Below are 57,671 nucleotides of genomic sequence, written 5' to 3'. Positions count from 1 at the left end.
CACCCGCACCGAGGTGGTCCGGGTCGTCATCGACCTCGACGCCCCGCCGGTGAGCACCGCCGACGTCTACCTCCGCCTGCACCTGCTCAGCCACCGGCTGGTCGCCCCGCGCAGCATCGACCTCACCGGCGTGTTCGGCCTGCTGCCCAACGTCGTCTGGACCAGCGCCGGGCCCTGCGCCGTCGAGGGCTTCGAGACGGTCCGGGCGGGCCTGCGCGCCCGGCACGGGCACGTCACCGTGCTGGGTGTCGACAAGTTCCCGCGGATGGTCGACTACGTGCTGCCCGCCGGCGTCCGGGTCGCCGACGCCGACCGCGTCCGGCTGGGCGCGCACCTCGCCGCCGGCACAACCGTCATGCACGAGGGCTTCGTCAACTACAACGCCGGCACGCTGGGCACCTCGATGGTGGAGGGCCGGATCTCGGCCGGGGTCGTCGTCGGCGCGGACTCCGACGTCGGCGGCGGCGCCTCGATCATGGGCACGCTCTCCGGGGGCGGCACCGAGGTGGTGAGCCTGGGCGAGCGCTGCCTGATCGGCGCCAACGCGGGCATCGGGATCGCGCTGGGCGACGACTGCGTCGTCGAGGCCGGTCTCTACGTCACCGCGGGCACCAAGGTGACGCTGCCCGACGGCGAGGTCGTCAAGGCGCGCACCCTGTCGGGGCAGCCCAACCTGCTGCTGCTGCGCAACTCCGTCACCGGGGCCGTCGAGGTCCGGCGTCGCCAGGGCGTCGGGGTGGAGCTGAACCAGGCCCTGCACGCGAACTGAGCGTGGCGACCCGACCGACGCCCCTCGGGGTGGGCTGCCTCGTCGTCGCCGTGGTGCTGCTGGTCGGCGCCGCCGTGGCCGGGGTGAACCTGCTGCGCGACCGCGGCACCGTGTCCCCCGTCCCGCAGCGGCAGCGCTGCGTGGCCACGGCGGGCGAGCGCTCCGTCGCGCTCGACCTGGAGCAGGCCCGGCTGACGGCGATCATCGTCGGCCTGTCCGTGCGGCGCGGGCTGGCCCCGCGCGCCGCCTCCATCGCGATGGCGACCGTCTACCAGGAGACGGGCATCCGCAACCTCGACTACGGAGACCGCGACTCGGTGGGGCTGTTCCAGCAGCGGCCGTCGCAGGGCTGGGGCTCGGTCGAGGAGCTGCAGGACCCCTACTACGCCACCGGCAAGTTCTACGACGCGCTGGTGAAGGTCGACGGCTGGGAGAGCGGCGACATCAACGACGTCGCCCAGGCGGTCCAGCGCAGCGGCTACCCCGAGGCCTACCGCGACCACGAGGCCGACGGCCGGGTGCTGGCCAGCGCGCTGACCGGGCAGTCGGCCGCCGCGTTCAGCTGCCTCGAGCGGCAGGACGCCGACGGCGACGCGGAGGGCCTGGCGGCCTCGCTCGGCCGGACGCTGGGCCGCCGCGTGCAGCCGGCCCGGGACGGCGCCGTGGTCACCGTCGAGGCCCGCAGCGACGCCCTGGCCTGGGCCAGCGCGGCGCACGCGGTGGCGAACGCCTCGACGTTCGGCGTGGTGCAGGTGGAGACGCTCGGCCGCGTCTGGCGGACGGGCGGGCCGGACCTGCCCACCTGGGCCGACGCGGCCAGCCCCGCCGAGCGCCCGCGCACGGTCACCATCACCGTGCGCTGAGCGGCAGGACCGGGCTCAGCCCAGCAGCCGCGCGGCGGCTGCGGCGACGCGCTCGTCGGTCGCGGTCAGGGCGACCCGCACGTGCCGGGCGGCCGCCTCGCCGTAGAAGTCACCGGGGGCCGCGAGGACCCCGTGGTCGGCGAGCAGCTCGACCGACGCCCGGCCGTCCTCGTCGCGGGTGGCCCACAGGTAGAGCCCGGCCTCGGAGTGCTCCACGCGGAAGCCGGCCGCCTCGAGCGCGGGCCGGAGCACCTGGCGCCGGGCGGCGTAGCGGGCGCGCTGCTGCACGACGTGCTCGTCGTCGGCCAGCAGGGCGGCCATCGCGTCCTGCACGGGCCGCGGCACGATCATCCCGGCGTGCTTGCGGACGGCCAGCAGCTCGGCGACCACGGCCGGGTCCCCTGCGACGAAGCCGGCCCGGTAGCCGGCGAGGTTGGAGCGCTTGGACAGCGAGTGCAGGGCCAGCAGGCCGCGGTGGTCGCCGCCGCTGACGTCGGGGTGCAGCACCGAGACCGGCTCGGCCTCCCAGCCGAACTCGCCGTAGCACTCGTCGGAGGCGACCAGCGCGCCGCGCTCGCGGGCCCAGGCCACCCGGGCGGCGAGCACCGCGGGCGCGAGCACCTCCCCCGTCGGGTTGGACGGGGAGTTGAGCCAGACCAGGGCGGGCCGCTCGTCGCCGAGCTCGGCCGGGTCGTCGACGGCGAGGGTGCGGCAGCCCGCGATGCGGGCGCCGACGAGGTAGGTCGGGTACGCCGTCGAGGGCAGCACGACGAGGTCGTCGGGCCCGAGCCCCAGCAGGGTGGGCAGCCAGGCGACGAGCTCCTTGGTGCCGATCACGGGCAGGGTGGCGGCCGGCGGCACCGCGGCGCCCCAGCGCCGGGCGAGGTAGTCGGCCATCGCCTGCCGCAGCTCCGGCGTGCCCGCCGTCTGCGGGTAGCCCGGGCTGTCGGCGGACGCCGCGAGGGCGCGGCGGCCCAGCTCCGGCGTCGGGTCGACGGGGGTGCCGACCGAGAGGTCGACGAGACCACCCGGGTGCGCGGCGGCACGGGCCTTGGCCGCGGCCAGGGTGTCCCAGGGGAAGTCGGGCAGCCCGGCCGCGAGGCTCACGACGTCGCTCCGGCCCGACGCCCGGGCCGGGTGGCCGCCGCTGCGGGGGCAGCCGTCACTCGTCGTGCTCCTGCGGCGGCAGCGCGGCGACCAGCGGGTGGTCCTTGTCGACGACGCCCATCTTGGCGGCGCCGCCCGGCGAGCCGAGGTCGTCGAAGAACTCGACGTTGGCGTTGTAGTAGGGCTTCCACTCCTCGGGCGTGTCGTCCTCGTAGAAGATCGCCTCGACCGGGCAGACGGGCTCGCACGCGCCGCAGTCCACGCACTCGTCCGGGTGGATGTAGAGCATCCGCTTGCCCTCGTAGATGCAGTCGACAGGACACTCCTCGACGCAGGCCCGGTCCTTCAGGTCCACGCAGGGCTGGGCGATGACGTACGTCACGAGGTCACTCCTCTTTCGTTCCGGGGTGTGCGGGCCGGGCCGGGACCCGGGATCTGGCGCGGGCGCTCCGGCGGACCGGTCGCGCCCGCCTAGTATCGCCTCCCCGGGCGCACGCCCTCCACTGAGGCTGACCTACGGAACGGACCCGATGCCCGCCGACCCGCTGACCCCCGCCGCCCCCGGCCAGCGCTGGGTGGTCCGGCACCGGCTGCCCGACGGCTCCGCGACCGACGTGACGGGCTGGGTCGACCGCCTCGCCCCGGGCCACGTGCACCTCGGGACCGCGGACGGCCGGGTGCACGTCGTCGACCGCTCGACCGTGCTGCTGGCCCGCCGCGCCCCCGCGGCCGCCGGCGGACCGCCGCCGGAGCGGACCGGCTCCGACGAGCTGGAGCACCTCGCCGTCCCCGGCTGGCTGGCCCTGGCCGAGCCCCTCGGGGAGTGGACGCTGCGCGCCGGCGGCGGCTTCACCGGCCGGGCGAACAGCGCGCACGCCGTCGGCGACCCCGGGGTGCCCGTCGCGGAGGCCGCACGGGCCGTGGTGGCGCACGCCGCCGCGCACGGGATCGACCCGCTCGCCTCGGTCGTCGACGGCGGCGAGCCCGAGGCCGCGCTGCGGGCGCTGGGCTGGGTCGACGCCTACGTGCCCACCGACGTGCTCGCCGTCCGGCTGGCCGACCTGCTGGGCACGACGCCGCCCGACCCCCGGGCCCGGGTCAGCCTCGACCTCGAGGTGGGCTGGTGGGACGCGTACGCCGAGAGCCGGCCGACCGACGCCGACCCGGGCCTGGTCCGGCTGGTGCTGGCCGGCCACCCGCCCCGCGCCTTCGGCTCGACGGGCGACCCCGACCGGCCCACCGCCATCGGCCGCGGCCACCTCAGCGGTGCGTGGCTGGGCTGCGCCGCGCTGTGGACCCGGCCCGAGCACCGCCGTCAGGGCCTGGCCACCGCGGTACTGGGCCGGCTGGGGCACTGGGCCGCGCGGCACGGCGCCCGCTACGCCTACCTGCAGGTCGCCGCGGAGAACGCCGACGCCCACGCCGCCTACGCCCGGCTGGGGTTCCGGCAGCACCACAGCTACCGCTACCTCGCCCCGCCGGGGTGAGGGACTCGCGCTCACCACCGCCGCCTGAGCTCGTCGAAGGCCCTTCGACAGGCTCAGGGAGCGGAACTCGGCACCGCGCCCTTCGACGGGCTCAGGGAGCGGGGCGGGCTGGATCAGGGAGCGGGGTTCCAGCCAGGCGAGCCGGGGCGTCAGCCGCAGCTGATCCGGTCGGTGGGGCCGTAGCGCCAGGAGAAGTTCTGCCGCTTGGCGACCTCGCCGTCGCGGTAGAACAGCCGGCTGTAGCTGACGTCGAAGCCCTGGGCCGGGGCCTGCGGCTCGCAGGAGGGCGAGTCGTCGGTGATGTCGCGGCCGGTGGTGTAGTTCGACTTCGCCGGCGTCGTCGACTCCACCTTGTCCCAGGTCTTCGTCGACCACATCTTCACGGTGATCGAGCCGCGGCTGCTGCCGGTGGCCTTGACCGTGCTCGCCTGCACCAGCACCCCGTACTTCGTGTCGTTGGTGAACCGCAGGTCGAGGTTCGGCCACGCCACCGTCGCCTCGCGGCCCGGCGGGTAGCGGTCGATGTAGAGGGTGTGCGGCTGGTGCTCGACGTCCTTCAGCCCGGCGAAGAACATCGCGTTGTAGGTGGTCGTCGCGCTCTGGGACACCCCGCCGCCGAGCTCGCGCTTGAACTTGCCGCCGGAGATGATGAAGCCCTCGGTGAAGCCGTTCTCGGCGGTGCGCTCGCCGACCACGCGGTTGAGGGAGAACGTCTCGCCGGGCTTCAGCACCGTGCCGTTGATGAGCTCGGCGGCCCGGCCGATGTTGACGTTGCGGTACTCGGCGTAGGGGAAGTAGGTCGTGTACTCCCCCGTCACCTCCGTGATGCCCAGCTCCTCCGCGTCCTCGGTCGTGAAGTCGGCCTTCTCCCCGCCGAGCTCGACCTCGGCGGTCCGCTCGTCGCCGGACTTCGTCAGGGCCGGCTCGACGGCGGCGGCGAGGGCCTTCGCGCTGACCGTGGTGCCGTCGACGGCCGGCACGACCACCGGCTTGCCGCCGGAGATCTTGACGGTGGCGTCGCGCGGCTCGTCCAGCTCGACCTCGTCGACGGCGTCGTCGGCCGCCTTGCGCAGCGCGGCCGCGTCGAGGGCGGGGACCAGGGCGCCGTCGCGCTCGGCGAAGGTCAGCGCCGCCGCGATCATCGCCGGGGTGACCCGGAAGGACCCGGCCCCGCCCGCGTCGACGCGGACCGGGCCCGACACCGCCGGCTCGGCGTACTCCTCGCGCACCTGCTCCGCCTCCGCCGTGGTGACCAGCGGGGCGCTCGTCGCCGCCGGCAGCTCGACGGGCGCGTCCCCGAGGTAGCCGTCGCGGACGGCCTCGGCGGCCTGCTCCCGGTCGACGGCCAGACCCTCGGCGGCCTTCGTCAGCTCGACGTCGGTGCCGTCGTAGGCGAGCCCGGCGTTCGTCGGCTCGCGGTCCAGGTCGTCGGCCACGGCGGCGACGGCCGCGGTGAGGGCGGCCTCGTCGACGGCCGGGACGGCGGCGGTCGGGGACCCGCCCGTCAGCACGCGCCAGATCGCCCGCGGGTCGAGGCTGCGACCCCCGCCGGCGGCGTCCAGGCTCGCGTCGACGTCGAGGGACAGCCCGGCCTCCGCCGGGTCGAGCTCGGCCTCCCGGTCGCCGGCGCGCAGGGCGACCGGCTCCGCGGCCCGGGGTCCGAGCTCGGCGCTCAGCCGCTCGGCCGCGGCGCTGGTGCTGAGGCCGCCGACGGCGACCCCGGAGACGGAGGCGTCGCGGGGCAGCTTGTCCCCGGTCACGAGGTAGCCGACCACGTAGAGCACCAGCACGAGAGCGGCCAGGCCGCCGAGCACGAGCAGCCCGGTGCGCCGGCCGCGACCCCGGCCTCCGGTGGTCCCGGTGCCCGCGCCGTCCTCGAGGGGGACGCCGCCGGGGCTGCGGACGAGGGTGGTCTCGGCCGCCGACGGGACGTCCGCGCCGGCGCCCCCGGGTCCGGCCGTGGCCGGGCGGATCGTCGTCGGGTCGGGGCTCGTGTCGTCGGGCGTGGGGCTGCTCACGGGTCTACCTCGGGTCGGTCGGCGGGCGGGCGACCCGCATCCTACGTGAGCGGGGTGACCGCGCCCGCCCTCACGAGCAGCGCCCTTGCGGCCTCAGACCAGGCCGGCGAACAGGTCGTCGGCGGGGCCGTCGGCCGCGGGGAACGGCGTGCCGGCCACGAACCGGTAGTCCTCGGTGGCCCACATCGCGTGGCCGAGCACCGCGGTCCCGGCGAAGAAGGGCCCGTCCTCGGTGATCTGGGTGGCGTGGGCGCGCATCGCCGCGAGCTTCGCGTCGACGTGCTCCGGGCTGGTGATCTCGGCCGCGATGCCCTCGTCCTCGGGACCGGTGGGCGCGTCGTCGGGCTCCAGGCCCCAGTCGGCGAAGCTCTCGGTGTCCCCGGCCGCCCGCAGCTTGGCGACGGCCTCGCGCAGCCGGGTGCGGCTCATCGTGTTCCACAGCACCCGCGGCACGGACCAGGCCTCGCCCAGGTCGGGCCGGTAGGAGGGGATGCCGGCGAGCACGTAGCCGTACATCGCGACCCGGTGCGCCTGGACGTGGTCGGGGTGGCCGTAGGCGCCGTTCTCGTCGTAGGTGACCAGCACATGCGGGCGCCGGTCGCGGATCAGCGGCACCAGCTCGTTCGTCGCCTCGAGCAGGTCGGCGGTCCAGAAGATGCCGTCGCGGAGCACGTCGCGGGCGACGGCGCGGCGCTGGTCGTCGTAGGCCATCCCGGAGTCGCGGAAGCGGTAGTCGCCGCCGAGCCGCACGAAGTCGGTGATCCCGAGCGCGGCCATGGCCTTCTCGAGCTCCTCGAGCCGCGTCGGCCCGAGGTTGTCGTCGTGCTCGGCCCCCAGGTGCTCCAGCGCGGGGACGAGGACCTCGCCCTCCTCGCCCAGGGTGCAGGTCACCAGGGTGACGCCGGCCCCCTCGGCGGCGTAGCGGGCCATGGTGACCCCGTTGCCGATGGTCTCGTCGTCGGGGTGGGCGTGGACCAGCATCAGCCGCCGGTCCGCCGTCGCGGTCGCAGTCACGGCCCACACCCTATGCCGAGCGCGACTCCGACCCGACCAGGGACAGCGGGGCGGCGTAGTGGCACGCCGAGGCGTGCGCGGACACCCCGTCCGGACGCGGCTCCAGCACCGGCACCTCGGTGCGGCAGTTGTCCTGCGCCTTGAAGCAGCGGGTGTGGAAGCGGCAGCCCGAGGGCGGGTTGGCCGGGCTGGGCACGTCGCCGACGAGCTTGATCTGCTGCCGGGACCCGCGCAGCGTCGGGTCGGGCACGGGCACCGCCGACAGCAGCGCCTGGGTGTAGGGGTGGGTGGGCCGGGAGTAGATCTGGTCCTCGTCCCCGATCTCCACGATGCTGCCCAGGTACATGACGGCGACCCGGTCGGAGATGTGCCGCACGACCGAGAGGTCGTGGGCGATGAAGACGTAGGCCAGGCCCAGCTCGTCCTGCAGCCGCTCCAGCAGGTTGACGACCTGCGCCTGCACCGAGACGTCGAGCGCCGAGACCGGCTCGTCGCAGATGAGCACCTTGGGGTTGAGGGCCACGCCGCGCGCGATCCCGATCCGCTGCCGCTGGCCGCCGGAGAACTGGTGCGGGTAGCGGTTGATGTGCTCCGGGTTCAGCCCGACGAGGTCCAGCAGCTCCTGGACGCGGCGCCGGCGGCCGCCCTTCGGCACCACGTCGCGGTGGATCTCGAAGGGCTCGCCGATGATGTCACCCACCGTCTTGCGCGGGTTCAGCGACGTGTAGGGGTCCTGGAAGACGATCTGGATGTCGCGGCGGAGCTTGCGCATCGCCGCGCCCTGCTGGGCGTACATGTCGACGCCGTCGAACGTCAGCTGCCCCGCCGTCGGCTCCTCGAGCCGCATGAGCATCCGGCCGAGCGTCGACTTGCCGCAGCCCGACTCCCCCACCACGCCCAGGGTCTCGCCGCGGCGCAGCTCGAAGCTGACGCCGTCGACGGCCTTGACGTGCCCGACCGTCCGGCGCAGCACGCCGGCCTTGATCGGGTAGTGCTTGACCAGGCCCTCGGCCTGCAGGATCACGTCATCCGGCATAGCTGCCACGTCCTTCGGGTCGTGAGTCGTCTGCGGGCGTCGCCTGGTCCGGCGTCGTGCCCACGGGATCTGCCAGCACCTCGCCGTCGATCTCGCGCCGGGTCTGCTGCGCGGTCCCGGCCAGCACGTCCTCGGCGAAGTGGCAGGCGCTGCCGCGGTGGTGGCCGAGGTCGCGCAGCGCGGGCGGCGGGTCGACCCGGCAGACGTCCTGGGCGTAGCGGCAGCGCGGGTTGAACGAGCAGCCCGCGGGGATCCGCATGAGGTTCGGCGGCAGCCCGCCGATGGCGGCCAGCTCGTGGCCCTTCTGGTCCAGCCGCGGGATGCTCTCCAGCAGCCCCTTGGAGTAGGGGTGCGCGGGCCGGCCGTAGAGGTCGAAGACGTCGGCGTGCTCGACGATCCGGCCGGCGTACATGACGGCGATCCGGTCGGCCACGTCGGCGACGACGCCGAGGTCGTGGGTGATGAGGATGAGCCCCATCCGGCGCTCCTCCTGCAGCTCCTTGAGCAGGTCCATGATCTGGGCCTGCACGGTGACGTCCAGCGCCGTCGTCGGCTCGTCGGCGATCAGCACCGCCGGGTCCAGCGCGATGGCCATCGCGATCATGATCCGCTGCCGCATGCCGCCGGAGAACTGGTGCGGGTAGGCCTTGACGCGCTGCCGGGCGCCCGGGATCTGCACCCGCTCCATCAGCCGGACGGCCTGCTCCTGGGCGTCGGACTTGTTGAGCCCGCGGTGCTTGCGGAACATCTCCGCGATCTGCCAGCCCACGGTGAAGACGGGGTTGAGCGAGCTGAGCGCGTCCTGGAAGACCATCGAGATCTCGGGGCCGCGGACCTGCCGGCGCTGCTCCTCGGACATGGTGAGCAGGTCCTCGCCGCAGTAGCGGATCTGGCCGCCGGTGACGAAGCCGGGCGGGGAGTCGAGGATGCCCATGACGGCCTGGGCGGTGACGGACTTGCCGGAACCGGACTCGCCGAGGATCGCGAGCGTCTCGCCCTCGTGCAGGGCGAACGAGACGCCGTTGATGGCCTTGGCGACGCCCTCGCGGGTGCGGAACTCCACCTGCAGGTCGTCGACGTCCAGCAGCAGCCCGTCCTGGGCCCGCCAGCGCGTGGACTGGCCGGCCTCGAGTCGGTCGGGGGTGACGGCGGAGGACACGGGTGCCTCGTTTCTCAGCGGAGCTTGGGGTCGAGGGCGTCCCGGACCGCGTCGCCCAGCATGATGAAGGCGAGGACGGTCAGGGACAGGAAGATGCTGGGGAACAGCAGCATGTGCGGCGCCACCCGGATGAGGCCGATCGCCGACGCGTCGGAGATCGCGGTGCCCCAGGAGATGGCCGGCGGCTGCAGCCCGATGCCGAGGAACGACAGGGTCGCCTCGGCCGCGATGTACACGCCGAGGTTGATCGTCGACACGATGATCACCGGGGCGAGGGCGTTGGGCAGGATGTGCCGGAAGATGATCCGGCCGTTGCTGGCCCCCAGCGCCCGGGCCGCCTGCACGTAGTCGTTCGGCTTCACCTGCAGCACGCTGGAGCGCATCAGCCGGGCGATGTTCGGCCAGCCCAGCAGCGCGATGAAGGCGACGATCTTCAGCACCTGCAGGATCAGCGGGGTGTCGAGGTCGTTGGGGAAGGTGAAGAGGAAGAGGATCCCGCCGAGCAGCAGGGGCAGGGCGAAGAAGATCTCGCCCACGCGCTGCAACAGCGCGTCCAGCCAGCCGCCGCGGTAGCCGGCGACGAGGCCGACGGCACCGCCGAGCAGCGTCGTGGCCAGCGTCGACAGCACGCCGACGAGGATCGAGGCCCGGGCGCCGTGGATGGTCCGGGCGTACACGTCGTAGCCCTGGCTGTCGTAGCCGAACAGCCCGCCGCCCAGCGAGGGCTTCTCGCGGGCGCGGTTGAGGTCGGCGCTGGTCGGGTCGGTCGAGGTGAAGACCTGCGGCACGACCGCCATGACGACGAAGACGAGGATCAGCGCGGCGGCCACCCAGAACAGCGGGTTCCGGCGCAGCTCGCCCCACGCGCTCGCCCACAGGGAGCGGCCGCGGACGGCACCGCCCGGCTGCACGGCGGCGGCCTCCTGCGCCGGTCCGCCGGCGCCGCTCACGCTCACGTCAGTCATTGCTGATCCTCGGGTCCAGGACGCCGTACAGGATGTCGACGAGCAGGTTGGCCAGCAGGAAGATCACGACCAGCACGGTCACCGCCCCGACGACGGAGGTGCCGTCGCGCTGGGCGATGCTGCGGAAGATGAACCCGCCGACGCCGTTGATGTTGAAGATCCGCTCGGTGACGATCGCCCCGCCCATCAGGGCGCCGAGGTCGGCGCCGACGAACGTGATCACCGGGATCAGGGAGTTGCGCAGCGTGTGCACGCCGACGATCCGGCCCTGGGTGAGGCCCTTGGCCCGGGCGGTCCGGACGTAGTCCGAGCGGAGGTTCTCCGCGACGTTGCCGCGGGTCAGCCGGGCCACGTAGGCCACCGACGTCGAGCCGAGCACCAGGGCGGGCAGCACCAGCTGCCCGACGGTGCCCTGGGTGGCGGTGATCGGGAACCAGCCGAGCTGGACGCCGAACACCAGCTGGGCCAGGGCGCCGATGACGAAGATCGGGATGGAGATGACGACCAGGGTGCTGACCAGCACCAGGTTGTCGAGGAAGCCGCCGCGGCGGATGCCGGTCAGCACACCGGCGACCACGCCCACCACGAGCTCGAAGGCCACGGCCATCAGGGCCAGCGTGATGGTGGTCGGGTAGCGCTGGAGCAGCTCGTCGGCGACGCGGTTGCCGAAGAAGTTGGTGCCGAGGTCGCCCTGGAGGAGCTTGCCCATGTAGAAGCCGTACTGCACCACCAGGGGCTGGTCGAGGTGGTACTCGGCGGTGAAGGCCTGCGCGTAGGCCGGGGAGCACGGCCGCTCGCCGCACCGCCCCGAGAGGGGGTCGCCGGTCGCGAACACCATCGCGAAGATGAGGAACGTCGTCCCGAGCGCTACGGGGATCATCTGCAGCAGACGCCGGATGATGAACTTGCCCATGGGTCTCCCCTCGTCGCTTTCAGCGTAGAAGACGGGGCGCGCCGCGCCCCTGCCGCCCTGCTCGCCCCCGAGCAGGGGTGAGGGGGCCGGCGACGAGCGCCGACCCCCTCGACCTCAGGTCACACGTGCTGGATCGCGGTGAGGTCGACGACCCCGAAGGCGTTCATCTTCACGTTGGTGACGTTGGTGGAGTAGCCGGCCTGGAAGGACCGGTTCCACAGCGGCGCGGTCGGGAAGTCCGCGGCCAGGGTGGCCTCCGCCTGCTGGTACAGGGTGTTGGCCTCCTCGACGTTCGGGGCGGCCGCGGCCTGCGCCAGCTCGCTGTCGAACTTGTCGCTCTTGTAGCGGGCGTAGTTCGAGTCGGCGTTGCTGCCGTAGATCGGCGCGAGGAAGTTCTCGATCGAGGGGTAGTCCTGCTGCCACGCGTTGCGGAAGATGCCCTTGATCTCGTCGTTCTCGAGCTTGTTGTTGTAGGTCGCGAAGTCGACGACCGGGGTGGCGACGACCTCGATGCCCAGGGTGTTCTTGATGGAGTTGGCGACGGCCTCGCTCCACTGCTTGTTGTTGGCGCCGTCGGCGTTGTAGCTCATCGTCAGCGTGCCGGAGTAGCCGCCGGCCGCGGTGAACATCTCCTTGGCCTTGGTGGCGTCGAAGTTGCACGCCTCGCCGCACTGGCCGGCCTTGTAGCCGTCGACGGTCGGGGGCACCCAGCCGTCGGCCTTCTGCACCGAGTTGTTGAAGATCTGCTTGATGATCAGGTCCCGGTCGATGGCCATCGAGATGGCCTTGCGCAGCTCGGGCTTGGCCTGCAGCTGGTCGTCGGCGGGCGAGAAGGTCACCCAGGTGTTGCCGCCGACGGGCTGGTCGAGGAAGCGGTTGTCCAGCTCGGTCTTGTAGGCGTCGCCCACGAGCCGGTCGGAGGGGACCTGCTCGACGTAGTCGAGCTGGTTGCCCAGCAGGTCGTTGTAGGCCGCGGTCGGGTCGGAGTAGATCCGGTAGTTGACCTTGTCGACGCTCGGCTTGTACTGGCCGCCGTAGTTCGGGTTCTTCTCCAGCACGATGTTGGTCGCGGTGTTCTCGGTGACCATGAACGGGCCGGCGCCGACGGGCGCCTTCTCCTGGTCCTTGGCCCCGGTACCGGTGAAGAAGGAGTCCGGCAGCGGGGAGAACGCGGTGTAGCCCAGGCGGACCGGCAGGTTCGAGACCTTCTCGGTGGTCTGGATCGTGAAGGTGGCGTCGTCGACGACCTTGAGGCCGGTCAGGGTCGCGGACTCCTCGACGCCCTTGCACTCCTCGGTGTTGATCTCGGCGTAGCCGGCGAAGGGGGTGAAGAAGTAGTTGGCGTCCTGGCCGTTGGCGCAGTTGGCCGAGTAGTTCCACGCGTCGACGAAGTTCTTGGCCTTGACGTCGGTGCCGTCGGAGAACTTGAAGCCCGACTTCAGCTTCACGGTGAAGTTCTGGTTGTCGGTGGTCTCGATGCTGTCGGCGATGTCGTTCTCGGGCGCCGCGGTCTCGGTGTTGTAGTGCACCAGCTTGGCGCTGATGGCGTCCAGGACGTTGCCGCCGCAGGTCTCGCTCGTCAGACCGGGGAGCAGCCCCTTCTGCGGGGTGCAGCCCTGGATCGAGATCTCACCGCCGGCCGTGCCGGCCGGCTGGGACGCGGCCGGGTCGGTGGTGTCGCCACCGCCGCCGCCGCACGCCGTCGCCAGCAGGGCGAGGGTGGTCAGCGAAGCGGCGGCCATGGCGCGAGTTCGTGCTCGCATGGTTCTCCTCCGGGAAGTTGCGCTCTCGTGGTGCGCGGTCGAGGGTGGGTCAGTTCCCGACCCACGCCGGGGACAAGTCTTAGGTGACGAATTGACGAACTGCAAGTTGTGCTGCCGTCACCCGCTGGACACGCAACATGATTGTGACGTGGCCGATCAAGCGGGGAAAGCCGTGGGCTACCCGTCGGTAACCTCGTCGGCGCCGCGGTCCGCGGGGTCGCCGAACACCGTCCGGTGCCAGGCCTTGCGGGCGGTCCCGGTGCGGTCGAGGGCGACGTGCTTGACGGTGCTGTACTCGGCCAGCGCGTAGGCCGACATGTCCTTCCCGAAGCCCGACGCCCCCACGCCGCCGTGCGGCATCTCGGAGAAGATCGGGATGTGGTCGTTGACCCAGACCGTACCCGCGCGGAGCTCCGCCGAAGCGCGCAGCGCCCGGCCGAGGTCGCGGGTCCAGGCCGAGGCCGCCAGGCCGTAGGGGGTGTCGTCGGCCAGCGCCAGCCCCTCGTCGTCGGAGTCGAAGGGCAGCACCGCGAGCACGGGGCCGAACACCTCCTCCTGCACGAGGGCCGAGCGCTGGTCGGCCCCGGTGACCAGGGTCGGCGCGGACCAGAAACCGTCGGCCAGGTCGCCGCCCGGCAGCCGGGCGCCCGCCCGGACCGTGGCCCCCTCGGCCCGGGCCGCCTCGACCATCGCCCGCACCTTGTCCCGGTGCCGCGCGCTGGAGAGCGGCCCGAGGTCGGTGCCCGGGTCGGCCGGGTCGCCCAGCACGATGCCGGCGTAGAGGTCGGCGACCCCCTCGACGAAGGCGTCGAGCAGCGAGCGGTGGACGTAGGCCCGGGTGGCGGCGGTGCAGTCCTGGCCGGTGTTGATCAGGGAGCCGGCGACGGCCCCGTGCACGGCGGCCTCGAGGTCGGCGTCGTCGAAGACCACCATCGGGGCCTTGCCGCCCAGCTCCAGGTGCACCCGGGCACCGCGCCGGGCGCAGACGCCCATCACCTGCCGGCCGACGGCGGTCGAGCCGGTGAAGGAGACCATGGCCACCCGGGGGTCCCCGACCAGGGCGTTCCCGGCGTCGGCGCCCGTGCCGGCCACGACCTCGAGGACGCCGTCGGGGAAGCCGACGGCGCGCGCGGCCCGGGCGAGCAGCACGGCGGTCAGCGGGGTGATCTCGGCGGGCTTGAGGACGACGGTGTTGCCGGCCGCGAGCGCGGGCAGCACCTTCCAGCCGGCCATCTGCAGCGGGTAGTTCCAGGGCGCCACCGAGCCGATGACGCCCAGCGGCTCCCGCCGGGTCATCGAGGTGTGGTCCGGGGAGTACTCCCCCGCGGCGCTGGCCTCCAGGACCCGGGCGGCGCCGGCGAAGAAGGCCGTGTTGTCGATGGTGCCCGGGACGTCGAAGCCCGTGCTGAGCCGCAGCGGCTTCCCCGTCTGCGCGGTCTCCACCGCCGCCAGCTCGTCGGCCCGGCGCCGCAGCTCGGCCGCGAGGGCGTGCAGCAGGTCCGAGCGCTCCCCCGGCGTCGTCCGCGACCAGGCGGGGAAGGCGGCGGCCGCCCGGCCCACGGCGGCGTCGACGTCGGCCGCGGTGGCCAGCGGGTAGCGGACCAGGGTCCGGCCGGTCGCCGGGTCGAGGAGGGCGAGCTCCTCCCCCGATCCGCCCGTCGGGACGCCGGCGGAGACGTCGGCCGGGCTCACCGGGCCGCCCGCCGGTCCCCGACCACCCGGCCGGCGATGGTCACCGCCAGGGCGATCAGCAGCATGGCGGTGCCGATGACGTTGATCTGCGGGGGCAGCGCCTTCTTGGCCGCGCCCCACACGTACATCGGGAACGTCACCTCCGAGCCCGAGTTGAAGTTCGTGATGATGAAGTCGTCGAAGGACAGCGAGAACGACAGCAGGGCCGCCGCCACGACGCCGGGCAGGATCAGCGGGAAGGTGATCCGCCAGAACGTCTGCCACCGGTTGGCGTAGAGGTCCTGGGCGGCCTGCTCCAGCCGCGGGTCGAGCCCCACCAGGCGGGCCTTGACCGTCACCACGACGAAGCTCATGCAGAAGACGGTGTGGGCGATGAAGATCGTCGTCTGACCCAGCGGGAAGCCCGTGCCCACGAAGAGGACGAGCAGCGAGGAGCCGGCGACGACCTCCGGGGTGGCCATCGGGACGAAGATCAGCACGTTGGCCAGGGCCTTGCCCCGGAACTCGTGGCGGACCAGCGCGAAGGCCGCGAGGGTGCCGAGGACCACGGCCGCCACCGTGGACAGCAGCGCGATCTTGATGCTGAGCCCGAGCGAGGCGCAGAGGCCCTCGACGCTGCAGGGGTTGGCCCACGCGTCCAGGGAGAAGCGGTTCCAGGTGTAGTTGAACGAGCCCTCGGGCGCGTTGAAGCTGAACACCACGACGACCGCGATCGGGATGAAGAGGTAGACCAGCGCGGCGATCCCGAAGAACGTGACGAGGTGGTCGCGGACCCAGCGGCCGGTCCGGCCGCGGCGGCGGGCCGGCGCGGCCGGGCGGGGCGGGGCCGGGGTCTCGGTGGCGGGGCGGGTGAGCAGAGCCATCAGACGAGGTCCTCCGTACCGGCGCGGCGCACGTAGTGGACGACGAGGGCGACGATCGCCACCATCAGCGAGATCGAGAGCGCGGCCGCGTGGTTGTAGTCGCGCACCCGCAGGAAGAGCGCGTCGATGACGTTGCCCGCCATCGACTCGCGCATGGAGCCGAGGAACGTGGCGTTGACGTAGTCCCCGGTCGCGGGGATGAAGGTGAGCAGCGTCCCGGAGACCACCCCGGGCAGCGACAGCGGCCAGGTGATCTTCCAGAACCCGTCCCAGGCGCTGGCGTACAGGTCGCCCGAGGCCTGCAGCAGCGAGCGGTCCTGCTTCTCCAGCGACGCGTAGAGCGGCAGCGTCATGAAGGGCAGGAAGTTGTAGGTCAGCCCCAGGATGACCGCCAGCGGGGTGGCCAGCACCCGGCCGTCGGTGGTCAGGCCGACGCCGTCGGTGAGGAACAGGACGCCGCTGCCGCGGAGCGCGGCCACCACCCAGCCGTCGTCGGCCAGCACCGTCGTCCAGGCGAGGGTGCGGATGAGGAAGCTGGTGAAGAACGGCGCCACGATGAGCACCAGCAGCACCGGGCGCCAGCCGTCGCCGACCTTGAAGGCGATCGTGTAGGCCAGCGGGTAGGCGATCAGCAGGGCCAGCACGGTGGCCGCGGCTGCGTAGAGGAACGAGCGCAGGAACTGCGGCCAGTAGTCGAGCCAGACCTCGACGTAGTTCCCGACGGCCCAGTCGAAGCGGTAGCCCTCCTCCAGCCCGCCGGAGGTCAGCGAGCTGTTGAGCTGGCTCAGCAGCGGGAGCAGGAAGAACACCACCAGGGCCAGGCCCAGCGGCAGGAGCAGGAAGTAGGGCGTCAGCCGTCCGGAGCGGGCGCCGCTCGCCGGTCCTCCGGGGCCGGCTTCGGGTGCGGCGGCCCGGCCCAGGGCGGGCCCGGCCGGGGCGCCGGCCACGCTCACGAGGCGATCTCCGCGGCGTCGGCCTCGATCCAGGCCCCCTCGTGCAGCCCGAAGGTGTGCTCGGGGTGCCAGTGCACGCTCACCCGGTCGCCCACCCGGCGGATCTCGGTCGAGCTGTTCTGGCTGAACACCGTCAGCTCCTCCTCCGGGTCGGCGAGGGACTGCACCAGGTACTGGGTGGAGACGCCGATGAAGGACGCGTCGACGATCTGGCCGTCGATGCTGTTCGTCCCCGCGGGGGCCTCGCCGAGCGCGGTCATCGTGATCTTCTCGGGCCGGACCCCGGCCTCGACGGCGGTGCCGCTGGCGCTCAGCCGCGCCGCCGGCATGGTCAGCCGGACCCCGTGGAAGTCCAGCACCACCGTGCTCGCGTCCCGGCTGACGACGTTGACGCTCAGCAGGTTCGACTGGCCGAGGAAGCCCGCGACGAAGGCGGTCCGGGGGTTCTCGTAGAGGTCGACGGGCGCCCCGACCTGCTCGACCCTGCCCTTGTTCAGCACCGCGATGGTGTCGGCCATGGTCATGGCCTCCTCCTGGTCGTGGGTGACGTGGACGAAGGTGATGCCGACCTCGGTCTGGATCCGCTTGAGCTCCAGCTGCAGCTGGCGGCGGAGCTTGAGGTCGAGGGCGCCCAGCGGCTCGTCGAGCAGCAGCACCTTGGGCTTGTTGACCAGGGCCCGGACGACGGCGATCCGCTGCTGCTGGCCGCCGGAGAGCTGGGTGGGCCTCCGCTTGGCGAGGTGCTGCATCTCGACCAGCTCGAGCATCTCGTTGACCCGGGCGTCGACGTCCTTCTCCTTGCGGCGGCGCAGGCCGAAGGCGACGTTCTCGAAGATCGTCATGTGCGGGAACAGCGCGTAGCTCTGGAAGACGGTGTTGACCGGCCGCTGGTAGGGCCGCAGGTGGGCGATGTCGGCGCCGCCGATCCGGATCTCGCCGGCCGTCGGCTCCTCGAGCCCGGCCACCAGCCGCAGCGTCGTCGTCTTGCCGCAGCCCGAGGGGCCCAGCAGGGCGAAGAAGCTGCCCTCGGGCACGGTGAGGTCGATGTCGTCGACGGCGGCGAAGGGGCCGTAGTGCTTGCGCAGCCCGCGGATGTCGAGGCCGTTGCCGCCCTGCGCCGCCGCAGCCGGCGTCGGGGTGGCGCTCATCGGCGGGTCACGCGCCGGTCAGCTTCGCGAAGGCTCGGTTGCATCGGTTCTCCTCTTCCTCGGTCAGGCCCATGAAGACCTGCGCCTTGCTCAGCGTCTGCTCGTCGGGGAACACCAGCGGGTCCTCCAGCAGCTCGGGGTCGTAGTCGGCCATCGCCTCGCGGACCCCGGTGACCGGGGTGATGTAGTTGATCCAGTCCTCGGACTGGGTCGCGATCTCGGGGTCGAAGTAGTGGTTGACCAGCGCCTCGGCGTTCTTCTTGCGCGGGCTGCGGATGGGGGCGACGAAGTTGTCGCTCCAGATCGTGCAGCCGGCCTCGGGGACGACGAAGCCCAGCTCGGGGTCGTCGGCCTGCAGGCTGACGACGTCGCCGGTCCAGCCGACGCAGGCGGCGACGTTGCCCTGGGCCAGGTCGGAGCCGTAGTCGTTGCCGGTGAAGCGGCGGATCTGGCCCGAGTCGACGGCGTCCTGCAGCTTGGCGATCGCCCGGTCGAACTGCTCGAAGGTGAAGTCCTCGATGTCGTAGCCGAGGTCCATCATCGTCAGCCCGACGGTGTCGCGCATCTCGGTGAGCAGGGTGACCTTGCCCCGCAGCGCCGGGTCGGTGAGCAGCTGGTCCATCGACGTCACCTCGCGCCCGCCGGCGGCCGCCGGGTTGACGGCGATCCCCGCCAGCCCGGACTGCCAGGTGATGGAGTACTTCCGGCCGGGGTCGAAGCTGACCTCGCGCAGCTCCGGGCGCAGGTTCGCCAGGTTCGGGATGTTGGCGTGGTCGAACTCGGTGAGGAACCCCAGCCGGATGAGCTTGCCGACCATCCAGTCGGTGACCACGAACAGGTCCGCCGCGATGGTCTGGCCGCCGGTGAGCTGCGGCTGGATCTTCGCGAAGTACTCGTCGTTGTCGTTGACGTCCTCGGTGTAGGCGACCTCGATGCCGGTGCGCTCGGTGAACTTCTGCAGCGTCGTCGGCTCCTCGGCGTCCTCCTCGGCCACGTCGATGTAGAAGGGCCAGTTGGACCAGCGCAGCGTCTTGTCGGTGTCGGAGACGTCGGGCACCGGGGTGTAGTCGGTGACCCGGATGCCGGGCACCCCGCAGGCCGCGAGCGCCGCGGCGGTGCCGGCCATCCCGGCCCCGCGCAGGAAGTCCCGCCGCCCCAGCGGCCACCGCCCGCGCCGCCGGAGCCCGGGGGCCAGACCCCCGGCCGTGCCCGATCCGCTCACCCGATCTCCTCGCTGTCTGCACTCCCCCGCGGGCGGACCGCCGGCCCGGCGGCGCCCGTCGCGGACGGGTCCCGCACCCCGACAGGTACGTTTATCGCAGCCAGGATGACGCATGGCAAGCGGATCGGTGTTCCATTCGTGTTTCCGCTGCGGATCCCCTTGCCGACCTCCGGGAGCCCCGCCATGATCGAGGGGTGAGCACTCTCGGGGCCGGACGGGCGGGCGCGGACGCGCCGCCGGAGCCGGCGCCCGCGGGCCGGCCGGCCGCCCTCGTACCCGTGCCCGCGCGCCCGGAGACCGAGCGCGGACCCGTCCAGCTGGACGCGATCAGCAAGGCGATCGTCGAGCAGCTGCAGCAGGACGGACGGCGCTCCTACGCCAAGATCGCCACCGCCGTCGGGCTCTCGGAGGCCGCCGTCCGGCAGCGGGTCGCCCGGCTCACCGAGGCGGGCGTCATGCAGATCGTCGCGGTCACCAACCCGTTGCAGCTGGGCTTCCGCCGCCAGGCGATGCTCGGCATCAAGGCCGAGGGCAGGCTCGACCCGATCGTCGAGGCGCTGGGCGCCATGGCCGAGGTCGACTACGTCGTCGTCACCGCCGGCTCGTTCGACGTGCTGGCCGAGGTGGTGTGCGAGGACGACGACCACCTGCTGACCCTGCTGGAGGACCGGATCCGGACGATCCCCGGCGTGCGCGCGACCGAGTCCTTCGTCTACCTCAAGCTGTCCAAGCAGACCTACCAGTGGGGAACCCGATGACCAGCCCGAACCCGACCCTCGACGGCGTGACCGACCACTACCGGGGCGAGGAGCCCGTGCTCGAGGGCGGCAGCCGGCCCGGCAGCGCGGCCGACCACCTCTGGATGCACTTCACCCGGATGTCGGGGTACGCCGACAAGCCGGTGCCGACGATCGAGCGCGGCGAGGGCGCCTACATCTGGGACACCCACGGCAAGAAGTACCTGGACGCCCTGTCGGGGCTGTTCGTGGTGCAGGCCGGCCACGGCCGCGAGGAGCTCGCGGAGGCGATGGCCGTGCAGGCCCGCAAGCTGGCGTTCTTCCCCATCTGGTCCTACGCCCACCCGACCGCCGTCGAGCTGGCCGACCGGCTGGCCGCTGAGGCGCCCGGCGACCTCAACAAGGTCTTCTTCTCCTCCGGCGGCGGGGAGTCGGTGGAGACGGCGTGGAAGGTGGCCAAGCAGTACTTCAAGCTGACCGGCCGGCCCGGCAAGTACAAGGTGATCTCGCGAGCGATCGCCTACCACGGCACCACCCAGGGCGCCCTCTCGATCACCGGCGTCCCGCCGTTCAAGGCGCCCTTCGAGCCGCTGGTGCCCGGCAGCCACCGGGTGCCGAACACCAACTTCTACCGCGCCCCCGAGCTGGTCGGCCACGACGAGAAGGAGTTCGGCCGCTGGGCGGCCGACCGCATCGAGGAGGCGATCCTGGCCGAGGGACCGGACACCGTCGCCGCCGTCTTCGTCGAGCCGGTGCAGAACGCCGGCGGCTGCTTCCCGCCGCCGCCCGGGTACTTCGAGCGGGTCCGGGAGATCTGCGACACCTACGACGTGCTGCTCGTCTCCGACGAGGTGATCTGCGCCTACGGCCGGCTGGGCACCATGTTCGGCGCGCAGAAGTACGGCTACCAGCCCGACATCATCACCAGCGCCAAGGGCCTGACGTCGGGCTACTCCCCGCTGGGCGCGGCGATCATCTCCGACCGCATCTTCGAGCCGTTCGGCAAGGGCGACACGGTCTTCCCGCACGGCTACACCTTCGGCGGCCACCCGGTCTCCTGCGCCGTCGCGCTGGCCAACCTCGACCTCTTCGAGCGCGAGGACCTGCTGGGCAACGTGCAGCGCAACGAGAACGCGTTCCGTTCGACCCTGGAGAAGCTGCTCGACCTGCCGATCGTCGGCGACGTCCGCGGCGACGGCTACTTCTACGGGATCGAGCTGGTCAAGGACAAGACCACCAAGGAGACCTTCGACGCGGCCGAGTCCGAGCGGATCCTGCGCGGCTACGTCTCCGGCGCCCTCTACGAGACGGGCCTCTACTGCCGCGCCGACGACCGCGGCGACCCCGTCGTCCAGGTCGCCCCGATGCTCACCTCCGGCCAAGAGGTCTTCGACGAGATCGAGCAGAAGCTCCGGCACGTGCTGAGCGAGGCCTGGAAGCTGGTCTGAGCCGTCCGTCGACAGGCTCAGGGCCTGAGCGCCCTGAGCCTGTCGAACGGCCTCAGGTCCAAGGCTCGGCGGGGATGGGCTCGAACGACATCGCGTCCAGCTCAGCCGCATAGCCCACCAGACGCCGGCTGAACCCGGTATCGGGTTGCTCGCTCGCCGCTTCGGACGCCCCGAGGTCTCGCAAGAGTTCCGCCCACCTCGCCGTCCCTGCGGCGAGGGCGTCCAGCACCAACTGGGCCCCGATGCCGTAGGCGTGGGGAAGGTGCACCAGCGCGAGCTGGAAGTGGGACGACGCCCATCCGGCCGCCTGGAGCCTCTCCAAACCAGGGAGTGCGGGCAACCAGGCTTGGAGGAAGGCCGAGCTGGCCTCGTCGTTGTCCTCGACCGCGACGTAGTCCAGCCGGGTCTGGATCCAGACGTCGCGGTGCCCGAGCGCGAGCCGCACAGCTTCGTCCAGCTGCCCGCTCGCGATCAGCGACATGAGCTCGTTCTGCTCAACCGGCAACGTCGGAAGTGGTTCGAACGGCAGGTCGTCGTCGGACGGCCACGAGCCCGCGGGATCGCTCACCGGTGAGCGAGGCGGATCGCGCCGCTCGACGGCCGGGTCGAAGGACATGCTCTCGACCTGCGCCGCGTAGCCGTGGAGCCGGTCCATGATCGCCGGCGAGACCTCGGAGTCTGGGCTGTCGGTGAAGCTCCAGAACCCACGGAGCTCGGCCACGAAGGCAGGGACGGCGGCCGTGTGGCTCTCGAGCAGCTGCTCGCGCGATGCGAGGGACGCCGCGGCCGCAAGCCGCTCCAAGGGAGGGAGCGCGCCCAGCCAACGATCCAGGAACTGCGGCAGGGCAGCCGGCGCATTCGCACCGGCCAGCTGCTCGACGACTCGGCGGGTGGGTCGCTCGAGCGAGGCCTCGACGGCGTCCTCCAGCTGCTCAGCGGCGATGAGGCCGGCGAGGTCCTGCTGGTTCACCGTCTGATCCATCCGTTCGAGATCCGACCTGAGGCCCGCTCGTGGGTGACCACGACGGTTTCGCCACGGTACCGCCAGACGGCCTGCATGTCGGAACCCTTGCGGACGCTGTGCTCGCCCTCCGCCATGGCCCGCCCCATGAGCTCGGCGACCTGCTCCCTGCTCCGCGCGCCCACTCGGTGCCAGAGGTGCTTGGGATCCATGATGTGCCGCCACCTCTGCGCGTTGATGTTGTTGAGCAGGTAGGACTTGGCCGCCTTCTTGACCGCCGTCTTCCCGTACCACCGGATCAGCCAGCGGATGCCCATCCGGGCCAGCAGGCCGAGGATGAGCAGGACCGGGAAGGCCTGCTGAGTGACAGCCGTGGTGTCGACCGCGAACGTGCGGTCCGCGCGCTCGGACCGCAGCTCGGCGCGGAAGCCCTCGCCGCCGGTGGGGACGAACTCCTCCACGGCGAAGCTGTCCCGCGTCGTCACGCCGTCGACGACGGCCGTGACGTCGATGGCGGTGAACTCACCGCCCTCCAGGCCCAGCACCACCGTGCCGGTCGTCCCGCGTCCGTCGGCGACGTCGAGCCGCACCCGGCCGTCGGCCAGCAGGACGGCCGACTCAGCCGCGCGGGTCGGCGGGGCGGCCGCGGCCTCGGCCGTCATCCCCAGCCCGCCGACCAGGCCGAGCCCGACCGCCCCCACCAGCACCTGCTTCCAGCGCAGTCCCGGCGCCCGCGGCGCCCTGGTCCCCGTCGTGGTCATCTCATCGTCCCCCTTCGTCATGGTGCCCAGGACAGGTCAGCCTGGGTCGTGCGCGGCCGGCGTCCTCGACGCTGCCGCTGGTCCAGGGCGGTGCAGGAGCGGCGGCAGCCGGGTGGTCGGCACCGCCGCAGGCCGCCAGCAGGCCGGCTGCGACCGCGGCCGCCGCCGAGGTGCCGGTGACCGGTGCGTAGCCCCCGCCCGGGACCGGCGCGAGCACCGCGTCCCCCGGCGCGGCGACGTCGGCCCCCGCCCAGGCCGACAGCGCCAGACGGCGCCCGTCGCGGTCGAGCGCGGCGACGCCGAGGACACCCGGGTACGCCGCCGGGAAGACCGGGAGGTCGTCGAAGCCGTTGCCGCTGCTCGCCACCACCAGCACGCCGTCCCGCACGAGCGCCTCGACGGCCGCCCGCACGGCGGACGCGTCCCAGCCCAGCGCGAGGCTGGTCAGGACGAGGTCGGCCTCGGCCGTGCGCGCGAAGCGGAGCCCGGCGGCCAGGTCGTCGGCCGATCCGTGGCCGTCGCGGTCGAGCACCTGGACGTCCAGCAGGCGCGCGTCCGGGGCGAGACCACCGGACCACGCGGCCGTGGCGGACCCGGCCAGCACGCCGGCGACCTGGGTGCCGTGCGTCCCGCGCTCCGCCGTCAGCCCGGGTGCACGCCAGGTGCGGACGACCCGGTCCCGGAGCGCAGGGTGGGCGGTGTCGACACCGCCGTCGACCACGGCGACCAGAACGTCGCCGCCGGCCGGCTCGCTCGCGAGCGCCGCTCGCTCAGCGGCGGTCAGGACGTCGCGGGGCCCGGGGGGGAACCGGGTCAGCGCAGCTGACGAGGCCGGCCAGGCAGGCCACCAGGAGCGCACCCACCCTGCGGACCGCCATCCCCCACCCCCGCCCTGCTCCCCCCTCTCGGAGGAGCAGGCACGAGTGAAGCCGCGCGGGCGCAGGCCCGACAAGGACTTCTGGCACATCTGTGGACGACCCCGCTCAGATCCACCACGAGCCTCGACGCCGGTCGCCCAGCGCCCACGGGCGAGGTCCTCGGGACGTTGCTGCGCTGTGCCGTGAACTCACGGCACAGCGCAGCAGGGTCAGCGGGTGAAGCGCTCCAGCGAGGTGGTGGCGCGGCGCAGCTGGTCGAGGCCGTCGACCAGCTCGCGCCGCAGCGGGTCGGCGAGCTCGCCCGCGAGGGTGCGCTCGGCCAGCGCGACGGTCGCCGCGTCGGCCGCCAGGTGCGGGAAGGCGAGCCCGGCGACCCGCCCCAGCGCCCAGCCCCGGCGGAAGGCGGCCGTGCCGCCGATCTCGGTGAAGAAGCGCTCGACGTAGGGCTGCGTCAGCTCCTCCTGGCCGGCCGGGAAGAAGCCCTCGGCCGTCGCGTAGACCTCGTAGGCGCTGACGTCGGAGGGCTCCACGAGCAGCCGCCAGGCCTCCGCCTTGGCGGCCTCGGTCGGCCGGGCCGCCCGGGTCCGCGCGGCGTGCACCGCCGCGGAGGACGAGCTGTCCCGGGCCAGCGTCCGCTGCAGGACACCGTCGTCCCCGGTGAGCTGGACGAGCCGCTCGACGACGGCCCAGGTCAGCTCGCTGTCCAGGGCCAGCCCGGCCGGCAGGTCACGGCCCTCCGACCACGCGCGGAGGAGGTCGACGTCGACGGACGACGCGACCAGCCGGCGGAAGCCCGCCAGCTGCCGGTCCGAGCCGGCCGGGCTGCCCGCGACGACGGCCCCGGCGAGGTTGTGCACCCGGGCCAGCCGGGCCGCGCGCTGGTCGACGGGGCTGTACGAGCCCGCCAGCGCGCCGGCCGCCGAGCCCAGGACGACGGTGACCAGCACCTCCGACGGCACGCCGGGGAGCGAGGCGGTGACGAGGTCGAGGGCGACCGCGGGGTCCAGCTCGGCGTCGCGGACGGCGTCGCGGACCGCGTTGTGCACGACGACCAGCACCGCCTCGTCCTCGACGGCCGGCAGGACGGCGGCCACGTCGGACCAGCCGTCCGGACCGAAGCGGACCTTGGCCCAGGTCGCGTCGGTGCCGTCGGGCACGACGAGCCGGGCGCTCGCCGGGACGTCGACGGGCACGGCGTCCCCGCGCAGCACGACGTCGGCCAGCGGGTCGACCGCTCCGCCGGCCCCGACCGCGGCGACGGTGACGGCGTGCGGTCGGGGTGACCGGACGCCCCCGGGGCCGGTGACGACGACCGCGGCGGTCCCGCCCGGCCCCGGACGGACGTCCAGGGTGTCCATCCGGGCGGTGCGGAGCCAGGCCGCCGCCCAGCCGTCGAGGTCGACCGCGCCGGCCTCGGTCCAGCAGGCGATCAGCTCGGCGAACGTCGCGTTGCCGAAGGCGTAGCGGGTGAAGTAGGTACGCAGCCCGGCGAGGAAGACGTCGTCACCCAGGTAGGCGACCAGCTGGCGCAGGACGGCCGCGCCCTTGGCGTAGCTGATGCCGTCGAAGTCCTGCAGCGCCGCGGCGGCGTCGACGGCCCCGGTGCCCGCCACAGGGTGGGTGCTGGGCGACTGGTCGGCCACGGCCCCCCAGTCCTTGCGGCGGATCCCGAACTCGGTCCACACCGGGTAGCGGGTGGCGTCGTCGCAGCAGCGGTGGCCCATGTACTCGGCGAAGGACTCGTTGAGCCACAGGTCGTCCCACCAGCGCATGGTCACCAGGTCGCCGAACCACTGGTGGGCCATCTCGTGCGCGATGACGCAGGCGCGGCCGGCCCGCTCGGCCTGGGTGGCCCGGCCGCGGTAGATGAAGGAGTCGCGGAAGGTGACGCAGCCCGGGTTCTCCATCGCGCCGGCGTTGAAGTCGGGCACGAACGCCTGGTGGTACTCCCCGAACGGGTACCGGACGCCGAACAGCTGGTGGTAGTGGTCGAAGCTCTGCGCCGTCACCTCCACCAGGTCGGCCGCCTCGGCCTCCAGCTCGGCGCGCAGCGAGGCACGGACGTGGAAGCCCAGCCGGATGCCGTCGTGCTCGGCGGTCACCGAGGCGTAGGGCCCGGCGACCAGGGTGACGAAGTAGGTCGACAGCGGCTGCGGCGGTACGAGCGACCAGCGGCCCGGACCCTCGGCGACGCTCGGCCCGTTGCCCAGCACCGTCCACTCCGGCGGCGCGGCCACGGTGAACCGGTAGCGCGCCTTGAGGTCGGGCTGGTCGAAGCAGGCGAACCAGCGCGGGGCGGCGTCCAGGAACGACATCGCGTAGAGGTAGGTGCTGCCGTCCGCCGGGTCGACGTGGCGGTGCAGGCCCTCGCCGTCGCTGGAGTAGGCCATCCGGCCCTCGACGACCAGCGTGTTCTCGGGCTGCAGGTCCACCAGCGCGATCCGGCCAGCCTGCCAGCGGTCGGCGTCGACGGGGCGGCCGTTCAGCGTGGCGGACCCCAGCTCCTCGCCGCGGAAGTCGACGAACGTCTCCGGCGCGCTGCTGGTGAACCGCAGCGTGGTCCGCGAGCCGAAGGTCGGCGCGCCGGGGTCGGTGAGGTCCAGCTCGACCTCGACGGCGGTCACCGCCAGGGCGGCGGCGCGGGCCTCGGCCTCGTCGCGGCGGAGGCTGGGGTGCGGACGGGTGGACGACGGGGTGCTCACGGGCGTGCTCCTCGTCGCCGGGTCGGCCGCCTCAGCGGTCGGCTCCGGCGAGGTAGTGGTCGTAGGCGTAGGTGGTGAAGAACTGCGGCCAGTCGGTCGTCAGGCAGGTCGTCTCGAAGACGTCCTGAGCGGCGTCGACCAGCCGGGTGGTGCGCTCGTCGGCCCCGTCACGGAGCCGGTCGGCCTCCTCGGCGAGCAGCCGGCGGACCAGGTCCTCGGTGACCGTCGTGCCGTCGTCGGCGGTGGCGCCGTGGCGGACCCAGTGCCAGACCTGCATCCGCGAGATCTCGACGGTGGCGGCGTCCTCCATCAGGTGGTCGATCGCCACCGCGCCGGCCCCGCCCACCCAGGCGGCCAGGTATTCGAGGCTGACCCGGATGTTCGTCCGCACCCCCGCCACGGTGACGGCGCCGCCCGCGCTCGCCACGTCGAGGAGGTCGGCGGCGGTCACGTCGACGTCGTCGCGCTGGCGGTCGAGCTGGTGCGGGCGGTCGCCGAGGACGGCGGTGAAGGCGTCGGTGCAGGTCTGCACCAGGGCCGGGTGCGCGACCCAGGAGCCGTCGAAGCCGGCCTGCGCCTCACGGGTCTTGTCGGCGGCGGTCTTCTCCAGGGCGGCGGTCGTCGCCGCCGGGTCGGCCTTGCTGGGCACGAAGGCCGCCATCCCGCCGATCGCGTGCGCACCGCGGGCGTGGCAGGTCTTCACCAGCAGGCTGGCGTAGGCGGCCATGAACGGGGAGGTCATGGTGACCTGGCTGCGGTCGGGCAGCAGGTGGTCCCCGTCCTCGGCGAAGTTCTTGATCATGGAGAAGATGTAGTCCCAGCGGCCCGCGTTGAGCCCGGCGGAGTGGTCCCGCAGCTCGTAGAGGATCTCCTCCATCTCGAACGCCGCCGGCGTGGTCTCCACCAGGCAGGTGGCCCGGATGGTGCCGTGCGGGATCTGCAGCCGCTCCTGGGCGGTGGTGAAGACGTCGTCCCACAGCCGCGCCTCGAGGTGGGACTCCATCTTGGGCAGGTAGAAGTAGGGCCCGGCGCCGTTGGTGATCAAGGTGTGCGCGTTGTGGAAGAAGTAGAGGCCGAAGTCGACCAGCGACGCCGGGACCGGGGTGCCGTCCAGCGTCAGGTGGTGCTCGTCGAGGTGCCAGCCGCGCGGCCGGACCATGATCGTCGGCGTCGTCGGCCCCACCTCGTAGCGCCGGCCGGAGGCGTCGGTGAAGTCGACCTGGCGGCGGATCGCGTCGTAGAGGTTGACCTGGCCGTCGACGACGTTGAACCACGTCGGGGAGGTCGCGTCCTCGAAGTCGGCCATCCAGGCCTTGGCGCCCGAGTTCAGCGCGTTGACCGTCATCTTCCGCGACGTCGGCCCGGTCATCTCGGAGCGGCGGTCCTCCAGCCCGGGGGCGGGCGGGGCGACCCGCCAGCCGCGGTCCTCGCGCACCGACGCCGTGTCGGCGAGGAAGCCCAGGGTGGCTCCCGGGTGCCCGGCGGCGTACCGCTCGGCGCGCGCCCGCAGCAGGCCGTCGCGGCGCGGCCCGAAGCGGCGGGTGAGCTCGGCGACGAAATCGAGCGCGTCGGCGGTGAGGATCTCGTCGAAGCGGGGCAGCAGCTCCCCGTGCACCTCGAGCGCGGGACCGGGCGTGGGAGGGATGGACATGCGCGGGCTCCGATCTGCGGGGCGGACGACGTCGCCGTCGGGACGCACAGTCTGGCAGCCGGGGCGCTGCGGGAGCGAGGACGGGCCATGATGAGCCGGTGAGCCTCACCGTGCGCCCCCTCCGACCCGACGACGCCGAGGCGTCCCGCCGCCTCGGCTGGGAGGCCTTCGGCTTCCCCTCCCCCGTCCCCGAGGGCCCCGTCCCGCCGGACGGGCCGGGCCAGGCGCGCTTCGGGGCGTTCGACGAGGACGACGCCCTCGTCGCCCGGATGGTCGACCGCGAGTACGACTCCTGCTTCGGCGGGGGCCTGGTGCCCACCAGCGGCATCGCGGGGGTGACGGTGGCGGCCGAGGCCCGGGGCCGCGGCGCCCTGACCCCGCTGTTCGCCACCACCCTCGGCCACGCCGTCCGGCGGGGCGCCGTCCTGTCCACGCTGTTCCCGACCGCGCCGGGGATCTACCGCCGCTTCGGCTTCGAGCTGGTGGCCGACTTCGTCACCGTGCACGTGCCCACCGCGGCGCTCGCGGCCGTGACCGCGCCGACGGCGACCACCACCCGGCGCGCCCGGACCGACGACCTCGAGGCCGTCCGCGCCGTCTACGACGGCTGGGCGCGGGAGCAGGACGGCCCGCTGTCGCGCCGCGGGGTCAGCTTCGACCACAGCGCCGCCGAGGTCCTCGAGCGCGACGGCGTGACCCTGGCCGTCGACGACGCCGGCGCCGTGGTCGGCTACGCCGTCTGGGACCGGGGCCAGGGCTACGGCGAGCAGGCGGCGCTGGAGGTGAGCGACCTGCTCGCGCGGACCGTCGACGGCTACCGCGCGCTGCTGCGGGTGCTCGGCAGCTTCGCCACCGTGACCCCGACGGTCAAGATCGACACCTCCGGCGACGACCTCGCCCGACTGGTGCTGCCCTCGCTGAGCTGGGCGGTCCGGGACTCCTCGCCCTACATGCTGCGGGTGCTGGACGTCGTCGGCGCCCTGACCGCCCGGCGGTACGCCCCGTCGCTGCGGACCTCGCTGGACCTGGCCGTGACCGGGGACCTGCTGGGCCTGGTGGACGGGGCCTACCGCGTGGAGGTGGCGGACGGCGAGGCCCGCTGCACGCGGCTCGACCACCCCGGCGACGACGTCCGCGTGCTCAGCTGCCGCGGGCTGTCCCTGCTCTACGCCGGCGCCCAGTCGTCGGCGAACCTGCGCGCCAGCGGGCACCTGAGCGGCGGCGACCGGGCCGAGGACCACGACTGGGACGTGCTGTTCGGCGGTCGGCAGCTCCACATCCGCAACTACTTCTGACCGCTCGACCCGATCCTGAGGAAGCAGTTGAAGTCTTGAGGGAAGCCTGAGGTCTGACCGCGCGCAGGTGCAGTCCTTCTGGAGGTACGGCTCCGAACCTAGTTCACATCGAGCTCGGGGCCACACAGGAAGGACACCCCCATGACCGTCATGTACCGCGAGGACTGGGCCACCGCCGCCAACTGCCGGGGCACCGGCGACGTGCTCTTCGCCGAGGGGGCCGCGCAGCGCCGCGTCCGCGTGCTCTGCGAGGACTGCCCGGTCCGCCGCGAGTGCCTCGCCGAGGCCCTCGACGACCGCATCGAGTGGGGGGTCTGGGGCGGGATGACCGAGCGCGAGCGCCGCGCCCTGCTGCGCCGCCGGCCCGACGTCAGCTCGTGGCGCGAGCTGCTCCTGGCCGAGCCCGCCCTGGTCCGCTGACCGCTCCCCGCACGACCGCGAGCACGGCCGGCGTCAGAGCTGCAGCTCTCGCCGGTCCCGCAGCAGCACCCAGCGCGCCCCGGGCTCGGCGGCCCCGGCGCCCGGCTCGTCGCCGGCCGTCGGCATCCGGTCCGCGGCCACCAGCGGCCCCAGGTCCAGGCCCGTCAGCGCGTCGACGTCGGCCACCGGCACCTGGTAGGTGAGGTAGGCCCCCAGCTCCGGCGGGGCCGCCGACCGCAGCACCGGGTCGAGCAGCTCTCCCTGGTCCAGCACGTAGGCGGTCGCCGCCAGCACCGGCAGGGCGTCCTCCTCCGCCGCCGGCCTCGCCCAGGCGGCGACCTTCCAGAACCGTCGCGGCACCTGCACGCCCCGGTAGACCGGGTCGTCCGCGGCCAGCACCGGGGCCGTGAAGACCGACAGCCGCTGACCGGACGCCTGAGCCGCGGACAGCACGAGGTCCTCCAGTCCCAGCCACAGCGACTCGCCCTGGTTGAAGAGCGCGGCCTGCGGCGCCGCGTTGACGTAGCTGAACGTGTCGACGTTCGCCTGCTCCGCCTCCGCCCGGTCACCCCAGACGGGGTCGCGCCGGCGCACGAGGTGACCCCGGTCGAGGTCGTTGTCGGCGTACACCTCCGGCCCCACCTGCTCCTGGGCCGGGACCCGCGGGTCCAGGTGCCAGTCGTCGCCGCGGCCGAGGTCCAGCAGCCGCGCGCCGTCGAGGTTCACCCCGGTGGCGACCGCCAGCCGGCGCTGCGGCTGCAGCAGGACGGTGAAGTGGGTGAAGGGCAGCACGCGGACGGGGGTGCCGGCGGGCACCACGGGCAGCGGCGCCGGTACGCCGAGGAAGTCCGGGTCGAAGCCGGGGACGGGGTCAGCCATGCGGCCAGCCAACCACCGGGGTCCGACAGCGCCGGCCCCTCGGGACCCCGGCAGCAGTCAGGCCAGCGGCGTCCAGACGACGCCACCGGTGCCGGCGAGGCCGACCACGCGGCCGCGGCCGTCCAGCCCGGTGGGGACGGCGTAGGACCCCGACGTCGAGGGCAGGGTGGTCACCGCACCGCCGCAGCCGCTCCAGACCACGGGCCGGCTCGTCCGGTTCGCGTAGGAGACCTCCGTGCCGACGACCCGGCCGCGGTCGTCCACCGCCGTGACGCTGCCGTTGCCCTCGGCCGCGCTCAGGGAGCAGGGCGCCGCAGTCCGCGAGCTCCACAGGACCGGGCGGGTGACGAGGTCGTCGCGCTGCAGGCTGTAGGACCGGCCCACGACGACGCCGCTCTCGTTGATGTCGGCCGGCTCGGCGCTGTCGTCACCGGCAAGGGGGCGCAGGGGGTCCGCACGCAGCGTGGCCGGCGTCCAGACCAGGCCCGTGTTGCCCGCGCCGTTCCCGTACCGGGTGCCCACCACGGCTCCGTTCTCGTTGATGCCCACCGCGACGTCCATCGCCAGGGAGAACTGGTTCCCGCTCCGGACGTTCCAGACGGTGCCCCGGCTGGCCGTAGATGTGACGACGGCACCGACGGCGACGCCGCGGTCGTTGATGGCGTTCGCCGTGGAGCTCCGGGCGCCGGTGCCGGAGAGCGTCCGGACGGCCCCGGTGCTGGTGGTCCAGACGAACGCCCGCTCGGCGCCGTCGACGCGGACCTGGCCCACCACCTCGCCCGCGAGGTTGACGTCGTGGGCCCGCGACGGCTGACCGGCGGGCGCGGGCAGCAGCCGCACCGTGCGGGCCGCCAGGTCGAAGAGGGCGGCGCGGCGCACGCCGGACACGGTCGTCGAACCGGCCACCAGACCGCGCTCGCTCACCGGGTTGCCGACGGTGCTGGGCACGAAGACCTGCCCCGAGCCCGTGGTCAGGCTGCGCGCGCTGTAGGCCGTGGTGGCCGCCGTGGTGGGCGCGGCGTGAGCGGCGGGCACGAGCACGGCCCCGGCGAGCAGGGCGGTCGTGGCGGCGCCGACGAGCCGGCGGCCCGTGGTCGTTCGAGGTGCTCCGGACATGGGGTGGTCCCTCCGCGGACGGGCGCGCCGCGAGCGGGGGCCCCCGGCATCGGCTGGTCGTGGCTCACCCTAGCGACGGCCTCCGGTGCGCCGGCGGGGCCCGCAGATCCCCTCGCCCATCGTGTCCACGTCGTGACCTGGTGCTCGTCCCTGGCACCCTTGACTTCTGCGCGATCCGAGCATTAGCGTGCGCGGGCTCGCACCACCCCGTCGCCCCGGCGACCGGACCTCACCGCGGAGGACCCTGTGCCCACCCGTCTGCACCGACGCCCCCGGACCGCACGCGTCCTGCCCGGCGCCCCTCCGCGCACCGCCGCGGAGGGATCCGCCCCGGCCGACCCGGACCTCGCCCCGGTCACCCTCACCGGACATCCGCAGCGTCGCCGGCCCCGCGCGGCCCTGAGCCGGCGGCTGGTGCGCGGCCGCCGCCCGGGACGCGGCACCGCCATCTTGCGGACGGACCGCCGGACGGGCACCCGCGTCGTCCCCTAGCGGCGGCGGACCGAGTGGCCCGTCTCGATCCGGGCTGAACCGACCTCCGCGTCGGCCGTGGCTGGACCAGTCCGGCACCGGCTGCCCCGGGTTGACCCCCGGTGACAGCCGGTGCCGGGCTCAGGCCTGCGCGGCGGCCGCGGCGGGCACGTCGTCGCAGCCGCAGTGCCCCAGGCCGTGGGCGGTCGGGAAGCGGCAGGCGAGCGGGATGCCCGGGCGCCACTTCGCCGAGCGCGCCAGCGGGTGCTTGTAGCTGCCGTCGCTGGCCACCGGGACCACCTTGACGAGGCAGATCGGGCACCAGGCCGTCTCGGCGCTGAACGGCCACTCCTTCGGCGGGACGCCGATAGCGGTGTCCTCCTCGAGCGCCTTCAGCCAGGCCTCGTCGGCCTCGGCGTCGGACAGCGCGACCAGCGCCGGGCTGCCCTCGGGGTACTTGCGCAGGGTCCGGCAGGTCGCGAGGTGCAGCTCGCGCGCCGCCTCGGCCTTGGACTCGAGGTTGGCGACCACCGGCTCGCCGGTCACCCGGTAGACGGTCCCCCGGAAGAGGGCTTCGGTCTCGATGCTCATGCTGGCTCCATTTCCCATGTCAGACGTTGAAACGGAACTCGACCACGTCGCCGTCGGCCATCACGTAGTCCTTCCCCTCCAGGCGGACCTTCCCCCTGGCCTTGGCGGCCTGCATCGAGCCCGCCTCCACCAGGTCGTCGAACCCGACGACCTCGGCCTTGATGAAGCCCTTCTGGAAGTCCGTGTGGATCACCCCGGCCGCCTCGGGCGCCGTGGCGCCGCGGGGGATCGTCCAGGCCCGCGACTCCTTGGGCCCGGCCGTCAGGTAGGTCTGCAGGCCGAGGGTCTCGAAGCCGACGCGGGCCAGGACGTCCAGGCCGGGCTCGGCGATGTCCATCTCGGCGAGCAGCTCGCGGGCCTCCTCGGGCTCCATCTCGGTCAGCTCGGACTCGATCTTGGCGTCGAGGAAGATCGCCTCGGCCGGCGCGACGGCCGCGCGCAGCCGGTCGAGCAGCGCCGTGTCGGACAGCTCGTCGGTGTCGCAGTTGAAGACGAAGAGGAACGGCTTGGCCGTCAGCAGGAACAGCTCGCGCAGCGGCTCGGGGTCGAGGCCGGCGGCGAAGACGCCCTGGCCGCGGTCGAGCACCTCGGTGGCCTCGCGGACTGCGGCGATGGTGGCGAGCTTGTCCTTGTTGGTGCGCGCCTCCTTCTCCAGCCGGGGCAGCGCGCGCTCGAGGGTCTGCAGGTCGGCGAGGATCAGCTCGGTGGCGATCGTCTCGATGTCCCCGGGCGGGTTGACGGCGCCGTCGACGTGGGTGACGTCCGCGTCGCGGAAGACCCGGGTGACCTGGCAGATCGCGTCGGCCTCGCGGATGTGGGAGAGGAAGGCGTTGCCCATCCCCTCGCCCTGGCTGGCGCCGCGGACGATGCCGGCGATGTCGACGAAGCTCACGGTGGCGGGGACGATCCGCTCGGAGTGGAAGATCTCGGCCAGGGTGGCCAGCCGCGGGTCGGGGACGCCGACCACGCCGACGTTGGGCTCGATGGTGGCGAAGGGGTAGTTCGCCGCCAGGACGTCGTTGCGCGTCAGCGCGTTGAAGAGGGTCGACTTCCCCGCGTTGGGGAGGCCGACGATGCCGATGTTGAGAGCCACGGGCACCGAGTTTACGGGCTCGGCGGGGACCGCCGAGCCCGTCGCTCCGCACGGGGCTCAGACGCGGGCGGGCTCGGCCTCCGCCGGGGCGGTCGGAGCGGTCCGCGCGCGGCGGGCGCGGCGCCGCTCGAGCAGCGCGCCGTCGAGGGAGAACCGGCCCGCGCCGCTGACCAGCAGGGCGAGGCAGAGGGCCGCCAGCAGCCCGACCAGCTCCCACCCGCCGTCGGCGGCGTAGAAGCCGTTGGGCAGGTGCACGAGCAGGGCGGCGCCCACCATCGTGGCGCCGAAGAGCACCACGACCAGGCGGGTGGCCAGCCCGAGGACGACGAGCAGGCCGCCGCCCAGTTCCAGCAGCGGGACGAGGACGCCGGTCAGCTCGGGCACCGGCGCGCCCATCCCGGTGAAGCCCTGCTGGGTGGCGGCGATGCCGTTGCCGAACACCTTCTGGTAGCCGTGGGCGATCATCACCGCGCCGAGGGCGAGGCGGACGACCAGCAGGCCGAGGTCGAGGGGGGCGCGTCGTGTCGTGGGGGTCGGCATGAGGCTCCGATCAGTTGAACGTACAAGCGGGCGTGGCCCACCCTCGCACGCCGACCTGAGCGGACGGTGAGCGTGCTCTCAGCCGCCCGGGCCCGCGCTGCTCAGCCGCTGAGGGCCCGCGGCTCAGCCGCCCGAGGCCGCGCTGCTCAGCCGCCGAGGGCGAAGAAGGCGGCGACGGCCCGGCTGAGCGAGGCCGGGTCCTCGCTGCCGGCGAGCTCGCGGGCGGAGTGCATCGACAGCAGCGGGGTGCCGACGTCGACCGTCGCCATGCCCAGCCGGGTCGCGGTCAGCGGCCCGATCGTCGACCCGCAGGGGATGGCGTTGTGCGAGACGAACTCCTGCGTCGGCACCTCCGCCCGGCGGCACGCGCGCCGCCACAGCGCGGTGCCGGTCGCGTCGCTGGCGTAGCGCTGGTTGGCGTTGAGCTTGAGCAGCGGGCCGCCGTTGAGGACGGGCTGGTTGGCCGGGTCGTGCCGCCCGGCGTAGTTGGGGTGCAGGGCGTGCCCGGCGTCGGCGGAGAGGCAGACCGAGCGGGCCAGGGCGCGGTGCTGCTCGTCGGGGGTGGCGCCCAGGGCGCCCAGGGTCCGGCTGACGACGTCGGCCAGCACCGGCCCGGCCGCGCCCGAGCGCGAGCCGCTGCCCACCTCCTCGTGGTCGAAGGCGGCGAGCAGCTCGACGTGCTCGCTCCCTCCGTCGGCCAGCAGGGCGACCAGCCCGGCGTGCACGCTGCTGAGGTTGTCGAGCCGGCCGGAGGCGAAGAACTCCCCGTGCGGGCCGAAGACGGCCGGGGCCGCGGTGTCGTGGGCGACGAGGTCGTAGCCGTCGATCTCGGCCCGGGTGCAGCCGGCGACCTCGGCGAGGTGGTCCAGCACCGACAGCCCGCGGTGGCCGACGCTCCACACCGGCGCGGTGTGCTGCTGCTTGTCCAGCCGCAGCCCCTCGTCGTTGACCCCGCGGTCCAGGTGCACGGCCAGCTGCGGGATGCGCATGATCGGGCCGGTGGCCAGCAGCCGGACCGACCCGTCGGACAGGGCGACGCGGCCGGCCAGGCCCAGCTCGCGGTCCAGCCAGGAGTTGAGCAGCGGCCCGCCGTAGACCTCGACGCCGAGCTGCTGCCAGCCCCAGGCGCCGAGGTCGGGGCGGGGCTTGAGCTTGAAGGTCGGGGAGTCGGTGTGCGCGCCCAGGACCCGGAAGCCCGTCGTCGGGCCGGCGCCCTCGGGCACCCGCCAGGCCAGCAGGGCGCCGTCGCGGACCAGGAAGTGGCCGCCGGGCGAGGAGTCCCAGGCCTCGGCCTCGTCCTGCTGGGCGAAGCCGGCGGCGCGCAGCCGGCGGGCGCCCTCGGCCGCGGCGTGGTAGCTGGACGGCGAGGCCTGGACGAAGGCCGCCAGGTCGGCGACGTGCTCGGCGGCGGTCATCGGGGCGGCGCTCATGGGGGCCACGCTAACGGCGCCGGGAGCGGGGCCCGCCGGGCGGCCTCCCGGGTTTTGTCAGTGCCCCGCTGCAAGATCGAGGGCATGGACGGGTTCGTGGTGGTGGCGTTGGTGTGCGGGTTGGTGCTGGGCCTGCTGGTGGGTGCGGCGGTGGCCCTGCAGGTCGCGCGCGCCCGTCGCGAGGTGCTGGTGGCCCAGGACGACGCCGCGCTCGCCCGCGCCCGGACCGAGCTGGCCGTCGCGCAGTCCGACGCCGCCGCCGCCCGCGGGGAGGCCGCCCAGGCCCGGATGGAGACGGCCCAGGCCCGCTCCGAGCACGCCCACGCGCGCACCGAGACCGAGCGCGCCCGCGCCGACCTGGCCGAGGTGCGGGCGCAGTCCTCGACCGAGGCCGCCGACGCCCGCGCCGAGGCCGCTGCGGCGCAGGCCGAGGCCGCGGAGGTGTCGGCCGCCGTCGCGCGGGCCGAGGCCGAGCGCGACGCCGCCCTGCAGCGGGCCACCGAGATCGCCGCCGACCGCGAGGCCATGCTCAACCACTTCAAGGTGCTCTCGGCCGAGAGCCTGGAGCGCCAGGGCAAGAGCGCCGACGCCCAGGCCGAGCACCGGCTCCGCGCCACCGAGCAGCTGATGCTGCCGGTCCGGGAGAGCCTCGACCGGTTCAACAGCCGGCTCACCGAGGTCGAGAAGGAGCGGGTCGCCATGTCGACCGACCTGCGGATCCAGGTGCAGACGGTCCAGCAGACCGGGGAGACGCTGCGCCGCGAGACCAGCGCCCTGGTCACGGCCCTGCGCAAGCCGCAGGTCCGCGGCTCGTGGGGCGAGGTGCAGCTCAAGCGGGTGGCCGAGCTCGCCGGCATGGTCGAGCGCTGCGACTTCGACCTGCAGTCCACGACGCGGGCCGACGACCGGACGATGCGCCCCGACATGCGGGTGCACCTGGCCGAGGGCAAGCACCTGTTCGTCGACTCCAAGGTGCCCCTCAGCGCCTTCCTCGAGGCGGCCGAGACCGACGACCCCGACCTCAAGCGCGAGGCGCTCACCCGCTACGCCCGCAACGTCCGCACCCACGTCGACCAGCTGTCCTCCAAGCAGTACTGGAAGGCGGCCGAGACGCCCGAGTTCGTCGTCCTGTTCCTGCCGAACGAGCAGTTCTTCACCACCGCGCTGGAGCAGATCCCCGACCTGTACGACTACGCGGCCCACCGCGACGTCGTGCTGGCGACGCCGACGACGCTGATCGGCATGCTCCGCGCCGTGGCCTACGGCTGGAAGCAGGCCGCGCTGGCCGAGAGCGCCGCCGAGGTCTTCAAGCTGGGCCGCGACCTGCACGAGAAGCTGGGGCTGATGGGCAACCGCTTCGACAAGCTGGGCCGGGCCCTGCGGACGTCGGTGAACGCGTACAACGAGACGATCGCGACGGTCGAGGGCACCGTGCTGGTCCGGGCCCGCAAGTTCCGCGACCTCAAGGTGAGCGAGAAGGAGCTGGCCGCGCTCTCCCCCGTCGAGGAGCCGGTCCGCCAGATCCAGGCCGTCGAGCTGGTCGACGACGCCGTCAAGGTCGAGCCGCTGGTGGGCCGGGGCAGCCGCCGGCGCGCCCACGCGATGCCCGAGGCCGCCGAGCTGGTCCGGCCCGAGCCGGACCTGCTGGAGCTCGTCGAGAGCACCGCGACCGAGGTCGACGACACCCAGGACCGCGCCTCGTCCTGACCGCTCCCGGAAGGGGGGTGCCTCAGCGGCGCCGGCGGGACGACCGGACCAGCAGCACGGCCCCCGCGGCCACCGCGAGCAGCCCCGCCGGTCCGACGGCCGACGCCGGTCCGCCCGAGTCGGCCAGCCCGCCGTCCGCGGCACCGCCCGGGCCGGGCGCGCTGCTCGGGCGACCGGGAGACGGTGCGGCCGACGACGGCGCGGCCGACGGGTCCGGGGTGGGCGTGGAGGTGGGCGCCGGGGGCGGGGCCGCGCGCGTCAGCGGAACCCGGGCGCTGGCGGTGGCCACCACGTCGTCCTGACCCCGTCCCGGCAGGCCGTACGGCTGCTCCGCGCGCGCCCCGACCCGCACGTCCAGCTGGCCCTGCCGGGCGTCCGCCGTCGTGACCACGGAGCGGCCGGTGCAGACGAGCGCCGCGCCCGGCGCCAGGCCGTCGCTCGGGGCGTCCGGACAGGCGAGCCCCTCCAGCGCGGGGCGCAGCCGCTCCAGCCGGAGATCGGTCAGCGTCAGGTTGCCGGGGTTGGTCAGCGTCGCGGTCACCGTCACCGAGTCGCCCGCCGCGGGTCGCGCGGGAGCCGTGGCGACGGCGACCTGCAGCCGGGGGCGGGCCCGGATCCCGACCGAGGCCGGCCCGACGGCGAGGACGTCGTCGGCCGGGTCGTCGGGGTCGCCGTCCGCGATCTCGGCGCGCGCCTCGGCGGCGGTCTCCAGTCCCCCGAAGTCGAGGTCGTCCTGGGTGGTGGTGACGGTGGCGGTGCAGGTCAGCCGGGCGCCGGGCGTCAGGGTCGCCCCGAGGGCGGGGCTGCAGGCCAGCGCGTCCGGGGCCACCCGGGGGTCGGCCAGGCGGACGTCGCGCAGCGCCGTGGGCCCTTGGTTGCGCAGCCGGTAGGTGTAGCGGACCTCCTGCCCGGCCCGGTCGACGACGGCCGGCGCGGGCACGGTCTCCAGGGTGAGCCGCGGCTGTGGGGACGGGGGGACGTCGAGGAAGGCGACCGGGAAGTCCTCGACCTCGCCCGAGGCGGCCCGGCCGTCGGGCAGCCCGGCCTCCGCCGCGACCGTGGCGATCCGCAGCCGGACGAAGCTGTCGCCGGCGACGCCGGCCCGGCCGTCCCAGCGCAGGACGGCCGCCCCCGCGCCCACGGGCACGTCGACGCAGGTGCGCTCCGACGCGGCGAAGGTGCGGTCGAGGTCGAGGTCGACCCAGCCGCAGAGCCGGGCGGGGGCCGTCACCCCGCTGACGGCGACGTCGAGCCGGAGGGTGGTGAGCCGTCCCACCGAGACCGGCGGCACGGCCGCCAGCGCGTCGTCGTCGTCGCCGGTGGCCGACTCCGAGGCCTTGGTGGAGGTGCCGGTGTCCGGGTCCAGCCGGTCGGCGGAGACGGTCCGGCCCAGCCGGGGGCCGGTGACCAAGGAGCGGGCGGGGTCGCCGACGCCGGCGTCCACGTCGGCGGGGGCGTCCCCGTAGTCGTAGCCGGGAGCCGCCGAGGCCGGCAGCGCGGCGAGCGGCAGCAGGGCGAGCGCGAGGGCCGACGCCGCCGTCAGCGCGCGCAGCGCCCGACGCGGCACCGCGGGCTGGGGCATGGTCGCAGCTTCCTGGGCCACCCCCGAGGCGGACCGGCCCGCGGCGAAGACTAGCGACCGCCGCTCCGCGCCCGGACCCCGGTCAGCCCGGGAGGACCGTCAGTCGCGGACGGCGCCCTTGCGCAGGTCGCGGCGCAGCTCGGGGGGCAGGGCGAAGACGAGGGTCTCCTCGGTCAGCCGCTCCTCCTGGGCCACCGGGTACCCGTGCTCCACCAGCAGGTCGAGCACGCCGCGGACCAGGTCCTCGGGCACGGAGGCACCGCTGGTGACGCCCACCGAGGCCACGCCGTCGAACCAGGCCGGGTCGACCTCGCCGGCGTTGTCGACGCGGTGGGCGGCGCGGGCGCCGGACTCCAGGGCGACGTCGACCAACCGCACGGTATTGGAGGAGTTGGCGGAGCCGACGACGATCACCAGGTCGCTGCGCGCGGCGATCTGCTTGATGGCCAGCTGCCGGTTGGAGGTGGCGTAGCAGATGTCGTCGCTGGGCGGGTCCATCAGCTGGGGGAACTTCTCGCGCAGCCGGCCGACGGTCTCCAGCGTCTCGTCGACGCTCAGCGTCGTCTGGCTGAGCCAGGCCACCCGGCTGGGGTCCTTGAGCTCGACGTGCTCGACGTCGGCCGGGGACTGCACCAGGGTGATGTGCTCGGGCGCCTCGCCCGTCGTCCCCTCGACCTCCTCGTGGCCCGCGTGGCCGATGAGCAGGATCTCCAGGCCCTCGTTGGCGAACCGGCGGGCCTCGTGGTGCACCTTGGTGACCAGCGGGCAGGTGGCGTCGATGGCCTTGAGCTCACGCTCGGCGGCCTGGGCGTGGACGGCCGGGGACACCCCGTGCGCGGAGAAGACGACGGTGGAGCCCGGGGGCACCTCGTCGAGCTCCTCGACGAAGACCGCGCCGCGCGCCTGCAGGTCCTCCACCACGTGGCGGTTGTGCACGATCTGCTTGCGGACGTAGACCGGGGCGCCGTAGGTGTCGAGGGCCTTCTCCACCGTCACCACGGCCCGGTCGACGCCGGCGCAGTAGCCGCGCGGGGCGGCCAGCAGCACCTGGCGGCCCCCGGGAGGAGGCGTGGTCAGGCCGGGGCTCGCGGTCTCGGTCATGGCGCCCAGTCTAGGCGCTGGGGTCGGCGGCACCGCCCCGTCGCGGCGTCGCGTGCAGCACACCGGGGCGCCCGCGGACTAGGCTCCTCCGGTGCCCCTGGAGTCCTCGCCCGAGAACCCCCAGCCGCTCCGCAAGGTCACCCACCTCGTCCGCGGCTGGATCGAGCGGCTGGGCCCGGTGTGGGTCGAGGCCCAGCTCATCGAGATCAACCGCCGCTCCGGCAGCCGCACGATCTTCCTCACGCTGCGCGACAAGCTGGCCGAGGTGTCGGTCTCGGTGACGGTCTCCCCCACCACGCTCGACGGCGCCGGGCCGCTGACCGAGGGGGCCACCGTCGTCGCCCGGCTCAAGCCGTCCTACTTCGAGGGCTCGGGCCGCTTCTCTTTCTACTGCGACGCCATCACCCCCGTCGGCGAGGGCCGGCTCCTGGCCCGGCTGGAGCAGACCAAGCGGCTGCTGCAGGCCGAGGGGCTGTTCGACCGGGCCCGGAAGAAGCCGCTGCCCTTCCTGCCCCGCGCCGTCGGCCTGGTCACCGGGGCGGGCAGCGCCGCGGAGAAGGACGTCGTCGAGAACGCCCGGCGGCGCTGGCCGGCCGTCCGGATCGAGACGCGGTACGCGCTCACGCAGGGCCCGCAGGCCGGGGAGCAGCTGATCACCGCCCTCGGCCAGCTGGACCGGCACGGCGACGTCGAGGTCATCGTCATCGCCCGTGGCGGCGGCTCGCTGGAGGACCTGCTGCCGTTCTCCGACGAGGGGCTGGTCCGGGCCGTCGCCGCCTGCCGCACCCCCGTCGTCAGCGCGATCGGCCATGAGAGCGACAACCCGATCCTCGACCTGGTCGCCGACCACCGCGCCTCCACCCCGACCGACGCGGCCAAGCGGGTCGTCCCCGACGTGGCCGAGGAGCTGGCGCGGATCGGCCAGGTGCGCACCCGGCTGGAGCAGGCCGTCGGCAACCGGCTCCGGCACGAGCAGGAGCGGCTGGACGCCCTGCGCACCCGCCCGGTGATGACCGACCCGACGGCCACCTTCGTCGTCGGCCACGACCAGCTGCAGCATCTGCGCGAGCGCAGCCTGCGCGCGCTCACCGGCCGCCTGGAGCACGAGCGCACCGGCGTCGCGCACCAGCTGGCCCGCGTCCGGGCGATGTCGCCGAAGGCGACGCTGGAGCGCGGCTACTCGATCCTGGTGGGCCCCGAGGGGCACGCCGTCACCTCGGTCGCCGACGTCGACGAGGGCGACGACCTGCTGGCCTACCTGCTGGACGGCCAGCTGGTGCTGGAGGCCCGCGACGTCCGACCCGGAACGCTAGGAGCAGCATGAGCGAGACCACGAGCCGTCCCGACGGGGACGAGCTGACCTACGAGCAGGCCCGCGAGGAGCTCGTCGCGGTGGTGCAGCGGCTGGAGTCCGGCGGGGTGCCGCTGGACGAGTCGCTGGCCCTGTGGGAGCGCGGGGAGCACCTGGCCGCGCTGTGCCAGCAGCGGCTGGACGGCGCCCGCGCCAAGGTCGACGCCGCCCGGGCCCGCAACGGCGGCCAGGACTAGCCCGGGCTCAGGCCGACAGCTCCAGCTCGGCCGTCGAGGCCGGGCGCGGGGCGACGAAGCGGCGCCGGTAGTCCACCGGCGGCAGCCCGATCTCGCGGCGGAAGTGCTCGCGCAGGACGACGGCGGAGTTGAAGCCGACCCGCGCGGCGATCTGCTCGACCCCGAGGTCGGTCTCCTCCAGCAGCCCGCGGGCGGCCAGGATCCGCTGCTGGGTGAGCCAGCGGTGCGGCGTCGTCCCGGTCTCGGCGCTGAACCGTCGCGCGAAGGTGCGGTCGCTCATGGTCGCCCGGCGGGCCAGGGTGCTGGCGGTGTGCGGCTCGGCCAGGTGGTCGAGGACCCAGGCGAGCAGCGGCGAGAGGCTGTCGGCGGTGAGGGCCGGGATCGGCATCTCGACGAACTGCTGCTGGCCGCCGTCGCGCTGCGGCGGGACAACCATCCGGCGGGCGATCTTGGTGGCCACGGCCGTCCCCAGCTCGCGCCGGACCAGGTGCAGGCACGCGTCGATGCTGGCCGCGGTCCCCGCGCTGGTGATGATGCTGCCGTCGTCGACGAAGAGCGCCCGCGGGTCGATCTGCGCGAGCGGGTGGGCGCGGGCCAGGTCGTCGACGTGACGCCAGTGCGTGGTGCAGGGCCGTCCGTCCAGCAGCCCGGCCGCGCCGAGGACGAAGGATCCGGAGCACAGGCTCAGCAGCGTGGAGCCCGCGGCGTGCGCGGCCCGCAGCACCTCCAGCACCTCGGCCGGGTACTCCCCCGCCGGGCGGATGCCGGTGGCGGAGACGACGACGAGGTCGCTGCCCTCTACGGCGTCGAGGCCGTGCGCCGCGGTGACGGCCACCCCGGCCGGGCCGCCCGTGCCCAGGGGCACGCCCGGCCGCTGGGCGCAGACGCGGAAGTCGACCGGGGGGACGCCGTCGTCGGTCCGGTCCAGGCCGAAGACCTCGACGGCGACGCCGAACTCGAAGACGGCGACCGGCTCGACGAGGACCACGCTCACGGTCGTCAGAGGCACGCGGAGCAGCATATGGCAGAAACCTTGGCCGACCGGCCACAGCTGCCAGCCCCGGACGCCGGCCCCCGGCGCACCCGCGCCGGACGCGGGATCAGTCCGTCGCGAGGGTGGACGCGAAGCTCTCGAGGGCGCCGTAGGACAGGTCGCCGACCACGATGGTCGTCGCGCCGTCCGCGGTCCGGACCAGGGAGCGGGTGCGCTCGTCCGCGCTGATCCGGCGGTCCCAGGTGTCCCCCGCGACGTCGCTGGAGCCGTCCGCGAGGCCCTCGCGGGTCTTGTCCTCGACCAGCTCGCGCGCCTCGAGGTCGCCCTGCACCAGCTCGACGAAGGTGTTGTCGGCGTCGAGGAAGCCGAGCTCCCACAGGTTGCGCGGGGAGGGCTCGCCGTTGAGGTAGGCACGGCCCTGCGGCACCCAGGTGACCTGGGTGGCGCGCCACGCCGGCGGCACGGCCCGCGGGGCGAGCACCGGGTAGGGCGCCTGGTCCCGGGCCTGCACCAGCACCGGCGCCCACTCGACGGTCTTGACGTCCGGCCCGTCGGGGGTGCGGGTGAAGAAGTAGGTGATGGCGATCAGGGGCAGCAGGATCACGACCAGCGACCGCACCATGTCACCCGTTGAAGCGGTTCTCGACGACGCACGGGCCACGTCCTCATCCTCCCAGACGCGACCAACTCGGCCCGCCGGCCGCGCCCCTCACTTCTCGGGGTCGTGGCCCCAGTTCATCAGCGAGTAGCGCCAGCGGCTGTCGTGGACGTCGCCGTCGGGGCGCTGGGCCAGGTGCCGCTTCACGTAGCCGATGACCTTGCGCATGTGCGCCTCGTCGTCCTCGGTCAGGTCGTCCTTCTTCGTGGCCAGGATCTCGAGGATGCGCCGGCCCGAGGCGTGGCCCGTCGACTCGTCGTCGCCGTCGGCCTTCTGGCCGACCTCCTGCGCCTCGTCGCTGTCCAGCCAGTGCGACAGCTCGGTGCCGGTCATGTTGACGGCCTGGTCGAAGGCCTGCCGGGTGTCCTGCGCGTCGTCGCTCACGACCCGCTCCCCTGCTCGTCGCGGGGCTCGGCCATCGTCCGGTGCAGGGCCGCCTTCACCTTGTCCGGCAGCACCTTGGCCGCCAGCTCCTGCGCCTTGGTCATCGCCGAGGCGGCCACCACGCGGTCCTCGCCGGCCATCAGCGCCGCGTAGCCCTGCTGGGCCACGTCGGCGGCGTCGTCCTGCGGGCCCTGGCCGATCCGGGTGTCGTCCATCCCCGCCCGGTGGAAGAAGTTGGTCTCCGTCGGGCCGGGCATCAGCGACGTGACGCTCACCCCGGTGTTCCGGAGCTCGTCCTGCAGCGCCTCGGCCAGCGACTGCACGAACGACTTGGAGGCGTTGTAGACGGCCTGGTAGGAACCCGGCATCGTCGAGGCGATCGAGGAGGTGAGCAGCAGCCGGCCGGCGTCCCGGGCCACCATGGCGGGCAGCAGCAGCCGGGTGAGGTGCACCGTCGAGGCCACGTTCAGCCGGACGACGTCGAGCAGGTCCTCCAGGTCGGCGTCGACGAAGGCACCGCCCAGCCCGATGCCGGCGTTGACCGCGGCGGCCTCCACGGGCTGCCCGGTCGCGAGGACCGCGTCGTGCAGCGCCCGCACCCCGTCGTCGGTGCGCAGGTCGGCGCGGACGGTCTGCACCTCCACGCCGGCGGTGCGGCACCGGACGGCGACGGGCTCCAGCCCGTCACCCCCCGGACCCTCCTCGGCCGTGAGGAGCAGGTCGAAGCCGTCGGCGGCGAGGAGCAGCGCGAGCTCCGCGCCGATGCCGCTCGAGGCCCCGGTGACCAGGGCCAGTCCTGAGGTGCTCATGTCACGTCCTTCGGGTCGGGGAGGTGCCGGGGATGCGGCGGCGGTCAGGGGGTCGGCATGCCGCCGTTGACGTGCAGGGTCGTCGCGGTCACGTAGCTCGACTCGGCCGAGGCCAGGAAGACGTAGGCCGGGGCGAGCTCGGCGGGCTGACCGGGACGGCCCAGCGGGGTCTGCTCCCCGAAGCTGGGCAGGTCCTCGGGCGGCTGGCCGCCGGCGGTCTGCAGCGGGGTCCAGATGGGACCGGGGGCCACGACGTTGACGCGGATCCCCTTCGGCGCCAGCTGCTGGGCCAGCCCCTTGCTGAAGTTGTTGATCGCGGCCTTCGTCGAGGCGTAGTCCACGAGCGTCTCCGACGGCTCGTAGGCCTGGATCGAGGAGGTGTTGATGATCGTCGAGCCCGCCGGCAGGTGCGGCAGCGCGGCCTTGGTGATGTGGAACATCGCGTAGACGTTCGTCTTGTAGGTCTCGTCGAACTGCTCGTCGCTGATGTCGGCGAGCGCCTCGCGGGTCTGCTGCTTGCCGGCGTTGTTGACGAGGATGTCCAGGCCGCCGAGCTGCTCGACCGCCTGTGCGACGAGCTCGCGGCAGTACGCGGGGTCGGTGACGTCACCGGGCAGCAGGACGGCCTTCTGGCCGGCGGCGGTGATGAGGCCCTGGATGCGCTGGGCGTCCTCCTCCTCCTCGGGGAGGTAGGAGATGGCGACGTCGGCCCCCTCGCGGGCGAAGGCGATCGCGGTGGCTCCGCCGATGCCGGAGTCGCCCCCGGTGACCAGCGCCTTGCGGCCGACGAGCCGGCCGAGGCCGCGGTAGCTGTCCTCGCCGAGGTCGGCCTTCTCCTCCAGGTCGGCGTCGAGCCCCGCGCCCTCCTGGTACTGGGCGGTGGGGTCGATCCCGCTGTAGAGCTTCGTCGGGTCGGTGAAGGTGTACTGGTCGCGCGACATGGTGGTTCTCCTCGTGGTGGGGGTGCGGGGGTCGGGTCCACGGCGGACGGGACGGAGCGCGCCGCCTGGCGCGGGCTCCGCCCGTCCGGGTTCCCGCGGGGCGCGGGAGCGAAACTCAGGCGGGCGGGTGCTGGTTCCACCGGGCGGCCGCCCGGCGGCCGAGCGTGGTGACCGCGCGGACCAGCGCCGTCGGCAGCGGCCCCAGCCGCTCCTCGACCTGGTAGCCCTGGACGGTGTCGGTGCCGCTGGGCGGCGGGCCGCTGGGCAGCAGCCGGGCCGCGAGCCCCAGGAAAGCCGACGTGGTGGTCGGGGCCAGCCCGTTCACCCGCGACGCGATCTTGGTGAGGGCGCTGAGCAGCACGTAGGCCCGGCCCGCCAGCACGCCGTCGACGATGCGCTCGGCGGCCCGCTCCGGGTCCATGGCGATGAGCGGCAGCGTGGCCGACGGGGCGAACCAGGCGTACTCGGCGCCCTGGCGGCCCGTGAAGGTGGCGCGCAGGTGGGAGCCGGTGCGCATCAGCCCGGGGGCCACGGTGGTGACCTTGACGCCCGTCCCGGCCAACTCGTTGCGCAGACCGGCCGAGAAGCCGACGGCGCCGAACTTGGCGGTGCTGTAGGGCAGCAGGTGCGGCACGGGGACCAGGCCGCCGACCGAGGTGATGACGCCGATCCGGCCGTGCCCGCGGGCGCGCATGGGGCCGGCGACGGCGAGGGCGACGTTGATCGGGCCCCACAGCATGATGTCGATAGCCTCGGCGAAGTGGGCGCGGGTCAGAGAGGCCAGCGGGCCGACCTGGATGACCCCGGCCACGGCGAGGGCGACCTCGACCGGTCCGTCGGTGGCCTCCACGTCGGCGACCAGCGCGTCCACGGCCGCGGCGTCGGAGACGTCGCAGACCGCGGTCCGGACGCTGATCCCCTCCGCCTCGAGCTGGGCCCGGGCGGTGTCGAGCTCCTCGGCCGAGCGGGCGCAGACCACCAGCCGGTGGCCGCGCCGGCCCAGCTCACGGGCGATGAGCAGGCCGAGCCCGCGGGACGCCCCGGCCACGAGGGCCAGGGGCGCCGCCGCGGGCGTCGGCTGCGGGGTGCTCACCGGGGTGGTGCTCAGGACTTCGCCGCGTCCTGGACGTTGCCCTTGGCCTGCTGGGCCTGGCCCTGCACGTCCGAGGCGGCCGAGGTGCCCTCGTCCTGGACCGTGGTCTTGGCCTGCTGCGCCTGGTCCTTGACCTCCTCGACGGCGTACTGCCCCTCGTCCTTGACGGCGCCGACCGCGTCGGTGGCGGTCTCCTTCAGCTGCTGGGCGGCCTCCTGGGCCGGCTCCTTCAGGTTGGCGGCGACGTCCTTGGCGGCGTCGGTGAGGCCGGCCTTGAGCGGCTCGGCCTTGTCCTTCACCGTGCCGGCGAGCTCGCGCTCCTTGGTGCTGGCCGGGATCAGCGAGCTGATCAGCAGGCCGGCGCCGAAGGCGACGAGACCGGCGGCCAGCGGGTTGCCCTGGGTCTTGCGACGCGCGGTCGCGGGAGCGCCGCTGACCGAGTCGCCGGCCGAGGAGAGCGCGCCGCGGGCGGAGTCGACCGCACCGTGAGCCGAGCCCGAGGCGCTGTCCGAGGCGCCGTGCACCTTGTCGGAGACGGCGTCGGTCGCGCCGTGCACCTTGTCGGCCACGGTCCCGCGGACGTCGTCAGCGGTGCCCATGATCCGGTCCTTGAGGCCGACGCCCTTCTCCTTGACGTTCCCCTTGACCTCGTCCACCTTCTTGCGGGCGATGTTCTTCGGGTTGGCGTCCTCGGCCAGCAGGTCGACGTCGTTGCTCAGGTTCGCGCGCGTCCGCTCGATGTCGGCGCGGATCTCTTCCGGGGTCTGGCTGCTCACAGGTTCTTCTCCTCTTGGCCTTTGAGTGCGTTCGGGATCTTGCCCAGCGAGTCGGCGGTCTGCGGCACGCCGCGGACCTCGTCGAGGGCCTTCTTGCCGACGACGGCGAGGATCGCCGCGATGATCGCCCAGATGACGGCCACGATCAGGGCGGACCAGCCGTAGCCGGTCTCGTTCCCGAGCGCCCGCCACAGCGAGATCGACAGGAACATCAGGACGAAAAAGCCCGCGACGGCGGCGCCGGCGAGCATGCCGACCCCCTTGCCGGCGCGCGAGGCGGACTCGGAGACCTCGGCCTTGGCCAGGGCCACCTCCTGACGCATCAGCGTGCTGATGTCGCGGGTGACGTTGCTCAGCCGCTCACCGAGGGAGACGTCGTCCCCGCCGGTGGTGCTGGTGGTCGTCGCGTGGGGCTCGATGGACGACGACCCGGAGGTGTAGGGCGTGGTCATCGGGCCGTGCCACCCTGCCCCGGCTCGACGTAGGTGACGGTGTCGTCGTAGCTGACCGTGTCGTCGTAGGCCCGCGCCGGCTCGTAGCCGGTGCTGCCGGCCTCGTAGCCGGTGGTGCCGGCGGCGCCCGCCGTGCCCGTGGTGTAGCTGCCGGTCTCCAGGCCGCCCGCGGTGTAGCTGCCCGCGTCGTAGCCGGCGGCCGGGGTGGTGGTGCTGTAGCCCTGGCCCGGGGTGGTCGTGCTGTAGCCGGTGTCGCCGTAGCCGGAGCCGACGGCGGGGGCCTGCTGGGCCTCCTTGGCGTCCTTCGCCTCGGCGGCGAGGCTGCGGGTCAGGCGGCCGACGACGACACCGGCGAGCAGCGAGGCGCCGAGGAAGACACCCGGACGACGGCGCGCGAAGTCGCGGACGTCGGCGAGCAGGTCGGACGGCTCGCTGTTCTCGATGCGGTGCGCGATCTCGCCCACGCGGCGCGAGCCCTGCTTGGCGAGGTCGGTGAGGGGGCCGGACTTGTCCGACGAGGACGCCATGGAGCCGAGCTCCTCGGCGAAGGAGTGCACGAGCGAGCCGAGGCGCTGCTGCTGCGCGCCGGCCTGGCTGGTCAGCTCGGTGCGGCTCTGGTGCAGGAGGTCGCGGAACTGGCCCGACGCCTCCGAGGTGACGGCGGCGACCTGCTCCTTGGCGGTCTCGGCGACGTGCTGGCCGGAGGCGACGGCGGTGTCCTTGACGGCACCCGCCTGCTCCTTGGCCACGCCGGCGACCTGCTGGCCGCGGTCGACCGCGGTGTCCTTGAGGCCGGCGGCCTCGTCCTTCGCGGTGTCCTTGGTGCTGCTGGCGGTGCTCGACTGGCCGGTGCTGGGGGCGTAGATGTCGGTGCCCGCCTCGGTGGTGCCCGCGGGCTCCCACGTGGTCACCGGCTCGTCGAACTGGTTCTGCCCCTCGGAGGGGACATACGGCGACGAAGTCACGCGATCTCCTATCGACTAGTTCTGCGGCGCAGCGAGAACGCCGCGCCATCTGCCATCACATACCCAGCGCTTTACGACGTAAACACCGGGGTCCGGGAGTGCGGCCGCGACGGTCCCCCGGACCGGCGCAGCTGCGGGGTCAGCCGGGCGGCTGTGTTCTCAACCGCCCGACCTGGGCACAGGGCTGGCCCGGGCGTCCTCCTGTGCTGTGCCCCTCCAGGTACCCAGGGCAGGGGGCGGCAAACTCCGGCGGCCCCCGCCGACCCCCCGGTGGCGCATTCCCCAGAACACGCTATGGTCGGTCTCAGCGGTTGAGCAGTCTGCCGACATTCCTCCACGGATGTAGGCGGTCACATGTCGAGTTCTCTCTCCACCTCCCGTTCTCCGATCCAGCAGGACCCCGCGCACCTCCTCCGGGTCGCGCCCCCCGTCGTCGACGACCTCGACGACGTCCACGAGCCCACCGAGCGCAACCCGCAGCTGCGGCGCGAGCGCTCGGCGGCCCTCACCGCGCAGCTGCTCGAGGCCGACGAGGCCGGCGCCCGGGTCATCCGGCGCCGTCTCGTGCTGCTGCACCTCGACGCCGCCGACGGCGTGGCCCGGCACTACGCCGGCCGCGGGCAGGACCACCAGGACCTCGTCCAGGTGGCCCGCGTCGGCCTGGTCGAGGCCAGCGTCCGCTACGACCCGGCGCTGGGCTCCTTCCTGGGCTTCGCGCTGCCGACGATGATGGGCGTCATCCGGCGGCACTTCCGCGACCGCGCCTGGTCGGTCAAGCCGCCCCGCTGCATCCAGGAGCACGCCGCCGTGGTGGCGCGGGCCCGCGAGGACCTCACCCACGAGCTGCTGCGCTGGCCCACCATCCCCGAGCTGGCCGAGCACCTCGAGCTGAGCGAGGCGGACATCCGCGCCGCCCGCCAGGTCGACGGCTGCTTCCAGGCCGCCTCGCTCGACGTCCCGGTGGGGCAGCGGGCGGAGTCGCTGGGCGAGAGCCTCTCGGAGGTGGAGACCCGCTACGAGCACGTCGAGACCTCGCTGACCCTGCAGCCGGCCTACCAGCAGCTGAGCGAGCGCGACCAGCGCCTGGTCTACCTGCGGTTCTACTCCGAGCTGAGCCAGCGCGAGATCGCCGAGGAGTTCGGCGTCAGCCAGATGCAGATCTCCCGCTGGCTGGTGCGCGTGCTGCGCTCGCTGCGCCAGTACCTCAGCGACGACGAGAGCGTCCCGCTCGCCAGCTGAGCCCCCGGCTCGGCGCCGACAGCAGGCGCCGTCCCGGACGCAGACGAGGCACCTCCCCTGAGGGGAGGTGCCTCGTCTGCTGTGCGGGTCTAGCCCTGGCGCCGGCGCCGGACCAGGAGCAGCGCCCCGCCGCCCAGCACCAGCAGCAGCCCGGCCAGCGGGATCAGCGTCCCGGGACCACCGGTCGAGGCGAGCGGCCCGGACCCGGTGCCGCCGTTCCCGGCGCTCCCGTTCCCGACGCCGCCGTTCCCGACGCCGCCGTTGCCGCTGCCGCCGTTGCCGTTCCCGACCCCGCCGTTCCCGGTACCGCCGTTCCCGTTACCGGTGCCGCCGTTCCCGCCGTTACCGTTCCCGCCGTCGCCGGACCCGGTGCCCACCGTGATGACGACCTCGGCCGAGACGGCGGTGTCGCCGTCCGGTCCGGTCTGGACCGCCTCCACCGTCTGCGCGCCCGGGGGCAGCGTGACGGTGACGCACCAGCGGCCGTCGGTCCCGACCGTCGCGCGGCCGAGGACCGTGCCGTCGGCGTCCCGGAGCGCGATCTCGGCGCCCGGCTCACCGGTGCCGCAGACCTGCACCGGCGAGGTGACGGGCGTGCCCGGCACCGGCGAGGTGATCACGGGCGTGGCCGCGGTCGCGACGACGGTGAAGGTGTGCTCCTCCGCGGGCTCGGACCGGTTGCCGGCGCCGTCGACCGCCGTCGCGCCGACCGTGTGCTCCCCAGGGGCCAGCGGCTCGTCGAGGGTCAGCGACCAGGTGCCCGCCCGGGTGGCGGTCACGGTGCCGACGACCTCGCCGTCGACCCCCACCTCGACCGATGCGCCCGGCTCCGCGGTGCCCCGCAGGACCGGGGTGGTGTCGGTGGTGCTCGAGCCGTCCGCCGGCTCGGTGACCACCGGCGCCGCCGGGGCGGTCAGGTCGACCGCGAAGGTGCTCGAGGCCACCGCCGAGGTGTTGCCCGCCGCGTCGACCTGGCTGGCCTCCGCGGTGTGCGGGCCCTCGGCCAGCGGCGTCGTCAGCTCCAGCGACCAGCGCCCGTCGCCGTCGACCTCGGCCGTGCCGACGACCACGTCGTCGACCAGCACGGTGACGGTGGCCCCGAGCTCGCCGCGGCCGCTCACCGTCGGGGTGGTGTCGCCCGTGCGGCTGCCGTCGGCCGGTGCCGTGATGACCGGCGGGGCCGCCGCGGTGTCCACCACGAAGGGCACGGCCGTCGACGGAGCGGAGCGGTTGCCCGCCGGGTCGACCTGCACGGCGGTGGCCGTGTACGGGCCGTCGGCCAGGTCGGGCACCACGAGCGACCAGACGCCCCCGGAGACCGTGACCGGGCCGTAGGTGCGGCCCCCGACGGTGACCGTGACCCGCGAGCCGTCCACGCCGGTGCCGGACACCGTCACGTCGCCGTCGGTGAGGAGGGCGTCCTCCGCCGGCACCGTGATGACGGGGGCCGCGTCGGCCGTGCCGTCGACGGTGACCGTCACCGAGGCCGCGTCCGAGGTGTTGCCGGCCTCGTCGGCCTGCCCGGCGGCGATGACCCGGGCGCCGTCGTCCAGCGGCTCGGTGAGCTGGAGCGACCAGCGGCCGTCCTCGTCCACCGCGGCCGTGCCGACGCGGGTGCCGTCCACCGTGACGGTGACGACCGCCCCGGCCTCGCCGGTGCCGGTGACCAGCGGGGTGCGGTCCCGGGTGGTGGAGCCGTCCGCCGGGGCCGTGATCACCGGGGCGTCCGGCGCCGCCGTGTCCACCGTGAAGGTGTTCACCGCCGACGGGACGGACGGGTTGCCGGCGCCGTCGGTGGCCACGGCGAGCACCTCGTGCTCACCCTGGTCCAGCGGGTCGACGTCGTCGCCCGGCTGGAGGGTCCAGGTGCCGCCCTGGGTGGCCGTGGTCGTGCCGACGGGGGTGCCGTCGACGCGGACCTCGACGCGGGCGCCGGGCTCGGCGGTGCCGCTGAACGCCGGTGTGGCGTCGGCGGTCACCGAGCCGTCGGCCGGGTCCAGCACCACGGGCGCGGCGGGTGCCGAGGCGTCCACCGTGAACGTGCTGGTGGCCGCCGACGAGACATTGCCGGCCCGGTCGACCTGGGTGGCGCGCACCGTCCGGACGCCGTCGTCGAGCGCGTCCTCGACCTGCAGCTCCCAGCGGCCCTGGTCGTCGGCGGTGACGGCGTCCAGGTCGGTGGTGTCGAGACGGACGCGCACCTCGGCGCCCGGCTCGGCCGTCCCGGCCAGACGGGGGGTGGTGTCCCTCGTCGTGGAGCCGTTCGGCGGGGTGGTGATGACCGGCGCGGCGGGTGCCTGCAGGTCCACCGTGAAGGTGGAGGTGACCCCGGGCGAGACGTTGCCCGCGGCGTCGGCCTGGGTGGCGAAGACCTCGTGGGGACCCTCGTCCAGCGGGTCGGTGAGCGCCAGGACCCAGCGCCCGTTCCCGTCGACCAGGGCGGTGCCGACGAGCTGGTCGTCGACGCTGACCCGCACGGTCGCGCCCGCCTCACCGGTCCCGGTGACGGTCGGGGTCGCGGTGCCCACCGAGGAGCCGTCGGCCGGGGCGGTGATCACCGGCGCGGCCGGCTGCCCCGTGTCGACCGTGAAGGACACGGGCGAGGACTGCGCCGAGGTGCTGCCGCCGGCGTCGCGCTGGCTGGCGGTCACCACGTGGGGACCGTCCAGCAGCGCGTCGGTCAGCGTCAGCGACCACGCGCCGCCGTCGGCCACGACCGCCGTGCCGACGGCCACGCCGTCGACCCGGACGGTGACGGTGGAGCTCGCTTCGCCGGTGCCCGCGACGACCGGCGTGGTGTCAGCGGTCACCGAGCCCGCCGGGGGGGTGGTGACCACGGGGGCCGCCGGGGCGGTGCCGTCGACGGTGAAGCGGGCCGGGTCCGAGGCCGGCGAGGCGTTGCCGCCGGCGTCGGTCTGGATCGCGGTGACGACGTAGGCGCCGTCGGCCAGCCCCGGCAGCGTGACGGTCCAGGCGCCGGCGGTGACGGGCACGGGGCCGTACGCGGTGCCCGCGCCGGTCGTGACGACCACGGTGGACCCGCTCTCCCCCGTGCCGGTGACCACGACGTCGGGTCCGATCAGCACCGGCTCACCGCTGGGGGCGGTGATGACGGGTGCCGCCGGGTCCTCGGTGTCGACGGTGAAGGACACCGTCGTGGCCGGGGAGGAGTTGCCCGCGGTGTCGGTCTGGACGGCCAGCACGGTGTGGGGGCCGTCGTCCAGCGCGTCGGTCAGCGGGAGGGTCCAGCCCCCACCACCGTCGACCGGGGCGGTCCCGACGAGCTCGCCGTCCACCGTCACCGTGACGGTGCTGCCCGCCTCACCGGTGCCGGCGACGGTCGGGGTGGCGTCGTCCACGGTGCTGCCCGCGACCGGGGCCGTGACGACCGGCGCCCCGGGAGCGGTGAGGTCGACGGTGAAGGTGTTCACCGCCGAGAGCGCCGAGGCGTTCCCGACGGCGTCCAGGGCCCGGGCCGCGACGGTGTGCCGACCGGCGGCCAGCGGGTCCGCCAGGGTGAGCGTCCAGCCACCCCCGGCGCCGGCCTCCGTGCTGCCGACCACGCGGCCGTCGACGGTGACCTCGACCGTGGCGCCCGCCTCGGCGGTGCCCGTGACGGTCGGGGTGGTGTCGTTCGTCGCGGACCCGTCGGCCGGTGCGGCCACGACCGGGACCGCCGGTGCGGTCAGGTCGACGACGAAGCCCACGACGGGGCTCGGCGCCGACACGTTGCCGGCGGCGTCCGCGGCGGTGGCGGTCACGGTGTGCTCGCCCTCCCCCAGCGGGGCGGGCGGGGTGAGGGTCCAGACGCCGTCGCGGTCGGCGACGACGGGTGCGAGCGCGTCCTCGTCGAGGGTGACCGTCACCGTGCTCCCCGGGTCGGCCCGGCCGCTGATCGGCGGGGTCGCCGTCGTGGTGGCGCCGGCGGCGGGGGTCTCGACGACCGGCACCGACGGGGCCGTGGCGTCGACGGCGAAGGTCACCGGGGCGCTCTCGGGCGAGACGTTCCCGGCGGCGTCGGTCGCCGTCACGACGACGGTGTGCGAGCCGTCGGCCAGCTCCGACGTCGGGACGGAGTAGCCGGTGGGGCCGGCCGTCGTGGTGGCCACGAGGTCGCCGTCCACGTAGACGCGGACGGTGCTGCCCGCCTCGGCCGCACCGCTCACGGTCGGGGTGGTGTCCCGGGTGGTGGTGCCGGCGCCCGGCTGCACGACGGTCGGGAGGCCGGGGGCCACGACGTCGACGGAGAAGTCGACCCCGGCGGCCGGCTGCGAGACGTTGCCGGCCGGGTCGCGCTGGACGGCGCTCGCGACGTGGCTCGTGGCGCTGAGCGCGTCCGTGACCTGGACCGACCAGCGGCCGTCCTCGTCGACGGTGGCGGTGCCGACCGGGGAGCCGTCGACCGTCGCGGTCACGACGGCTCCGGGCTCGCCGGTCCCGCGGAGCACCGGGGTGGCCGTGGCCAGCACCGCGCCCTGGACGGGTGCGGTGACGACGGGCCGGTCCGGGGCCTCGAGGTCGACGCGGAAGCGGGTGCTGTCCGCGCCGGAGGGGTTGCCGGCGGCGTCGGTCTGGACGGCCCGGACGGTGTGCCCGCCGGTGTCCAGCACCCGGAGCGTCTCCAGGCTCCAGGTCTGGTCCTCGAGCACCAGGGCCTCGCCCGCGGCGATCCCGTCGACGGTGACGGTCACGGTGGCGCCGGCCTCGCCGGTGCCGCGCACGGTCGGGGTGGCGTCGGTCGTGCTGCTGCCCTCGGCCGGCGCCTGGATCACCGGCGGCGCCGGGGCGGCGACGTCGACGACGAAGGTGCTGGTCCCGGGCGGCGAGGAGTTGCCCGCCGGGTCGGTCTGGACGGCGCTGGCCGTCACCGGGCCGGGCGGCAGCGCCGCGGTCGAGGTGACCGACCAGGTGCCGTCGCCGGCGACGGTGGTGGCGGGCAGGGCGGTCCCCCCGAGGGTGACGACCACCGCGGCGCCGGCCTCACCGGTGCCCGAGACGGTCGGCGTGGTGTCGGCGGTGGCCGAGCCGTTCTCCGGCGCCACGACGACCGGGGCCGAGGGCGCCGTGCCGTCGACGGTGAAGGAGACCGTCGACGAGCTCGCGGAGGCCTGCGTGCCGTCGGTCTGCGTCGCCGTGACGGCGTAGGTGCCGTCGGCCAGGTCGGCGGCGGGCACCAGCGACCAGGTGCCGAACTCGGTCACCTCGACCACCGGGTACTCCGTCCCGCGCTGGTCGGTGAGGGTCAGCGTGGCGCCGGGCTCGCCGGTGCCGCTGATGGTCGGGGTCCGGTCGGTGGTCACCGTGCCGTCGAGCGGCACGGTGATGACCGGCGCGTCGGGGGCCTCGGAGTCGACGACGAAGGTCCGCTCGTCCGAGGCCGGCGAGGTGTTGCCGGCCGCGTCGACCTGGCGCGCGCGCACGCTGTAGAAGCCGTCGACCAGGTCGTCGAGGACGACCGACCAGGAGCCGCTGCTGCTGACGGTGACGGGTCCGTAGGACGCGCCCCCGCCGGTCTCGGTGACGGTGACCCGGGCGAAGGGCTCGCCGGTGCCGGTGACCGTGACGGCCGGGCCGGTGAAGGTGGCGCCGTCGGCGGGGCCGGTGATGACCGGCGCGGCGGGGGCGGTGGTGTCGACGCTGAACGTGCTCGAGGCGGACCCCGACCGGTTGCCGGCGGCGTCGGCCTGCACGGCGGTCACCGTGCGGGTGCCCGGGGCGAGGGCGTCGGTGAGCTGCAGCGACCAGCCGCCGTCCTCGTCCACCTCAGCGGTGCCGACGAGGTCGCCGTCGACCCGCAGCGTGACCGTGGCGCCCGGCTCCCCGGTCCCGGACAGCTCCGGGGTGGTGTCGTCGGTGCTCGAGCCGTCGGCCGGCTCGTCGATGACGGGCGCCTCCGGCGCGGTGAGGTCGACGACGAAGGTGTTGGTGGCCGAACGGGCGGAGGCGTTGCCCGCCGCGTCCCGCGTCAGCGCCGCGACGGTGTGCTCGCCCTCGTCCAGCGCCGCGGTGGAGGCCAGCGTCCAGGCGCCCGAGCCGTCGGACCGCGTGGTGCCGAGGGGTGCGCCGTCCACGAACACCTGGACCTCGACGTTCGCCGGGGCGGTGCCGCGGTAGGTGGGCGTGGTGTCGGTCCCCGTGGAGCCGTCGGCCGGGGTGGTCACGACCGGCACGGCCGGTGCCGTGCTGTCGATGGTGAAGGTGTGCGCGTTCGAGCGGACGGAGGTGTTGCCCGCCGCGTCGGTGGCCCGCAGCGTGGCGGTGTAGGTGCCGTCGTCCAGCGGGGTGGTCGGGGTGAAGCTGACCGCCCCGCTCCCGGACGCGTCGGTCCGCCCGATCGGCTGGCCGTCGAGGAGCACCTCGACGCTGGAGCCGGCCTCGGCCGTGCCGGTGAAGGTCGGGGTGTCGTCGGTCGTCAGCAGGCCCTCGGCCGGGTCGACGAGGACCGGGGCCCCGGGCGCGACGGTGTCGACGCGGAAGGTGTTCACGTTCGACCGGTCGGAGGTGGCGCCCAGCAGGGTCTGGGTGACCGAGACGGAGTGGCTGGCGTTGGTGAGCACCGTCGTGGGGGTCACGGCCCAGCGGCCGTCCGCGTCGACGGTGGTCGCGGCGGGGGTCGTCGTGCCGTCGACGGTCAGGTCGACGGTGGCGCCCGCGGTGCCGGTGCCCCGGAAGGTCGGGGTGGCGTCGTCGGCGAGGGAGCCATCGGCGGGCGCGGTCACGACGGGCGTGGCCGGCTTGGGCGCGGGGCAGTCGATGCCACCGGCCGGGGCGACGGCGCTCGCGCGCAGCGGCACCAGGCCGACCGTGGCCGTGGCGAGCGGGGCGACGGCCAGGCCGGCGCGGATCTGCAGGGTCACGACCGACACGGAGGCCTCGGCCGAGGTCCCGGCGCCGTTGGTCGTGCGGGTCGGGGTGTTCGCGGTGATGACGACCCGGCCGACGAGACCGAGGTCGATCGTCCGGGTGGCGCCGGCGGCGAGCACGCTGGTGACGTTGGCGACGGTGACGCGGACCGTGCCCGGGGTGTAGGTGACGTCGGCGCCCCCGGTGGTCCCGCTGGCCCGGGCGGTGAGGGTGGAGTCGCCGTCGACGGCGACCTGGACGGCGCCGCCGAGCACGCTCGCCCCCGCGAGGCGGCCGACGGCCGTGCTCTGGACGGCCTTGTTGAGGCCGTTCCCGCCGGTGGACGCGAGCGTCGTGCGGCCCTCGGTCGCGACGACCCCCGTCGTCAGCAGGTCCGCCAGGCCGAGCGGGTTGACCGACAGACCGGCCGTGCTGGTGCGCGAGTCCGCCAGCACCGGCGTCGGCAGGCACGTGGCGTCGCCCGACCAGCGGGCGAGGTTGCTGGTGGTCAGCGTCTGCACCCCGATGCCGACGGCGTCGGCCCCCAGCAGGGTGGCGGTGGTGGGGTCGGTGTGGTCGGGCGGCGCGGTCTGCCCGCTGCCCACGATGGCGAGCGGCAGCCCGGCGACGGCGG

Annotated in this window: 48 protein-coding genes (2 of these 48 only partly in view); 11 read left to right on the top strand and 37 right to left on the bottom strand. The window is 74.2% G+C overall.

Translation table 11 applies throughout. The features are described 5' to 3' along the window. A protein-coding gene (dapD, locus tag JOF54_RS15755; RefSeq protein ID WP_210057548.1) for a 2,3,4,5-tetrahydropyridine-2,6-dicarboxylate N-succinyltransferase crosses the window boundary here: on the top strand, nt 1-769 show its 3' portion. 176 nt of this gene lie to the left of the window's left edge; 769 of the gene's 945 nt are visible here — the last part of the coding sequence; the start codon falls outside the window, past its left edge; it ends in the stop codon at nt 767-769. 2 nt (nt 770-771) lie between these two features. Beyond that, the gene (locus JOF54_RS15750) at nt 772-1,632 is read left to right on the top strand and encodes a hypothetical protein (RefSeq protein WP_210057546.1); all 861 of its coding nucleotides are present in this window, start codon (nt 772-774) and stop codon (nt 1,630-1,632) included. A gap of 15 nt (nt 1,633-1,647) precedes the next feature. Here JOF54_RS15750 and dapC read toward each other — a convergent pair whose 3' ends face one another. Together dapC and fdxA are read right to left on the bottom strand one after the other, a co-directional pair. After that, a complete protein-coding gene (dapC, locus tag JOF54_RS15745; RefSeq protein WP_210057543.1) occupies nt 1,648-2,739 on the bottom strand; it encodes a succinyldiaminopimelate transaminase in 1,092 nt (363 codons plus the stop codon). Nucleotides 2,740-2,794: 55 nt separating this feature from the next. Further along, nucleotides 2,795-3,121, bottom strand: coding sequence for a ferredoxin (gene fdxA, locus JOF54_RS15740; RefSeq protein WP_210057541.1), 327 nt, complete (start codon nt 3,119-3,121; stop codon nt 2,795-2,797). A 148-nt stretch (nt 3,122-3,269) separates the two neighbouring features. Between fdxA and JOF54_RS15735 the strand changes: the two genes are divergently transcribed. Continuing rightward, nucleotides 3,270-4,226: a GNAT family N-acetyltransferase gene (locus tag JOF54_RS15735; protein ID WP_210057539.1), complete on the top strand. Its 957-nt coding sequence runs from the start codon at nt 3,270-3,272 to the stop codon at nt 4,224-4,226. 149 nt (nt 4,227-4,375) lie between these two features. Here the strand turns inward: JOF54_RS15735 and JOF54_RS15730 are convergent, their stop codons facing one another. The 12 genes from JOF54_RS15730 to JOF54_RS15675 form a co-directional block, all read right to left on the bottom strand. Beyond that, nucleotides 4,376-6,244: a VanW family protein gene (locus JOF54_RS15730; protein WP_210057537.1), complete on the bottom strand. Its 1,869-nt coding sequence runs from the start codon at nt 6,242-6,244 to the stop codon at nt 4,376-4,378. 93 nt (nt 6,245-6,337) lie between these two features. Further along, nucleotides 6,338-7,258 carry an N-acetyl-1-D-myo-inositol-2-amino-2-deoxy-alpha-D-glucopyranoside deacetylase gene (gene mshB / locus JOF54_RS15725; RefSeq protein WP_307804247.1) on the bottom strand — a complete coding sequence of 307 codons (921 nt, stop codon included), beginning with the start codon at nt 7,256-7,258 and terminating at the stop codon, nt 6,338-6,340. A gap of 10 nt (nt 7,259-7,268) precedes the next feature. Beyond that, nucleotides 7,269-8,294, bottom strand: a complete 1,026-nt coding sequence (locus tag JOF54_RS15720) for an ABC transporter ATP-binding protein (RefSeq protein ID WP_210057535.1) — start codon at nt 8,292-8,294, stop codon at nt 7,269-7,271. After that, on the bottom strand, nt 8,284-9,384 hold the full coding sequence (locus tag JOF54_RS15715) for an ABC transporter ATP-binding protein (protein WP_210059614.1): 1,101 nt from the start codon (nt 9,382-9,384) through the stop codon (nt 8,284-8,286). The genes JOF54_RS15720 and JOF54_RS15715 overlap by 11 nt, the downstream gene beginning before the upstream one ends. A gap of 83 nt (nt 9,385-9,467) precedes the next feature. Then, nucleotides 9,468-10,418, bottom strand: coding sequence for an ABC transporter permease (locus JOF54_RS15710; protein WP_210057533.1), 951 nt, complete (start codon nt 10,416-10,418; stop codon nt 9,468-9,470). Then, on the bottom strand, nt 10,411-11,331 hold the full coding sequence (locus tag JOF54_RS15705; protein WP_210057532.1) for an ABC transporter permease: 921 nt from the start codon (nt 11,329-11,331) through the stop codon (nt 10,411-10,413). Before JOF54_RS15705 ends, JOF54_RS15710 begins: the two co-directional genes overlap by 8 nt. Before the next feature lie 119 nt (nt 11,332-11,450). Further along, nucleotides 11,451-13,073, bottom strand: a complete 1,623-nt coding sequence (locus tag JOF54_RS15700) for a peptide ABC transporter substrate-binding protein (protein WP_245358153.1) — start codon at nt 13,071-13,073, stop codon at nt 11,451-11,453. A 198-nt stretch (nt 13,074-13,271) separates the two neighbouring features. Further along, complete coding sequence (locus tag JOF54_RS15695; RefSeq protein ID WP_210057528.1) at nt 13,272-14,786, bottom strand: aminobutyraldehyde dehydrogenase; 1,515 nt, start codon at nt 14,784-14,786, stop codon at nt 13,272-13,274. Then, a complete protein-coding gene (locus JOF54_RS15690; protein ID WP_210057526.1) occupies nt 14,783-15,649 on the bottom strand; it encodes an ABC transporter permease in 867 nt (288 codons plus the stop codon). The genes JOF54_RS15695 and JOF54_RS15690 overlap by 4 nt, the downstream gene beginning before the upstream one ends. Continuing rightward, nucleotides 15,649-16,602: an ABC transporter permease gene (locus JOF54_RS15685; RefSeq protein WP_307804246.1), complete on the bottom strand. Its 954-nt coding sequence runs from the start codon at nt 16,600-16,602 to the stop codon at nt 15,649-15,651. Before JOF54_RS15685 ends, JOF54_RS15690 begins: the two co-directional genes overlap by 1 nt. After that, entirely contained in the window at nt 16,599-17,750 is a 1,152-nt protein-coding gene (locus tag JOF54_RS15680) for an ABC transporter ATP-binding protein (RefSeq protein WP_210057524.1), read from the bottom strand. Before JOF54_RS15680 ends, JOF54_RS15685 begins: the two co-directional genes overlap by 4 nt. Before the next feature lie 7 nt (nt 17,751-17,757). Beyond that, complete coding sequence (locus JOF54_RS15675) at nt 17,758-18,972, bottom strand: ABC transporter substrate-binding protein (protein ID WP_210057522.1); 1,215 nt, start codon at nt 18,970-18,972, stop codon at nt 17,758-17,760. 194 nt (nt 18,973-19,166) lie between these two features. On the opposite strand from JOF54_RS15675, the gene JOF54_RS15670 reads away from it, so the two are divergent. Together JOF54_RS15670 and JOF54_RS15665 are read left to right on the top strand one after the other, a co-directional pair. Then, nucleotides 19,167-19,730: an Lrp/AsnC family transcriptional regulator gene (locus JOF54_RS15670; RefSeq protein WP_307804244.1), complete on the top strand. Its 564-nt coding sequence runs from the start codon at nt 19,167-19,169 to the stop codon at nt 19,728-19,730. Further along, on the top strand, nt 19,727-21,157 hold the full coding sequence (locus tag JOF54_RS15665; protein WP_210057520.1) for an aspartate aminotransferase family protein: 1,431 nt from the start codon (nt 19,727-19,729) through the stop codon (nt 21,155-21,157). Before JOF54_RS15670 ends, JOF54_RS15665 begins: the two co-directional genes overlap by 4 nt. A 52-nt stretch (nt 21,158-21,209) precedes the next feature. Here JOF54_RS15665 and JOF54_RS15660 read toward each other — a convergent pair whose 3' ends face one another. The 5 genes from JOF54_RS15660 to aceB all read right to left on the bottom strand — a co-directional run bounded on the left by JOF54_RS15660 (nt 21,210) and on the right by aceB (nt 28,110). Continuing rightward, entirely contained in the window at nt 21,210-22,127 is a 918-nt protein-coding gene (locus tag JOF54_RS15660; protein WP_210057518.1) for a hypothetical protein, read from the bottom strand. After that, a complete protein-coding gene (locus JOF54_RS15655) occupies nt 22,124-22,879 on the bottom strand; it encodes a polymorphic toxin type 35 domain-containing protein (protein WP_210057516.1) in 756 nt (251 codons plus the stop codon). The genes JOF54_RS15660 and JOF54_RS15655 overlap by 4 nt, the downstream gene beginning before the upstream one ends. 1 nt (nt 22,880) lies before the next feature. After that, the gene (locus tag JOF54_RS15650; RefSeq protein ID WP_245358150.1) at nt 22,881-23,846 is read right to left on the bottom strand and encodes a S8 family serine peptidase; all 966 of its coding nucleotides are present in this window, start codon (nt 23,844-23,846) and stop codon (nt 22,881-22,883) included. A gap of 120 nt (nt 23,847-23,966) precedes the next feature. Continuing rightward, nucleotides 23,967-26,459 carry an aminopeptidase N gene (gene pepN / locus JOF54_RS15645; protein WP_210057512.1) on the bottom strand — a complete coding sequence of 831 codons (2,493 nt, stop codon included), beginning with the start codon at nt 26,457-26,459 and terminating at the stop codon, nt 23,967-23,969. Nucleotides 26,460-26,490: 31 nt separating this feature from the next. Continuing rightward, nucleotides 26,491-28,110, bottom strand: coding sequence for a malate synthase A (gene aceB, locus JOF54_RS15640; RefSeq protein WP_210057510.1), 1,620 nt, complete (start codon nt 28,108-28,110; stop codon nt 26,491-26,493). Between the two features lie 98 nt (nt 28,111-28,208). On the opposite strand from aceB, the gene JOF54_RS15635 reads away from it, so the two are divergent. Further along, nucleotides 28,209-29,405 (top strand): GNAT family N-acetyltransferase, encoded by a 1,197-nt coding sequence (locus JOF54_RS15635; RefSeq protein WP_210057508.1) that lies wholly within the window; start codon nt 28,209-28,211, stop codon nt 29,403-29,405. A 141-nt stretch (nt 29,406-29,546) separates the two neighbouring features. Continuing rightward, entirely contained in the window at nt 29,547-29,825 is a 279-nt protein-coding gene (locus tag JOF54_RS15630; RefSeq protein WP_210057506.1) for a WhiB family transcriptional regulator, read from the top strand. A gap of 33 nt (nt 29,826-29,858) precedes the next feature. Here JOF54_RS15630 and JOF54_RS15625 read toward each other — a convergent pair whose 3' ends face one another. The 6 genes from JOF54_RS15625 to JOF54_RS15600 form a co-directional block, all read right to left on the bottom strand. Beyond that, nucleotides 29,859-30,704 (bottom strand): DNA/RNA non-specific endonuclease, encoded by an 846-nt coding sequence (locus JOF54_RS15625; protein ID WP_210057505.1) that lies wholly within the window; start codon nt 30,702-30,704, stop codon nt 29,859-29,861. Between the two features lie 57 nt (nt 30,705-30,761). Further along, nucleotides 30,762-31,820 carry a hypothetical protein gene (locus JOF54_RS15620; RefSeq protein ID WP_210057502.1) on the bottom strand — a complete coding sequence of 353 codons (1,059 nt, stop codon included), beginning with the start codon at nt 31,818-31,820 and terminating at the stop codon, nt 30,762-30,764. Between the two features lie 612 nt (nt 31,821-32,432). Continuing rightward, on the bottom strand, nt 32,433-32,882 hold the full coding sequence (locus tag JOF54_RS15615; protein ID WP_210057501.1) for a hypothetical protein: 450 nt from the start codon (nt 32,880-32,882) through the stop codon (nt 32,433-32,435). A gap of 19 nt (nt 32,883-32,901) precedes the next feature. Next, nucleotides 32,902-33,975 carry a redox-regulated ATPase YchF gene (ychF, locus tag JOF54_RS15610; RefSeq protein WP_210057499.1) on the bottom strand — a complete coding sequence of 358 codons (1,074 nt, stop codon included), beginning with the start codon at nt 33,973-33,975 and terminating at the stop codon, nt 32,902-32,904. Between the two features lie 57 nt (nt 33,976-34,032). Continuing rightward, on the bottom strand, nt 34,033-34,515 hold the full coding sequence (locus JOF54_RS15605; RefSeq protein ID WP_210057488.1) for a DoxX family protein: 483 nt from the start codon (nt 34,513-34,515) through the stop codon (nt 34,033-34,035). Nucleotides 34,516-34,661: 146 nt separating this feature from the next. Continuing rightward, on the bottom strand, nt 34,662-35,945 hold the full coding sequence (locus JOF54_RS15600; protein WP_245358148.1) for a M18 family aminopeptidase: 1,284 nt from the start codon (nt 35,943-35,945) through the stop codon (nt 34,662-34,664). Nucleotides 35,946-36,029: 84 nt separating this feature from the next. Between JOF54_RS15600 and JOF54_RS15595 the strand changes: the two genes are divergently transcribed. Then, nucleotides 36,030-37,652, top strand: coding sequence for a DNA recombination protein RmuC (locus JOF54_RS15595; RefSeq protein ID WP_245358146.1), 1,623 nt, complete (start codon nt 36,030-36,032; stop codon nt 37,650-37,652). A gap of 22 nt (nt 37,653-37,674) precedes the next feature. Here the strand turns inward: JOF54_RS15595 and JOF54_RS15590 are convergent, their stop codons facing one another. Next, nucleotides 37,675-39,234: a CLIPPER-2 domain-containing protein gene (locus tag JOF54_RS15590; protein WP_210057483.1), complete on the bottom strand. Its 1,560-nt coding sequence runs from the start codon at nt 39,232-39,234 to the stop codon at nt 37,675-37,677. Nucleotides 39,235-39,333: 99 nt separating this feature from the next. Further along, nucleotides 39,334-40,335, bottom strand: a complete 1,002-nt coding sequence (locus JOF54_RS15585) for a 4-hydroxy-3-methylbut-2-enyl diphosphate reductase (protein WP_210057481.1) — start codon at nt 40,333-40,335, stop codon at nt 39,334-39,336. Between the two features lie 91 nt (nt 40,336-40,426). Here JOF54_RS15585 and xseA point away from each other — a divergent pair, with 91 nt between their 5' ends. Beyond that, on the top strand, nt 40,427-41,659 hold the full coding sequence (gene xseA / locus JOF54_RS15580) for an exodeoxyribonuclease VII large subunit (RefSeq protein ID WP_210057479.1): 1,233 nt from the start codon (nt 40,427-40,429) through the stop codon (nt 41,657-41,659). Further along, nucleotides 41,656-41,883: an exodeoxyribonuclease VII small subunit gene (locus tag JOF54_RS15575; RefSeq protein WP_210057477.1), complete on the top strand. Its 228-nt coding sequence runs from the start codon at nt 41,656-41,658 to the stop codon at nt 41,881-41,883. Before xseA ends, JOF54_RS15575 begins: the two co-directional genes overlap by 4 nt. 7 nt (nt 41,884-41,890) lie before the next feature. Here JOF54_RS15575 and JOF54_RS15570 read toward each other — a convergent pair whose 3' ends face one another. The 9 genes from JOF54_RS15570 to JOF54_RS15530 form a co-directional block, all read right to left on the bottom strand. Next, complete coding sequence (locus JOF54_RS15570; RefSeq protein ID WP_307804240.1) at nt 41,891-42,892, bottom strand: GlxA family transcriptional regulator; 1,002 nt, start codon at nt 42,890-42,892, stop codon at nt 41,891-41,893. A gap of 91 nt (nt 42,893-42,983) precedes the next feature. Continuing rightward, nucleotides 42,984-43,538: a DUF4245 domain-containing protein gene (locus JOF54_RS15565; RefSeq protein WP_307804238.1), complete on the bottom strand. Its 555-nt coding sequence runs from the start codon at nt 43,536-43,538 to the stop codon at nt 42,984-42,986. Between the two features lie 48 nt (nt 43,539-43,586). Next, nucleotides 43,587-43,919, bottom strand: a complete 333-nt coding sequence (locus JOF54_RS15560) for a DUF3140 domain-containing protein (RefSeq protein ID WP_307804237.1) — start codon at nt 43,917-43,919, stop codon at nt 43,587-43,589. Then, the gene (locus tag JOF54_RS15555) at nt 43,916-44,728 is read right to left on the bottom strand and encodes an SDR family NAD(P)-dependent oxidoreductase (RefSeq protein WP_210057470.1); all 813 of its coding nucleotides are present in this window, start codon (nt 44,726-44,728) and stop codon (nt 43,916-43,918) included. Before JOF54_RS15555 ends, JOF54_RS15560 begins: the two co-directional genes overlap by 4 nt. Before the next feature lie 44 nt (nt 44,729-44,772). Continuing rightward, nucleotides 44,773-45,669, bottom strand: coding sequence for an SDR family oxidoreductase (locus tag JOF54_RS15550; protein ID WP_210057469.1), 897 nt, complete (start codon nt 45,667-45,669; stop codon nt 44,773-44,775). 115 nt (nt 45,670-45,784) lie between these two features. Beyond that, nucleotides 45,785-46,762 (bottom strand): SDR family NAD(P)-dependent oxidoreductase, encoded by a 978-nt coding sequence (locus JOF54_RS15545; protein WP_210057466.1) that lies wholly within the window; start codon nt 46,760-46,762, stop codon nt 45,785-45,787. A gap of 11 nt (nt 46,763-46,773) precedes the next feature. Beyond that, complete coding sequence (locus tag JOF54_RS15540) at nt 46,774-47,538, bottom strand: DUF3618 domain-containing protein (protein ID WP_307804236.1); 765 nt, start codon at nt 47,536-47,538, stop codon at nt 46,774-46,776. After that, on the bottom strand, nt 47,535-47,990 hold the full coding sequence (locus tag JOF54_RS15535) for a phage holin family protein (protein ID WP_210057464.1): 456 nt from the start codon (nt 47,988-47,990) through the stop codon (nt 47,535-47,537). The genes JOF54_RS15540 and JOF54_RS15535 overlap by 4 nt, the downstream gene beginning before the upstream one ends. Then, nucleotides 47,987-48,955 (bottom strand): hypothetical protein, encoded by a 969-nt coding sequence (locus JOF54_RS15530; protein WP_210057462.1) that lies wholly within the window; start codon nt 48,953-48,955, stop codon nt 47,987-47,989. Before JOF54_RS15530 ends, JOF54_RS15535 begins: the two co-directional genes overlap by 4 nt. A gap of 354 nt (nt 48,956-49,309) precedes the next feature. On the opposite strand from JOF54_RS15530, the gene JOF54_RS15525 reads away from it, so the two are divergent. Next, complete coding sequence (locus JOF54_RS15525; protein WP_210057459.1) at nt 49,310-50,194, top strand: sigma-70 family RNA polymerase sigma factor; 885 nt, start codon at nt 49,310-49,312, stop codon at nt 50,192-50,194. Nucleotides 50,195-50,283: 89 nt separating this feature from the next. On the opposite strand, the gene JOF54_RS15520 is transcribed toward JOF54_RS15525, so the two are convergent. Continuing rightward, a protein-coding gene (locus JOF54_RS15520) for an Ig-like domain-containing protein (RefSeq protein ID WP_210057457.1) crosses the window boundary here: on the bottom strand, nt 50,284-57,671 show its 3' portion. Its footprint extends 247 nt past the window's final position; the window shows 7,388 of its 7,635 coding nt (coding positions 248-7,635); its start codon lies off the right edge, out of view — the gene reads right to left on this strand; its stop codon occupies nt 50,284-50,286.

The sequence above is a fragment of the Microlunatus capsulatus genome (assembly GCF_017876495.1).
GTDB classification, from domain to species: Bacteria; Actinomycetota; Actinomycetes; order Propionibacteriales; family Propionibacteriaceae; genus Microlunatus; species Microlunatus capsulatus.
Note: the sequence above shows the minus strand (reverse complement) of the source record. Positions and strands in the feature narration are given on the sequence as shown.

Coding starts and splice junctions, on each gene's coding strand:
- JOF54_RS15735 (WP_210057539.1), top strand. CDS start 3,270: ATGCCCGCCGACCCGCTGACCCCCGCCGCCCCCGGCCAGCGCTGGGTG.
- JOF54_RS15720 (WP_210057535.1), bottom strand. CDS start 8,294: ATGCCGGATGACGTGATCCTGCAGGCCGAGGGCCTGGTCAAGCACTAC.
- JOF54_RS15710 (WP_210057533.1), bottom strand. CDS start 10,418: ATGACTGACGTGAGCGTGAGCGGCGCCGGCGGACCGGCGCAGGAGGCC.
- JOF54_RS15705 (WP_210057532.1), bottom strand. CDS start 11,331: ATGGGCAAGTTCATCATCCGGCGTCTGCTGCAGATGATCCCCGTAGCG.
- JOF54_RS15700 (WP_245358153.1), bottom strand. CDS start 13,073: ATGGCCGCCGCTTCGCTGACCACCCTCGCCCTGCTGGCGACGGCGTGC.
- JOF54_RS15690 (WP_210057526.1), bottom strand. CDS start 15,649: ATGGCTCTGCTCACCCGCCCCGCCACCGAGACCCCGGCCCCGCCCCGC.
- JOF54_RS15680 (WP_210057524.1), bottom strand. CDS start 17,750: ATGAGCGCCACCCCGACGCCGGCTGCGGCGGCGCAGGGCGGCAACGGC.
- JOF54_RS15665 (WP_210057520.1), top strand. CDS start 19,727: ATGACCAGCCCGAACCCGACCCTCGACGGCGTGACCGACCACTACCGG.
- JOF54_RS15655 (WP_210057516.1), bottom strand. CDS start 22,879: ATGACCACGACGGGGACCAGGGCGCCGCGGGCGCCGGGACTGCGCTGG.
- JOF54_RS15650 (WP_245358150.1), bottom strand. CDS start 23,846: ATGTGCCAGAAGTCCTTGTCGGGCCTGCGCCCGCGCGGCTTCACTCGT.
- aceB (WP_210057510.1), bottom strand. CDS start 28,110: ATGTCCATCCCTCCCACGCCCGGTCCCGCGCTCGAGGTGCACGGGGAG.
- JOF54_RS15630 (WP_210057506.1), top strand. CDS start 29,547: ATGACCGTCATGTACCGCGAGGACTGGGCCACCGCCGCCAACTGCCGG.
- JOF54_RS15625 (WP_210057505.1), bottom strand. CDS start 30,704: ATGGCTGACCCCGTCCCCGGCTTCGACCCGGACTTCCTCGGCGTACCG.
- JOF54_RS15620 (WP_210057502.1), bottom strand. CDS start 31,820: ATGTCCGGAGCACCTCGAACGACCACGGGCCGCCGGCTCGTCGGCGCC.
- JOF54_RS15615 (WP_210057501.1), bottom strand. CDS start 32,882: ATGAGCATCGAGACCGAAGCCCTCTTCCGGGGGACCGTCTACCGGGTG.
- JOF54_RS15605 (WP_210057488.1), bottom strand. CDS start 34,515: ATGCCGACCCCCACGACACGACGCGCCCCCCTCGACCTCGGCCTGCTG.
- JOF54_RS15600 (WP_245358148.1), bottom strand. CDS start 35,945: ATGAGCGCCGCCCCGATGACCGCCGCCGAGCACGTCGCCGACCTGGCG.
- JOF54_RS15595 (WP_245358146.1), top strand. CDS start 36,030: ATGGACGGGTTCGTGGTGGTGGCGTTGGTGTGCGGGTTGGTGCTGGGC.
- JOF54_RS15590 (WP_210057483.1), bottom strand. CDS start 39,234: ATGCCCCAGCCCGCGGTGCCGCGTCGGGCGCTGCGCGCGCTGACGGCG.
- JOF54_RS15585 (WP_210057481.1), bottom strand. CDS start 40,335: ATGACCGAGACCGCGAGCCCCGGCCTGACCACGCCTCCTCCCGGGGGC.
- JOF54_RS15575 (WP_210057477.1), top strand. CDS start 41,656: ATGAGCGAGACCACGAGCCGTCCCGACGGGGACGAGCTGACCTACGAG.
- JOF54_RS15555 (WP_210057470.1), bottom strand. CDS start 44,728: ATGAGCACCTCAGGACTGGCCCTGGTCACCGGGGCCTCGAGCGGCATC.
- JOF54_RS15550 (WP_210057469.1), bottom strand. CDS start 45,669: ATGTCGCGCGACCAGTACACCTTCACCGACCCGACGAAGCTCTACAGC.
- JOF54_RS15535 (WP_210057464.1), bottom strand. CDS start 47,990: ATGACCACGCCCTACACCTCCGGGTCGTCGTCCATCGAGCCCCACGCG.
- JOF54_RS15525 (WP_210057459.1), top strand. CDS start 49,310: ATGTCGAGTTCTCTCTCCACCTCCCGTTCTCCGATCCAGCAGGACCCC.